The sequence below is a fragment of the Martinezella tropici genome, assembly GCF_003287875.1.
Taxonomy (GTDB): Bacteria; Pseudomonadota; Alphaproteobacteria; order Rhizobiales; family Rhizobiaceae; genus Rhizobium; species Rhizobium tropici_C.
The window spans coordinates 172,595-229,732 of the sequence record NZ_QMKK01000042.1; the positions used below are offsets into that span (position 1 = coordinate 172,595).

Here is a 57,138-nt window from a genome sequence, read left to right on the forward strand (position 1 = left end):
CGCGGTATCGGCCTCGAGCGCCGTTCCCTCGAGGACGGCAGCACCACCGAGCAGTGCCGCGTCGTACCGGACACTGAGCTCCGCGGACGCTTGAAGACGAAGTCGTTGAGGCTCGCTTCCAATATCAGTCTCTTCAACGCAGTAGACGACTGGCCCGCGTCTAAGGGCGACACGACCGCCGTTCTCAGAGACCGCGGGATGGGCGTACAGGCGGTCGACCGGCATTGACAGGGCGATACGCACTTCATCACCATTGCGCCATTCCCGATCAAGTGCCGCATAGCCTTTGAAAGTGCAGGCGTCCAAGGCGATCACTTCGCTGTTGACTGACACCGAAGCCTCCCGGCACCAGGAAGGAATTCTCAAGCGCATGATGAAACTGGTCGGTTGGTCGATCGAAACCTGGAGCCTGATGTCGCCGTCCCATGGATAATTCGTATCCTGGCGCAGTCGCAGCAAGCGCTCGCCAAATGAAAGCTCCGCTACGTTCGCACCATAGAGATGAACGGCAAGCTCACCCGGCTTCGTGGAATAGAAATATTGTCCGAGCGAGGTGATGAAGCGGGCGATATTCGTTGGGCAGCACGGGCAATAATGCCATTTCCAGCGGCGGTGCTGCCCATGACTTTCAAGCACATTCTCATAGAAATAGTGCTCGCCGTCCCGCGCGATGCCCGAAAGAGCGCCATTGAAAAGAACCGTTTCAAGCTTGTCGGTGAACTTGCCGTCGAGATCGGTCTGGGCCATGCGATGGCTCCAGAAGCCAAGGGCGACCGCAGCGCAGGTCTCGGCATAGGCCGTTTCATTCGGCAAGTCGAATTCTCTGGTGAATCCCTCGTTCGAGGCAGACGGGCCGAGACCGCCGGTGACATAGAGCTGCCTTCCGGTCAAATTGTCGAAGAGCTTGTCGCAGGCGTCCTTCAGGCTCCGATCGTTATTCTCGTAGGCAAGGTCCGACATTGCCGAAAACAGATACATGGCGCGGACGGCGTGGCCGACGACCTGTTCCTGCTGACGCACGGGCATATGCGCCTGGCTATAGGCGTAGGTCTGGTAGACGTAGTCTTCCGGACGCTCACCGCGCTTGATCGCCTCCTCATCATAATAGGACGGCATCTGTCCTCTTTCATCAACGAAATAGCTGGCAAGCTTCAGATGTCGTGGGTCCTTAGTGACGCGATAGAGCTTGACGAGCGCAAGCTCGATCTCCTCATGTGCATCATAGCCACGCAGCTTGCCGGGCTCGCGTCCAAACGTATCGATAATATGATCGACAGCGCGGATCATCACGTCGAGGAAGCGGCGCTTGCCGGTTGCTTCGAAGTATGCGACGGCGCCTTCCAGAAGGTGACCCATTGAATACATCTCATGCAGGTCGCGCAGGTTCGTCCAACGCTTGTCCGGCTCCCGGCGGATGAACCAACTGTTCAGATAGCCGTCCGCCATCTGGCCCTGTTCGAGCTTTTCTACGATGGCGTCGATCTTGGTTTCCAGGTCAGGATTGGGATGCGCCCTCAAGGTATAGCTTGCGGCCTCGATCCATTTTCCAAAATCGGAATCGAAGAAGTGCTGCATAGACAGCCCGCTCGGCTGGATTGGCCTGGCGAGAGGGCCGGCTGGTTTGTCGAAGTCGAGGACTTCAAGGAAGCCCTCCTCTTTGAGCCGCTTGTGTTGGGTCGGAATGGTGACGTCGCGCACCGTTTCCGTCCAACCCTTCCAGAAGCCGCCATCGAAGGTGACGCGGGAATGGTCGACGGGCACAAAGCGCTCTGTTTCCGGCGCCGGATTGGATTGCTTGAGGGAGGACGAAGACATGGGAACTCCTTGGGCGGCAAGGCCGCCGTCATTTCACGGCGCCGGCGGTAAGGCCGCGCACGTAGTAGCGTTGCAAGAGTAGGAAGAGAACGATGCAGGGGACCATCGTGACGGCGATGCCGGCCTGAAGCGCGCCCCAGTCGATGATGCCGTAGATGCCGGAGGAGACGTTGACCAGCATGATCGGCAACGTGAACTTGTTCTGATCGGAGAGAAAGATCAGTGCTGCCAGGAATTCGTTCCACGAGTTCAGGAAAGCAAACATAGCAACGGTCGCAATACCGGGAAGTGCGATCGGCAGCATGATGCGCCGCAAAATGGTCCCTTGCGATGCTCCATCGATGCGCGCTGCTTCGATTAGTGCCTTGGGCACCGCATCGAAGGCATTCCGCATCATGAAGACTGAGAAGGGCAGCTGGAACGTAACGTAGATCAGCACCAGCCCGAAGAGGCTGTTCTGGAGGCGAGCCACTTTCAGAATGAGGAAAAGCGGCGTCAGAATCGATTGAAACGGGATCATCATCGTCGCCATGATCAGCGCGAAGAGCACCCCCTGCCCCGGAAAGCGAAATTTCGAGAAGCCGTAGCCCGCCGGAACGGAGACCGTGACCGTCAGCAGCACCGTGCCGGCGGCGATCAGGACCGAATTGCTGGCATACACGTACCAACCAGCGCCGACATGTTCGAGGCGGCGATAGTTCTCCAGCGAAAAGGCTTTCGAGAACAGCACAGTCGGATTGGCAAGGGCCTCGGCTGCCGGCTTGAACGAATTGGCAAAAGACCAGACGATCGGCATCACGAAGAAGAGCGCGAAGGCGACCGATAGCAGGATGAAGGCGGCGTAGCTCAGCCGCTCGACGGTAGGCTTGGGCTGCGGCGTGTAATTTAGACGGTCCATCAGCCCTCCTCCGGACGCTGTCGCAGAAAGACGAACTGAACCGTACTGATTGCGACGAGAACGATCAGCAGCGAAAGCGAGATCGCCGAACCATAGCCGAGGCGATAGGACGAGAAGGACGCAAGATAGATCGAAAAAACCGCGGAGATCGTGCTGTTGGACGGTCCGCCCTGTGTGATGATGAAGAACTGGTCGAAGGCAAGCATCGACGAGGTGACATTGAGCACGAGAGCGAGCACCACGGAGTTGCGCATCAATGGCAGGGTGATACGGCGAAAGCGGCTCAAGACGCTGGCCCCATCGATTTTCGCCGCCTCGATCACGTCTGTGGAGATGCTTTGCAGGCCGGTCAGCAAGATGATCATCGTAAAACCGGACGTCTTCCAGACCACCATCAGGATGATGACGGCAAGTGCCGGCCAGAAACTTTCGAGCGGTCGCGGCGCACTATCGACCAGACCGACGGCGCGTAGAACCTGAGCAAAGACGCCATTATCGGGATTGAGGAGCCACATCCACAAAGTCGATGCCGCGCCAAAGCCGATAACGACCGGCATGAAGTAGATCGTGCGGAAGAAACCGGCAATGCGAAGAGGGCGATCAACCAGGAGCGCCAACGGAAAGGCGACCAAAAAAATCGCTATAGTGACCAACAGCGTATAAAGCAACGTAAAGCCGAGGGAATGCCATAGCTGGGCATCACCCAGAAGCTCGGCATAATTGGCAAGCCCGATGAATTTCGCCCGACCAAGAAGTGGCCAGTTATAGAAACTCATCCATACCGTCATGATCAGCGGCACGAGGAAGAGTAAAACGATGAACAGGAAACCCGGCAGGATGAAGGCAAGGCCAAGCCAGCCTTTCGGCTCTGGCTCACCATGCATGACGGCAGGCTTCCTGCCGCGACGCAGCGACAGGCTCACGGCACCGCTCCTTTTTCTTGATCCGTCGAAAGGGTGTGGAGGCAAAGCGTCACGGGACGCCTTGCCGTTGGTCAACCAGGAGAGTTAGTTCGGATTGGTTCGCTCGAGGATGCGGGAAAAGTCCGCCTGGGCCTTGGCGATCGTGCCGTCGACATCCTCGCCAAAAATGGTTCCCTGGATCAGATTGAGGAACGGGCCGGTGCGGCTAACGAAAAGCTCATCGGACGAGAAAGTGTAGGGCGTGCGTGCCTTGGTCAGCACGTCATAGGCGACGAGGTTGCGCTTGTCGAACTTGGCATAGGCCTCGTTCGCAAGGTCGGTTCTGGAAGGCATGCCCGATTCCTGGGTGATGTAGACTTGCTGCTCGGGCTGCATGTAAAAGTTGACGAAGTCGAGGGCGACTTTCTTCTTGTCACCGCTGATGCCTTTCATCAGCGCCAGTGCGTCGCCGCCAGCAAAGCTTGACGCGCCGCCCTTCGGTCCGGGAATAGGCGCGACGTTGAACTTGACGTCCGGATACTTGCTCGTCAGCAGATTGACGATGTAGGAGCCGGTCATGAGAATGCCGACCTTGCCGGATGCGAAGGCTTCCACCGCATTGTTGCCGTTGCCCGACCTCGACGTCGGGTGGATTGCACCAGCCTTTGCCATGTCGCGATAGGCAGCAATGGTGTCGCGCAGGGCGGGAGTATCGACCGTAGCCGTGCGACCGTCTTCGCTGAGGATGTCGGCTCCTGCCGCCCAAAGATGGGGCAGGAAGTCATAAATGAGCCAGCTGCCGGAATTTGCGACGAAGTAAAAACCGTAGGTGTCGTTGCCAAGCGCGGTAATCTTCTTTGCATCCGCGGCGATTTCTTCAAGCGAAGCAGGCGCCTTCTTCGCGTCAAGACCAGCCTTGGTGAATAGATCTGTGTTATAGGCGATGATCGAGGCGTCCGGCAGGGCCGGCACGCCATAGATCTTGCCGCCATAGGTCGCAAGGCGTACGTGCGAAGGGCTAAGGGCGGACGCATAGGGCAGGCTCTTGACGAAATCGGTGATATCCTCAAGGCTGTCCGCGGCAGCAAAGGTCGGAAGGTAGATCAAATCGAGCACGGCGCCATCCGGCGCCGCACTGCCAGCGATCGCGGCTCCAAGTTTCGGCACCATCTGTTCGGCGGTAATCTGCGTGACGTTCACCTTGTCGACATGGGTCGCATTATACTTGTCGGCCAATCCCTGAAGCACCGCACCCGAAGAGGTGCGCACCCACAGGGTGATGTCGGTCGCATTGGCTAGCGTCGCACTTGCCATCAATGCGATCGCAGAAATCGTCAACTTTAACTTGAACATGGAAGTTCCCCTTTTCCTTGTCGCCAACAGCCTGCAGATGGCGTGATCGAAACGTTAGTGGACATCCTTTTCGATGTCGACAGTCTGTATACAGGTTTTTGGAAGGAATCTGATAAAACCTTTTAACGTCACGATTATTTCTGCTAAAAGGTTTTATCTGCAGTTTTCAAAAGAACCGATTCGAGCCGAGAGAAAAATGCACCGACAGACTATTCGGGATGTTGCCAGGGCAGCGGGTGTCAGCATTTCGACCGCTTCAAATGCATTGAACGGCACCGGACGAACGAATGCGGAAACGGTAGAACGCGTTAAACGTGTGGCCGAGGAGATCGGGTTCAGGCCGAACGCGCTTGCGCGTGGGCTCTTGACCAAGCGCAGTCACGCCATTGGCATGCTGACGAACGATACCTATGGCAGGCTGACACTTCCGATGGCCGCAGGCGTTTCGGAAGTGCTTGTCGATCACGGTCTGTCCGTCTTTCTCTGCGCGACAAACAACGACCCGCGCCTTGCTCGATTGCATCTCGAAACGCTCCTGGACAGGCAGGTGGACGGCATCATCTTCACGGCAACCCGCCTTGACCTGAAACCGCCGCCAGAGCTTGCAAAGCTCTCGATACCCGTCGTCTATGCTTTTGCCGAGGGTCCAGAAAACAGTATCAGCTTCTTTCCCGACGATGCCCAAGGTGCTCGCCTTGCGGTCGAGCATCTACAGGCTTTGGGCCATTCGCGGATCGCGCACATAACCGGACCAGAGGATTACCTTGCGGTGCGCGTCCGCGCGAAGGCCTATCGCGACTGTGTCGGCCCTGGCGCCGTAGTCCTTTATGGAGACTGGTCAGAAGAATGGGGCCACGAAGCCATCGAGCAGATATTGTCGCGCGGCGGTGATTGGCCCGACGCCGTATTTTGCGGGAACGATGAAATTGCCCGTGGCGTAATCGACGCATTGCGTGACAAGAATCTCACCGTCCCGGGAGACATCGCGGTCGTCGGCTTCGATAACTGGGAAGTCATTTCTCGGCAAACCAGACCGCCACTGACCACGATCGATATGGAATTGAAGGAGATCGGGCACAGTGCCGGTCTCACCATCCTAAGTCTCACAAGAGGCGAAACCGTTCCCGCAGGAATTACGCGCCTGCCATGCCGACTGGTTGTGCGCCAATCCAGCGGTGGCCAAACTGACTAAACTTGTGATCGGTCAAGCCAGCACCAGACCGTCAGTCTCAATCAGGTCGAGTCTGGCTGCCGAAACTGGCGCTCTTGATGGGATCAGAACCGTCGACGCGCTGAGGTGAGAGAGCTAAGCGCTGTATTATGAGGAACTATCGTCAGCCTTAACCGCGTTCGCGTAGAAGCCGCTGGCCAGGAAGCGGAACCACTCGATAGCGGCTCCACGAGTTATTTTTAGCCCGGATATACCGACCTCAGACCGTTTCAAGAAAGGTGCTGCCTATGACGGATCCGGTCCAGACGGTGGGAAGTTCTTCGGACAATGACCTCACCATTTCATTTCATGGCACTGCAAGACGCCCTTAATGGTATCCGTGTGAAGTCGATGGCGGCTAATCTGGCATGGCATATAACCATCGAAGACGTGTTCATCAAGGCTCTCCGTGGAGCGGTGTCCCAGCGCTGTTCCTTTGAGATCGATCAATACTTGTTCACTTCTCTCGCCAGAAGGAGAGGATGCAAGTGCTGGCAGTGAATAATCAAGCCGCCAGGGAATTGATCATCAAGCCAATTCCAACAAACAGGGCGAAGAGCAATATGTCAGCGAGCAATCGCCGGAGAATGCTATAAGGAGTATAACGCAAGCGTCGGATGTAATCTTCGCGGTGGCCTTTCATGCAATTCACCTCACAACATCGCATCTGATTTTTTGCATGAGGCGACCTATCATGAGCTTGTCGCAGGATTTTCCTCGCGGCAACGCGATATGTATCTAATTGTAACGAGATCTCGCATTGCCGATGAATAGGGTTGAAGGGTCCCTCATAGGCCTTTGGGACCTGGAGATCGCTTTGTCGATAGCCACCAGCGTCAAGTCCTTTTTCCTCCGTGGTGATATGTCAGCGGCTTTCCGAGCCACGATGCGTATACTTCTTAAATCCAATCCGACAGTTGCCGATATCGGCTTTTCAAAGAAGGTATACCTATTCAGCCGCAGTCAGACCCAATGTCACCACAGTCTCTGCGATTTTCGGGAAGTCTCCGGCAACGACTTGCGTCCGCCCATGCGTCGCCTTTCTTAGCGCGTTAATGCGAGCACTCGCGTCGTACCTGCATGGACAGGTTTTACCAACGCCACAACCGAATCTTGGCCCCCGAATAATGGCCTCTGATTTGAATTTGTGCTCCCGGCTAACTGGGTCGAGAGCAATAGGTGTCGATTCCGCTGTCTTCAGATACAGCCGATTGGGCGGTTCAGGCTCACCTCGGCCTGCTTGTATCTTCGTTGCAGACTGTTTCCTGAGGCGACTATGCGGATCGTATGGTGCGGCTGGCATATTCATTGTGGAGGCGCTGTTGATTCAAAGCATCCTGTTTGGGCGCAACGCCAAAGGTCCTTGAATATTCTCGGCTGAACTGCGATGCGCTCTCGTAGCCTACCTTATATGCCGCCTCGGAAACATTGGCAGCCCGCGTGACCATGAGGCGGCGCGCCTCCAGCAGGCGGAGTTGCTTCTGGAATTGGAGCGGAGTCATCGAGGTCAATGCCTTGAAGTGCTGGTGGAATGATGACAGACTCATCCGCGCAACATCAGCTAAATGATCGACACGTAAAGTTTCCGCGAAATTGGTGTGCAATAGCGAAATGGCCCTCACCACGCGTTCGATGTTCGATTCGGGGCAAGCAAGTTTGCAAATCTCACCGCCATGCGGGCCGGTTAACAGCCAATAGCAAATCTCACGCACGATCGAAGGCGCCAGAATCGGTATCGCCTTTGGAGTCGCCAGCAGTCGAACTAAGCGGAGAATACAATCGGCTAGTGGTTGGTCCACTTTGGCGACAAAAGCGCAAGGACCGGTCGTGTCCGACTGCGCTGGTGGTGTGTCCAACTGTTCAAGGACTTCTCGCACAGTTGCCACATCGAAGTCGATCAAAACGCCAACATAAGGCGTTGCGGCACTTGCCTCCACGATCCTTCCGGTTGCCGGGACGCCAACACTGACGACCAGGCATTCCATGCTGCGGTAATTGAGATGTTCATCGCCAAACTGCAGTTCCTTTGCCCCTTCCAGCACGACGCAGAGCGACGGCCGATAGATGTTCCGCATGGGCATCATCGACTGAAACGAACGGACTATATTGAAGCCTTCAATGGCCGTCGGGAACAGGCCTTGTCCTCCACCCTGGTCTTCGATGTAAGCCGTTACGGCAGAGAGCAATGGAGAATTCAAGCGGTGCTCCGGTTGTTTCAGGGGCCACGGCAATACGTGGCTCCTGGCCGGCATCATCGCCTCTCCTGCAGGAATAGGCAAGTTTCTTGAAGGTTCGGGCATTCTGGTCATTGGACACTCCATCTAGCTTAAGGGTGCAACCAAGCGAGGAGTGACCTCAAGATGACAGAAATTGTCGCCCGGTCAATAGACCCTTTAGGGACACGAGCGCCGCCCGCTGCCTCCAGTCGGGAATACGTCAGAGGCCTGCGAATGGCCGCTATATGCATCGTGCTTCTGCTAATCAACGCATTCTCGCAGATCGATCGGATACTTCCGTTCATCCTGGCGGAGAAAATCAAAGCAGACCTGCGGCTGACCGACACTGAGATGGGCCTGATCACCGGCCTCGCCTTCGCGGTTTGCTACGCGCTTCTCTCTTTGCCGCTTGCCCGCGCAGCAGATCGGGGATCACCCCGGCTCGTATTGGTGTCCTGCATCCTGATCTGGAGTGTCATGACGACCCTTGGCGGTTTTGCCGCCAGTTTCATGTTCCTGGCCCTCACACGTTTCGGCGTCGCATTCGGGGAGGCTGGCGCCGTCCCCGCAGGTCATGCTCTCATTGTCCGCAAAATCCGACCTGAGCGCCGCGGCCTCGCTATTGGTCTGTTCGCAATGGGCATCCCATTAGGCACGATGGTGGGATTTGCCGCAGGCGGCGCGATTGCAGACGTCTTCGGCTGGCGCGTGGTTTTAATGGGTGCCGGAGCCATCGGCATCTTGATCGGGTTGCTAACAATTCTTGTCGCCGGTCCCACGCCACCGCTTCACGGCAAAGCCGCTCGCAATGAACCCTTCCTGCGAACCAGCCTTGACCTGTTGTCGTCTCCGGCGTTCCGCTGGTTGTTCACTGGCGCCATTTTCCTGGGCTTCGCAGGTGCCCCTTTCTACGCCTTTTCCATACCGTTTCTGATCCGCACCTACGGTTTCACCGCGACAGAGGTCGGCGTTTCGTTCGGCATGTTGCAAGGGTTGATGGGGATCATCGGGACATTGGGCGGGGGACGCTGGTTTGATCATGCTGTCCGCTCAGGCACCGGCAAGGTGCTCGGTCCGCCGGCGATTTTATTCTTGATCGCCAGCGCAACGACGACTGCGGCGCTGTTTGCACCGACCGGCTGGATGTCCATTGCACTCTTCGTGCCTGGAATGCTCTCGTTTTCATTCATGCTTCCGTGGGGCTTCGGCGCCGCGCATCTGATCGCCGGTCCTGGGCGTCAGGCACAGGCGACCAGTCTCGTCATGATCGGCTCCGGTCTTGCCGGTCCGGCGCTTGGCCCGTTGATCGTCGGCATCGTCAGCGATGCGGCCACAGCAGCCGACATTCCCAATGGCCTCGCGCTCGGTTTGCTCATCGTACCCCTGGCGAGCGTCATGGCGGGGATTGTCTACCTGATCGCAGACCAGCGGATCGCGAATTTCCTTCGCCAGCGCTGAGCGCGAAGCGCGGCTGCGGACAACGGCTGCGGCACCTCGAAACTTTCTCAAAGGAGATACCACGATGTCTAATACCGATAATTCTCGCCGCTCGTTTCTGGCTCTGGCCGCCGCTGTTCCTTCAGCTCTCGCCATGGCGAGCGTTGCGTCGGCGCAGACGTCCGACGCTGGCACGCGACTCGGCGACAAGGGTGGCGCGGTGGTCACCGGCTCTTCGCGCGGCATTGGCGCCGCGACGGCCCGACGCTTGGCGCGAGATGGGTATGCTGTGACGGTGAACTATCTGACGAACCGGGATCTTGCCGAAGCGGTCGTGCGCGACATCGAGGCGGCTGGCGGTCGCGCCATCGTCCGCCAGGGGGACGTTGCGGATCCAGCTGCAGTCAAAGCTCTTTTCGATGCCAATGACGAAGCCTTCGGCGGCGTCGACATCGTCGTCAACAATGCCGGCATCATGAACGTTGGTCCTTTCGCTCAGATGACCGACGAGGCCTTTGACCGGATGATGGCCACCAACGTCAAAGGAAGTTTCAACGTGTTGCGCGAGGCTTCACGACGGGTCCGCGATGGCGGACGGATCATTAGCCTGAGCTCAAGTATCATCAAAATGAGCCCTCCCGCCACGGCGGCCTACGCTGCAACCAAGGCGGCGCAGGAGATCTATTCAAACGTTCTTGCCAAGGAACTGGGCGGCCGCAACATTTCGGTCAATGCGATATCGCCGGGTGCCGTCGACACTCAACTCCTGCGCCAGCATGGGGAAGAGGCACTTCGCGGCATACCGGAGGCTACCCCGCTTCGTCGCCTGGGTCAGCCGGAAGATATCGCCAATGTTATCGGCCTTCTCTGCTCGCAGGACGGGGCTTGGATCGATGGTCAAAACATCTTCGCGAATGGCGGCATCGCCTGATGGGCAACCGCTGCGGCGTGTATTGGCGCTGACGTCGTCGATCCGGACGCTGTCAGCGAGATAACTCCCGAACATCCGGCCTGGATGAGGTGAAGGGGCCGGGCGCCGCCTCGGCAGGTCGGTCGATACCATCGAATAGGCTCGGATCCGGAACCACCCCATTCTGGAGCCGCGAAAGGTCGCTTCACCCCACGGCGATCTCCCGTCCGTCCGCCGAAGGCATGCTCCAACAACACGTCTTCGGCGGACGGCTTTTGCCCCATTAGAAACAGAAGGAATGGACGATGCCACAACCCTGGACACTAAACGATATGCCATCTCAGAAGAGCCGGACGATCTTGATCACCGGAACGGGCGGTCTGGCCTTCGAAGATGCAGTTGCGATGGCTGAAGCCGGTGGCGACGTGATCATCGCGGGGCGCAATCCAACGAAAGGCGCCGAAGCCGTTCGGCGCATCAAGGAAAGGGCGCCGCAGTCATCGGTCACTCTTGAAATCGTCGACCTCGCCAGCCTCGCATCGATCGAGGCGCTGGCGAAAAGACTGAAAGAAACGCGCGACCATATTGATGTTCTCATCAACAATGCCGGCGTGATGACGCCGCCGACGCGTCAGACGACCAAAGACGGCTTCGAACTGCAGTTCGGCACCAACTACCTCGGCCACTTTGCCCTGACGGGCCAGCTCCTGCCGCTGCTCATGCGGGCACAGTACCCGCGGGTCGTCACGCTTTCCAGCATTGCTGTTCGAAGCGCAAGCGCCGCAATCAATTTCGACGACCTGCAAGCGGAGCGTGGCTATAAGCCGATGCCTGTCTACACTCAGTCGAAGCTGGCATGTCTAATGTTTGCGTTCGAACTGCAACGGCGGAGCGAAGAAGCGGGCTGGCGGGTTACCAGTATCGCTGCCCACCCAGGCGTATCGCGCACCGATCTGCTTCACAATGCCCCTGGGCGCCATAGTGCCCAAGGCCTCCTCAGGACGTTCTTGTGGTTTTTGTTTCAGCCTGTTGCACAAGGCGCGTTGCCGACTCTGTTTGCGGCTACGTCTTCCGATGCCCGCGGCGGCGGCTATTACGGGCCTGACAGGCTAAGCGAGACCCGTGGTCACCCAACGGAAGCACAGATTCCGCGACAGGCGATGGAAAAGCATGTGGCGCATAGGCTGTGGGAGATTTCAGAGAAGCTCACGGGCATCTCGTTCAGTGCGCAGGTTCCTCTTCCCGAGCGCTCCAGTCTGGACGAGACAACGATCAGACGGGAGGGGTGAGAGATGGACCCGCTCGGAAATCTTGTCGGCTGGATTGCGTTATATGGCATGTTTGGTCTCTTCGCGATCGGGCTTGCGGAGCGTTTCTTGCCTGCCCTGCCCTCCTATGGGGTCCTCGTCGCCATAGGTATTGCGGCCGACGATGAGGTCTGGTCGCTCCACACTGCCGTCATCGGGACGACGGTTGGAAGCTTGATCGGAGCTCTCGGCCTCTATCTTCTCGTGCGTGCAGTCGGAAAAAAGCGGACTTCGGCGCTTCTCTACTCTGTCGGTGGATGGGTGGGACTATCACGACCCCGTATCGACTGGACACTATCCTCCCTGCGCGAGCGTGAACGGGCGCTGACGATCCTGTCGCAGCTCATTCCTACCGTGCGATTGATCTCGCCGGTGGCGGCTGGGCTTTTAGGCACAAGTACGCTGCGGTTTGTCGCTGGCGCATCGATCGGCATCGTCCTGTGGAACGGCTTGTTTATTGCCGGCGGTTACCTGGCTGTACTGGCCATCCCCGGCATTAATTCGTCCGCACTCGCCCTGAAAATACTGATCCTGCTTGTTACTGCGGAACTGCTCGTCGCCTCGGTGTGGCGGCTTCAGCGGCGATATCGAGCGCGCCCGGCTTTTGGAGCAAGCAAGCGATGATGAACCGAACTGCAGATGCATTTTTGTTTTTTCGGGCGTGGCTTTCTGCTCCCCTTCGCGTTGCCTCCGTCACTCCGTCAGGGCGCGCATTGTCTTCCCTTATGACCGCAGAGATATCGGCGCAGACGGGCACAGTCATCGAGTTGGGTCCTGGAACCGGGGTCTTTACGGAAGCCTTGCTGCAACGGGGTGTTGCCGAAGAAAATCTCGTGCTGGTCGAATATGGTGCGGAATTCGCGAACCAGCTCAGCAACCGCTTTCCAGCCGCAAGAACTGTTCAGATGGATGCTGCTCGGTTGCGCAAGTTGCCAATTCACGCGAAGGCGCCTGTGGGTGCTGTTGTCAGCGGCCTTCCTCTTCTATCGATGCCGTCGCGCAAGGTGCTCGCGATCGTGGAAGGGGCATTTTCGCTCCTACGCCATAATGGAGCATTCTACCAATTCACCTACGGACCGCGATGTCCGATTGCCAGACCCTTGCTCGACCGTCTAGGCCTGAAGGCGACGTATGTCGGCTGGACCTTTGCCAATATCCCGCCCGCAGCCGTCTATCGCATCACGCGACGAAGACTGCGGCAGGGCGTGCAATCGGAAGCGTCTAGATCTGTTACCTTATGGTAGAAGGACTCAGCTGCACGATCCTGAGCCTTTCGGATGCGAGAGCGCCAGTTGCGTCAGAGTTTCATCACGCTAATCGGCTGCAGCACCGCTTCTTCCAGAGCCGACATCCGGATTGGATCGGCAACGGCGTAGGCCGGGTCGGCGATCATATCGACGAAAGTTGACCGGTTTGGATAGCGCACCAGCGCCACCGCATCCCAGGATTGGCCGGGTTCGGCGCAGAGTGCGGTCGCCCCATCGCCGGCAAAAAGGATTTCGGCGCCGTAGCGGGCAACGATGGGACCGGCCATGGCAAGGTAGTCGAGATAACGCTGCCTTCCGCCGTCAGCTTTGAACCGAAGCAGGTTCAGCATGACGATGGGCTGGCCGTCGTCTTCGGCAAGAAAACGGTCAATATCGGCGGCAGTGACTTTGATCAACATTATTCTCCGGTGAAACGGCCCCGAGGTATAGGGGTCTCGTGAAATCCTCCGGCAAACTATGCTATCGCTTCTGCACGCTCCATAATGCAGACTCCAGAAGACTTTATCTAAAGCCCAAAAATGGATCCTTTTCTTGATCTAATTCGACTGCTGCAACCGCGCGCTGCTCTTTTGGGTAGAGGCATGGACGCCGCCGGTGACTGGGGCCTGAGCTTTCCGGCGCTGGGAGATCTTTTGTTTTTCTGGATAGAAGGCGGCAATTGTCAGTTGATACGACCCGGTTGCGATCCGTTGCTGCTGGAAAAGGGCGACTTCGTGCTGCTGCGCACAACGCTTTCCTTTACACTGACCTCAAGTCAGGAAGTAGAGCCATTGGACAGCGTCGCCGCGGTGGCCGCTAAACAGGGGGGCCGCTTGAAGCTGGGCTCCGGTCCGGAAAGGCAGATTTCGCTCCACATGGGCAAATTTCTGTTCTCAGCAGCCAACGAGGATCTCCTGGCAGGGCTTCTTCCGCCCATGGTTCAGATACCCTCGCATTCGCCCAAACTCCACCGGCTTCACAACCTGCTCACGCTAATAGAATCCGAAGCCCGCGACCCTGGGCCGGCAAGCGAATTCATCATCATCCGTCTCGTCGAACTGACGCTGGTCGAGATTCTCAGGATGCCGGCCTCGGATTTTCCGGAACAAAGTCTGGGAGCCGCCGGTCCGGGCCTGCTCGCCGGCCTTCGCGACCCCGTTACGTCCAAAGCCATTCGGGCCATGCACGAAAATGTTGGGCAAGATTGGACGGTCGGAGCTCTGGCAAAGCTTTGCGGTGTTTCCCGCTCTGCTTTGGCTACCCGTTTCCAATCGCTCGTCGGGATCGGACCAATCTCGTATCTTTTGCGGTGGCGCATGGCGCTTGCGAAGGAGGCCCTCAAGTCTGGGACGGCAAGGGTGGAGGAGATCGCCTTTTCAATTGGCTACAAGTCGGCAAGTGCGTTCAGCACTGCCTTCACCCGCGCCGTCGGCTGCTCGCCAAGCCGTTTCGCAGAAAGCTCGTTCCGCTCTTCATAAGAAGAGCAGAGTTGAACCATCCAAAATTCTTATCGGTTCGGGTCGACGCTCAGGCCCTGCGCTCCGCGTGCTGATCGACGTTACCGGCCATATTCTCCCAGCCGGACAGCGCCATTTCCGCCGCGGCATGCAGTTCGACCCGTTCCGCTCCATCGCGAGCGCGGATCGCCATGCCGCTTTGGACGATCTGCACGAACCTTGCCAGCCTCGTCGTATCTGCCGAGGGGACAAGATCACCGTCGCTCTTTGCTCTGTCAAAGCGCGCCTTGAGGATGTCGAAACCACCTGCGCGGGTCGCTCGCATGAGTTCGCTCAGGTCGGAGTGTCCTTTACTACCCACGGTGGCGAGTGTCGCCATGCACCCGCGAGGCAGATCGCAATCTCCACCGGTCATCGCGACCGCGGAATCCTCGAGGAATGCGAGAGCCGCCTCTTTCGCAGTGGACGCCTTTCTGAACCGCGTCCATACGAGCCCCTCGTAGGTCGTGTAATAGTACTTAAGCGCTTCGGCATAGAGCTCATCCTTCGAACCGAAGGCAGCATAGAGGCTCTTCGTGCCGATCCCCATCTCATCCGTCAGATCAGCGATGGAAGTTGCCTCGTAGCCTTTGGTCCAAAAAAGTCTTGTCGCTTTGGCGAGTGCTGTAACGCGGTCGAATTCTCGCGGTCGACCGCGCGAGCGGAGGGGCCGTTCTGAAGCTTTAGGTGACGATGGAGAATTATTGTGCATCGACCACTGCATAATTCAGTTGACGGCGGTTTGCAATGGCCATACGTATTTCTACATCGATCACTGCATAAAAGGAAAGATCATGGAATTGCTTGGAAAACGCGCCTTGGTGAACGGCGGCTCTCGCGGAATAGGCGCTGCGATTGCAATTGCTCTTGCTGAGAAGGGCGCGGATGTCGCCTTCACCTATCAGCGTTCGGCGGACAGGGCTGCGTCAGTGGTCAAGACCATCGAGGAAAAAGGCCGCAGTGGGCTTGCCATTCAAGCCGACAGTGCCGACCCGGACGCCATCCGCCGCGCCGTCGGCCAGACCGTCGACACACTTGGAGGGCTTGATATCCTCGTCAACAGCGCGGGTATCGGAACCGCCGGCATGACCGCGGATCTGGCACTCGTCGACCTGCAGGCCATGCTTGATGTGAACGTTCGCGCGCCGGTCCTTTTTGCGCAGGCAGCAATCCCGCATCTTTCATCCGGTGGCCGGATCATCTCTCTCGGCTCCTCTCTTGCAGAGCGCGTTCCTTTCCCGGGTGTGACGGCTTACGCGATGTCGAAGTCGGCACTTCTGTCGTTCACTCGGGGCCTTTCGCGCGAACTCGGACCTCAAGGCATCACCGTCAATCTCGTTCTACCGGGTTCAACTGACACGGAAATGAATCCCGCCAATGGTGAGAATGCTGACTATCAGAGGAGCCTCACCTCGCTTGGGCGCTTCGGCGAGCCCCGTGAAGTCGCCAGCGCGGTGGCGTTCCTGGCGGGTCCCGCTGCAAGTCTGATTACCGGCGCGGTTCTCAGTGTAGACGCGGGCTTCAACGCCTGATTTGAACCCTTGCTGTGTTTGGACGTCGGGCATCACGACGTCCGGCAAGCAATTTCAAACAACCAATAATGCGTGAGGACGGCTTGTCTCTGTCAACGAGGCTCCGTAAAAGAGCTCAATGGCCGAATTTGGAAAAAGTAGGCTGGCGACTAAACACTCCCCTCCCTAGCGGCTTTCCTCGTTAGATCACGAAATCGAACCGTCCAAACTTTCCATCGCCGGTTTGCTTGATGTCGAGGAGCAGTGCCTCATCAAACAATCTGTCTCCGGCATTCCTCGCCTCGCCGGGAAAATAGAGCTGCGTGGTCAGGAGGCGCCCACCGGGACGCTGGACCTTGAAATGGAAGTGACGCGTTCGTCTGGGATATAGCGCGGGCACGATGGTGTTGAACCACCAGCGTCCCTGCGTGTCGGCGAATTGGTATCCGCGCAAGCGGAAGCCCACGCTGTCATAGTCGCCGTTTTCGTCCGCGTGCCAGATTTCGACAAGGCTGCCGCCAAGCGGCCGGCAACGATTGTCAAACACGAAACCGGCGACGGTTATTCGCTCGCCTCCGGGTGCATCCGAATAGAGATCCCGATTGAGCGGTGAGTTCAGCCTGAAGAAGGGACCGGCTTCCCGTTCGAGGGTCAGTTCGTCTTCATCGTCACATGCGGGGGTGAGCGGCAGTTCGGGAGCGACGTGCGCAAACGCCCTCATTCTCGCCGCCTCGATGAGAGGCAGCGTCAGAAAGGCCATCAGAAGCGAGCGTCTGGTGGAGGGCAAGTCCGGTCTCCCGGTGTGATGGCGGGTTAATCGACGCGCCGTTACTGCAGGCGCTGCGCGGCGTTGGCCTGTGCCTCTCGGATCAGGCCGGAATACATGTTCTCCTTGCCGGGATACCACGGCATCGTACCGATGGAGCCGAAGCCGGGAAGGGTCTCCATATGTGCGACCATGCGGGCGCGCATGCGCTCGTCAGGTAGCGGCCCCGTCATCGCCTGGACATTGTCGCTCATGTGGTCGGGGTTGGACGTACCGCAAAGTACGCTCGTGACGGCCGGATGCGCCATGACCCATTTCAGAAAGAACTGCGCCCAGCTCGTCGCACCGAATTCGGCTGCGAAACCGGGAAGCGGCTGCCCCTCGATTACCTTCATCAGCCGCGCCTTTTCGAGCGGCAGATTGATCAGGACGCCGACGCCCTTGTCGGCGGCGGCCGGCAGCAAGCGCCTCTCTGCGTCGCGGTTGAAGATCGAGTAGTTGGTCTGGATGAAACCGACATCGTCGCGTTGGATGATGGCCAGCAACTGGTCCTGCGCCGCCGACTCGTGGTGGGTCACGCCGACGTGGCCTATGAGCCCTTCCTTCTTCCAGGCTTTCATCAGCGGAATGATGACCGGCGCATTGGTGATGCTGTGGCATTGCATGAGATTGATTGTGTCACGCCATGTCCGCATGCGCGACTGCCGAAAGCTTTCGATCGCGTGGCTTTCGTCTCCAAGATATTCTCCCGTCGACCAGACCTTGTTGGCGAGGAACAACTCGTCGGATCCTTCAAACTCGCCCATGAACTGGCCGACGCTGACTTCGGCCGAGCCGTAGAGAGGTGATGTGTCGACCACGCGGCCGCCTGCGGCGACGTAACGTTTGAAGACTTGGCGGAGAGCGTCCCGGCGATCCCCGGGCTTGAGGTCGAAGGTCAGGAAGGTTCCGAGACCCAGGGCAGTGACCCGTTCGCCGGTGCGTGGCAATGTGCGAGTCAGGACATCCTGATTTGCTCCAGAAGCTGACAACGCCGCATTCGTTCCCGAGGTCTGCGCGGTAGCGTGGGTGGCGAGAGCCAACCCTGTTGCCGCCGCACCCATCGTGCCGAGAAAGCCGCGTCTGTTGATATTCAACTGTTCCATAGGTGTTTCCTGTTTCTGAGCGTCAGAACTGCCAGTTGGCGGGAACCCAGGCGTAGCCGCCATCGGTCTTCAGCATCCGGCCGAGGCCGGGGAACGGATAGTGGAAGCCAAGAACGGGCATGCGCTCGGCGGCCGCCCTGTCGAAAATGCGCCGGCGCGAGGAAAAGGCCGTTTCCTTGTCCCGGTCCGGGCCCGGAAGCCAGGGCCTGTCGACGTTGACAACAGGGTGATAGGCAAGGTCTGCTGTCAGCAGCAACTGGTCGCTCCCGGAATGGACGAGAAAGGTGGCCATGCCCGGCGTGTGACCGGATGCGGCGATCGTCGTCAGACCCGGCACGATCTCGGCGCCGGCTTCATAAAGCTCGACATCGTTCGCAAACGGCCCAAGGCTGTTCTTGATGTTTGCCGCAAAGCGCAAACGGAATTCCTCCGGCACAGGCATGTAGGAGAGATCCGGATCGGTGCGGACGAAGAAGTCCCAGTCGGCCTTCGGAACAAACACCGTGGCGCGGGGAAAGGCCTTGCCGCCGTCTGCGGTTCTCAGATTGCCGACGTGGTCGGGATGGGTATGCGAGACGACAATCGCATCGATGTCTGCAGGACCGAGGCCGATCGCCGCGAGGTTATCGAAGATACGGCCGCCATTCGGGCCCATGGTCTTGCCGGCTCCGGCCTCGATCAGAATCCGTCGACCGCCGGTTTCGATTAGCAGGGTGTTGAGATTGAGGGTCATGTGGTCGGTCGGCAGAAATGCTTGACGCAGGACCTCCTGAAGCTCGGCTTCCGGCGCGTTGCTGGCATAGACGCGAGGCGGGCCACCAATCACACCATCGCTCAAGACAGTCGCGCTGATGTCTCCGACGCGGAAGCGGTAGTGACCGGCATTGCCCGTCACCGGGGACGCGGCCTGGGCGTTGGCGCTGCTGGAGCCACCCAGGCTTGGGATGAACATGGTCGATGCGCCGGCGACAGCGGACAGCATGATGGCACGTCTGTTGAGGGTAAAGGCACTCATCAGGTTTTCCTCCGTGTGGGCGCTCAATTGCTTCATCGCTTCGCACGGGTCGAATTGACCGTGAAAGCAAACATCAAGCACCGCGTTGAGCTCGGCATCAACCATGACATGGGGCAATTGATCTGATAATCTGCTTTAAGTTTATCGGCTTGATTAGAAAAACTTTGCAATGGATCCTATTCGCCTGGACAGCTTCGATGTGTTCGTGGCCATCGTGCGCTGTGGTGGTTTCCGCGCAGCCGCACATGAGCGAGGCGTGTCGTCGTCGGCCTTGAGCCAAACGATGAATGGGCTGGAAGAGGCTCTGGGTATCCGGCTCCTCAACCGAACGACGAGGAGCGTATTCCCAACGGAGGCAGGACAGCGCCTTCTGGAACGTCTGGCGCCTGCACTGAGCGACATCCGGCTCGCCATCGCCGAGGTGGACGAATTACGGGATAGTCCGTCTGGAACGCTTAGGATCAACGCGCCGGCGCCGGCTGTCGATCATTTTCTTTGCCCACTGGTGTTCGACTTCATGGACGTTTATCCCGAGGTGAAGATCGAGATCATCAGCGATGCGGCCGTCATCGATATCGTAGAACAGGGTTTCGATGCCGGCGTCAGGTTCGGCAAGCAGCTGGCCCAGGACATGATCGCGCTGCCACTCGGGCCCGCGCTTCGTTATGCAATCGTCGCCTCGCCCGGCTACATCAAGAGGTGCGGAGAGCCGCAGACACCACACGAGCTTGTTGATCACGACTGTATAAGACGTCGTTTCCCAGGTGGCACCCTCGTTACCTGGCGATTTTCCGAGGGGGGCGAAGAGATCGAAGTCACTCCAACCGGCCGCTTGACGGTCAGCTCCGCACACAATGAACTGCAAGCTGCGCTGGCGGGCAGAGGAATAGCCCATGTCTTCGACGACTATGCGAAGCCGCATATCCAAACCGGCCGGCTGGTGGAGCTTCTCTCCGACTGGAGCCCGACCTTGCCGCATTGGTTTCTATACTACCCCAGCCGCCGACTTCCGAGCGCCGCCATGCGTGCGTTTCTCGATTTCATGAGAAGCTACGACTGGGAGGCGAAGGACTGAATGGCGCACGCTCGAAGGTCGAGGCCTCAGGGGAACCGCCCTTCAGTGCCTCATTTGACCCGCTGCCATTCGATCCTGATTTCGATGCCTTCCGGCCTGCGGAATTGTTCAGTCATGCGGTCGCCATCGACGACGAGCGTGAGATCATCACGTGTTCGCACGCTGCCAATCCAGTTCGGGAATGTCGATCCCTCGACGCGGTTTCCGCTGAATTCTCCCTTCTCATCGATGGTGTAGGTGCCGAAGAACCCGATGCTGCGTGACATGGCCATGCGATTTTCATCGTCCGTCCCCCCACCGCGGACATTGGAAGCAAACCGCGGGACATCGGCGTCGGTCAGAACTTCCACGAAGTGCATATCGGGCGTGAAGACGAGAAGCCCGTTGGGCTTTTCTCCATAAGCAGCGATATTTCTGCCGCCGGGGTCGATCGTCGCCGACATCATACGCCAGGTTCCGACGACTTGGTTCTCCGCTGCTGTCTGCGCGGATGCAGAAGATGACACAGTCAACACAAGCGCCAATATAGCTGATTGAACGGACATGCTGTTTCCTTTCCTGTGCGTGAGATCTGTGTGTCCCAGCCGTTGCTGCACTTCACAGATCCTGCCTATCGGCGGAATTCGCCACTCCCCGCTGCGCCTTAAGGGCGGCGAGGCGCGCGGACAGCGCCTGTGAGATCGAGGAATAGGCCGTGCTGCCCAGCGCCAGCCGCAATGGCGGCGTCTCGCTCTCGGCGGCTGTTATGATTGCGGACACGGTGCGCGCCGCATCTCCCCTGATTTCGAAGCTACCCTCAGTGATCGCCCGGCGAACGGCGCCGGCAGGAGTTTCGTCATAGGCATCCATCGGTTTCGCGCAGACGAGATTGGCTCCGAAATTCGTGCCGGTTGGTCCCGGCTCGGCGATGATGACGTCGATGCCGAACGGAGCCACTTCCTGTGCCACGGCTTCGAGGAAGCCCTCGATGCCCCACTTGGTCGCATGATAGAGGCTGAACCCGGGATACGCGATCTGCCCACCTTCGGACGAGACCTGAACGATCCGCCCGCCGCCTTGCTTTCGAAGAAGGGGCAGTGCAGCACGGATCAGATGAATGGATCCGGTAAGATTGGTGGCGATCTGCCGGTCGATCTCTTCATTCGTGAGCTCTTCCGCAGCACCGAACAGGCCATAGCCCGCGTTGCTGACGATCACGTCTACGCGGCCATGCCGCTTAAAGGCTCCTTCGACGGCCGAGACAATGCTCTCCGGCTCGATCACATCAAGCTGAATGGTATCCAGGTGCTCGCGATATTCCTGCTCAAGTTGCGTCAGTGGTCCTGAGCGGCGGAGCGTTGCAATCACCTTGTGCCCTTGGGCGAGTAACTGCTGCGCCATTTCGAAACCGAGTCCGGAAGAAGCGCCGGTAATGAACCATGTCTTTGGCATGTGATTTTCCTCATCTGTTCATCGCCGAATGTAGACCCGCACGATTGGTGATATAAGGCTGCCAATTTGAGATGAAGTGGTGAGGATAAATCACGAATGATGCGCCCTAGTCTGAATGACCTTGCCGCTTTTGCCGCGGTTGCCAATCACAAAAGCTTCCGCAGAGCGGCCGACATCATGGGGGTCTCGCGCTCCGCCCTCAGCCACGCGATCATCGGATTGGAAGCAAAGCTGGACGTCCGCCTCTTCAATCGGACGACACGCAGCGTATCTCTGACGCAGGCCGGCGCGCGCCTGCTCGCGCGACTCGACCCGGTTCTGCAGGAACTCGATCGGGCGCTCGACACGTTCTCGGAGGAGCGCGGCACTCCAAGCGGCACACTTAGGATTAATGCGAACAAAAGCGGTGCCCGCATCTTGCTCGCAGACGTGGTGCCGCGCTTCTTGGATCTTTATCCAGATGTCGAGCTTGATCTCGTGTCGGAAGGTCGGCTCGTCGATATCGTGGAACAAGGTTTCGACGCGGGGGTACGTCTGCTGGAAGCCGTCCCGAAAGATATGGTCGCAGTGAAGTTCGGAGGCGACGTCCGTTTCATCACCGTGGCGGCGCCGTCCTATCTGGACGGCAAGGCAAGGCCAAACATGCCCGACGATTTACATGCGCATCGCTGCATCCGCCAACGTCTGCCCAGTGGAAAGCGCTATCGCTGGGAATTTTCCAGACGCGGTGCCGAAGTGGCGATCAACGTCCAGGGCAATCTCACCCTCGATGACAATGATCTTCTCGTGCAGGCGGCGGTGGACGGGCGCGGTATTGCCTATGTGCCCGAGTATTTCGCACGGCCGTTTCTGGCGTCCGGCCAGTTGCTCACCGTACTTGATGAATGGTGCCCGCCGATACCGGGCCTGGCACTCTATTATCCGCGCAGCCGGCACCTGCCGTCCACGTTACGCGCCTTCATCGATCTCCTGCGAGAGGTGGAAAAACAACGATGACAGGGCGGCGGTGAATGGCGTCCGTCCCATCAGGTAGATTGAGGAAGACCTGCGGCACCCAGACCCGTTTCGCATCGCGCAGGCTCGCCCGGTGTTTACGGTGTCGCCGGCTTGCGCCGCAAGATCATGCCGCCATGATGCAGAGTGTTGGCATCGACGAAATCGCCATCAGCGGTGAAGCCGGTGTCGTCCCAATACTCGATATGCGTCCCGTCTACTTCATACCGACCCTCATAAGCTCGCTCGCGCTGACCGCGGGCTTCGATATAGCGTCCGCTCGGCAGAAGTTCGTGGCGAACATGGTTGTCGTCGGTGACCCACGTGCCAACGTAAGGATGTTGCGGCTGCGGATTGGCCTCCTGTGCTTCTGCGGGTTGGATCGAAAGGGTGGCCGTGATGATTGCTTCAAGTGCCTGTCGCATGGTCCTGCTCCATTGAGCGTTGCTGTTCTCGGTTTGGAAGCCATGGCGCACGGATGCGCGGCTATCGGTCGGCATACGCTCAGGTCTTCCGAACCGCAGGCGTCGGTCATTGGGACCGCGGGGCGTTGTTGTCGACCACCTGCTGATAAGCAACGAGGTCTAGAAAGGCCTCCGCATTGACGACGAGGCCGTCCTTCATCTTGAGTATCCAGACGAACTGGTTGCGATAAGGTGCGCCCGACGTCGTGGTTGCCGTTCCGTCGAAGCGGATGATGATCGTGTCCCCGTCGGCGAAGATGTTGTGCACCTCCGGCGCGATCGGAGTCGCGAGCCGGCTGGTCAGGGGACGCGAGGCCTTCTCGATGAAGTCCTTCTGGTTGCGATAGCTGCCGGCGACCGGCCCGGAACCATGGATCGTCCAGACGACGTCTGGAGCGAGGAGCTCCCCGAAGACATAGGTGCCTCCGCGCCATTTTTCGAAGGCGGCTTCGACGATCGCCTTGTTTCGTTGCTCGATAGCCGCACTGTCCGCAGCCTGCACCTGCGTTGCCGTGGCGTTTGCAATAGCTGTGCCCGGCAGGGCGAGCGACAGCAATGCCAGTGTGATCAGAGCTCTACGGCTCGCGCCGGCGACCCACTGGCGTATCGGAAGAATGGTCATGGTACAGTCCTTTCCTGGCTGCTGAGAGCTTGATGAGAGCCATCGACCGGCGATGAAGCTGCGTGCACCGTCGACAGGCCTCGCGTCCTAGTTCGTGAGATCCAAAGTAGGCGCCTCGATGAGATCGGACAATTTGCCCAATGATGACCGCTCTGGTAAAACTATCTAACCAATGGCAATCGATCTAAATGGCATTTCCGTTTTCCTGGCTGTCGCCGAAGCGCGCAGCTTTCGTGTGGCCGCGGAGAATCTGGGCGTCACTCGACCAGCGGTCAGCCAGGCTGTCCGACGGCTTGAAGATCGGCTGGGCGTCGCGCTCGTGCGGCGCACGACGCGCAGTGTCAGTCTCACGGAGGCCGGCGAACGACTGTATCACCGGGTGGCGCCGGCGATTTCCGAAGTCGGACTGGCGCTCGACGCGACGGCGGATCGCGACAGTGCGCCAAACGGGCTATTGAGGCTGGCAGTGTCGTCCATCGCCGAGCAGTTCATTTCGGGGCCGCTTCTGGCGCGTTTCGCGGATGCCTTTCCCTCAGTTCAGATCGACGTGACGGTCACGGATGAGGAATTCGACATCGTCGCGGAAGGCTATGACGCGGGGGTGCGATTGGGCGAAGTCATCGATCAGGACATGATCGCCGTTCCAGTCTTGAGCGACCAGCGCCAGGGCGCTTTCGCCGCGCCGTCCTACATCGAACGTTTCGGCAGGCCTGAACATCCTTCGGAACTCTCCGCCCATCGCTGTATCGGCTGGCGCCCCGCGCCGCATAGCGCGCCCTATCGTTGGGAATTCGGTGAGCATGGACGCGAGTTCGACGTGGCTGTCGACCCGCAGATCACCACCAACGACATGTGGCTTATGATCCGCACAGCCTGTGCCGGTGGCGGCATCACCTTTGGTATGGAAGACACGTTCAAACCCTATGTCGAATCCGGTCAGTTGGTCCCTCTCCTGCAGGACTATTGCCCTCCCTTTGCTGGCTTTTTTCTTTATTACCCCAGCCGGCGCAATCTCGCTCCGAAGCTTCGGGCACTCGTCGACCATGTGAAGCGGTGCCGATAGCGCCCCAACGACGTCGTCGTCATCACAGTCATTGCCGGCCTGATCGCGTCGCTGACGTCTAAGACGGCTGTCCAGCTTTCTGACCGGCCCCTTGGGATCGCTTCATCCGGGTCCAACGGCATCGAGCCTTGACATTCGTTCGCTACCTTGCAATTATCGTATGGTAGCGAACGAAATAAGTGGGCTTTTCATGCGGGATCAGGCGGACACCAAAATTCTCTCCGTGGGAGCATGGACGAAGCGGTGTTACTTCGCGGGCCGGGCTCTCATGGACGAACGCTTGCGGCCCTTCGATCTGGGATCCACGCAATGGTATGTCCTCTGGTATCTCGTCAACAACGGCCCGTCCGTCCAGCGTGATCTCGGTCGCGCACTCGAACTGGAACGCGCGACCCTGAGCGGAATCATCGCCACGCTCGTCCGCAAGGACCTGGTCGCACAGACCGCGGATGGGGGCGATCAGCGTCAACGTCTGCTGACTTTGACAGCCGCCGGCGAGGCGCTGTGGCGCCGGATGCCTGATCTTTCTTTCATCCGCGATGCCGCCTTCGGCGGGATCGACGAGGCCGATCTGGCAACGACCATCCGTGTCCTCAAATTAGCGACCGAACGACTGCAGGCCCTGTTGCGAAAGGATTGAGCAAATGTCCGTATTGATCACCGGAGCCACCGGGCTCGTTGGAGAGCGACTTCTGCCGCGGTTGGTGGAGACCGGCTATGCTTGCCGAGCCCTGCTCCGGGCGGGCAAGAGCCGCGATGAAGAAATTGATGCCGTAACGGGCGATATTCTCGACCCTTCAACCCTGGCGAAAGCCGTCCAAGGGGTTTCCGCTATTGTGCACCTTGCGGCCGTCTTCCGCACGCGGGACACCGATCTCATCTGGAAGAGCAATCTCGATGGGACACGCAACCTGATTGCCGCCGTGAAGGCGCATGCTCCCGACGCCCGGTTCATCATGTCGAGCACCAGCCATGTCTACAACAAGGACAATCCGCATCCGGGAAGGGAAGACGACCCGGTTGATCCCCAGCATGCCTATCCCGCAAGCAAGGTTGCCGCGGAAAAGGAACTGCGCGAAAGCGGGTTGAACTGGTCCATCCTTCGCTTCCCCTTCGTCTATGGCGACGGTGACGGACATCTCCAATCTCTTCCCAAGCACGTCAGCACTTGGCATCCGGCCCAACGCATGAGCACGATCCACCATCGTGATATCGCACAAGCAATCACGATGGCGCTCAAAGGTGATTTCGATCGGCGCATCGTGAACTTGGCCGACGAGGCGCCCACCTCCATCTACGAACTCGCGGGCATGGTCGGATCCAGGTTGGCGCCGAATTCCGAGCCTCTCGAAAACCCCTGGTACCTGCATGTCGATACGTCCCTCGCCCGCAGCCTGGGTTTTCATCCTAGCATAAGGACTGTGTATCAGGCTTGGCAGCAGGGTCTTTCTTAGGACCAGTAGATTTAGCGTCCCGGCCAAGCTTTTAGAACACTGAGCCTCCATTGATCACTTGGTGTGCAGACTGATCGGCCTGACTTGTCGTCGCCGGCGCGAGGCGATTATCGCTGCACCAACGTTCCATCGTTTTGCGTTTGCAGTTCGGCCTGTTTCGCTATCGTCATGACGTGGTAGAGAAATAATTGTCCGCATACCGTTCTCCTTGGTGACGAACATGATATCGCCGCCATGCTGACGAGCAACTGCCCGCGCAATTGACAGACCGAGACCAATCCCACCAGTTTGCTTATTCCGCGATACCTCGAGCCTGAAAAATGGAGCGAAAACCTTTTCTCTCATGTCCTCAGGGATGCCGGGTCCGCGATCCTCAACGACTATGTCGACCGTGCCGGCCGTTTGAAGAATCAAAACCTTGGCTTCCCCTCCATATCGAACAGCGTTTTCAACTATATTGCGTACCGCCCGTCTAAGCCCGTCGGGCCGGCAGCGATATGTTATTTTGTCGGCGCTAACCAAAGTCACCGGGTACCCCAGATCTTCCTGATCGTCGCAGATGCTGCCGATCAAAGCCTCAAGTTGGATCGGACGCGTCTCTTCCTCTGTTGACTCGCCGCGCGCAAAGGCAATCGCCGCTTCAGTCATGCCCTGCAGTTCCTCGATGGTCGCAAGCATTTTTCGCTGGATCTCCTCATCCTTCACGAACTCGGTTCTCAAGCGAAGAGAAGTGAGCGGTGTACGCAGATCATGACCGATTGCGGCAAGCATTTTCGTTCTGTCATCGATAAACCTGTGCAAGCGGGCTTGCATCCGATTGAACGCAGACGCGGTTCGCCGAACCTCTTCCGGCCCCGTTTCCTCCAAAGGTGGAAGGTTCTCGCCCCGCCCAAGCGCCTCGGCAGCGATCGCCAGACTTTTGAGAGGCCGGGCGATTCGGTTGCCCACAAGAACCCCGATCAATGCGAGTACAGCAGCCGTCAGAACAAGCGAGCTTAAGGATGTCGAGGTCCACCAGCTTCCTTGCTTCATATAGAAGGCCGCGTTCAGATGCGTGCCATCATCTAGCTTCACGACCATGCCGTATCCGCGAGCTCCATCAAAATAAAGATACTTGACCGGTTGGCGAAGTGCCCATAGCTCCTGGAACGGAGCCTTCCAATCTTCGCTATTGTTGGATGAGGCGACTTTTTTTGCGCTCGGAATCCGCGGCACTGCCGTCCCACCTTCGAAGAACCGCACAAGGTCAACGTAGTTTTCAAGCGGCCTGCTGAATTGCTCCACCGCCTCCAATCGCCATGCGGACGCGCTCATGGGATCTTGAGCACTCATCCAGAAACGCGAGTCTCCAGTTTCGCTGGCGGTGAGGACCTGCTGCCTGGAACTTGGAACGGCGTCATTGACAAGGCGGGTTATCGTGCGAGTGCGGCTGAAGAACTCGCTCTTGGCGGCCGCATCCAATGCTTTCGAATGCTCGTTCCACGATATTACGAATGTAATGGCCTGCGCGATCAACAAGGCCGCGAGGGTGAAGCCGATAAACTGCGCCGCGAGACTTCTTGTCCATTTCTTTATCATTCAGAAGCCACTTCCACGGAGAGGCTGTAGCCGCCGCCCCAGTGCGTCTTGATGATTGAGGGGTTTTTGGGGTTGTCTTCGATTTTTTTCCTCAACCGACTGACTTGATTATCAATAGTGCGATCAAAGACGTCAGCAGTTCGACCGACTGTTAGATCGAGAAGCTGCTCTCGGCTCAATACTAGCCCCGGCCGCTCGATGAAGACCTTTAACAGCCGGAATTCCGCTGAACTTAATGGAATGCCAACGCCGTCGTCGCCAGAAATCTCCTGGCGACCAAGATTCACACGCCAAGGTCCCACCCGGACATTCTTCGGGTTTGCCGCGGCGAGAGCCATATTAGGGTTACCGGATCTGCGCAGCACCGCTCGAATGCGTGCCAGTAGTTCTCTTGGATTGAAAGGCTTGACGACGTAATCATCAGCGCCAAGCTCCAGGCCAATGATCCTGTCAGTGTCGTCGGCCATAGCGGTGAGAAAAATCACTGGGATCCCGGCGGACGCACGCAGCTGACGGCATACTGAAAGTCCGTCCTCCCCTGGCATCATCACGTCAAGAACAATGAGATCCGCCGTCTGTTTTTCCAACAGACGTCGTAGGGCTGCGCCGCTTTCGACGGCTGTGACTTTATAGCCCTGTTGCTCAAGATACTGTTGAACGAGATCCCGGATATCACCGTGATCATCAACAACAACTATATGCGCGGCCGCGTCCATGGTGATGTCCCCGTTTACCGTGAGAATACATCAAACCTACAGCTCTTCGCAGCCGAAAAAGTGTATCAAAGTTTCACGGCAGCCAATGGTTAAAGTGACGAGACACGATGCACACATTGGCATGAAACCCATTCTTCTTCTGGGCCTTTCGGGCGCTAACAAGATAAGTCGACGGGCAGTGGTCGGCATCTGGGCACGATCAAAGAGGGCGATTTGTATCGCCTGCTACAATCTTGGCACATATTGCCGACATTTCCACGTTAAAGTCGGCGGGTTGCTTCCAATCGACCCGGACTCCAGGTCTTGAATGCGACGACCGCACCGATGGCCTCAATTGGTCATCGGTGTTCAGCTAAACCCTAACAGTTGATGATTGGATTCGTATGTTGCTGTAGGAGGCAACTTAAGGCGCGCACCTTCAGCCAGAGCGAAGATCGCACATCGTTATGTCAGCCGACTTATCACGATCCTGTCTGTCGTATTGCGCCCAAAGATCAGTCTGCGCATCTAGCCAGCAATTTAGGCCGGCAGTGGGCAAAATCAGCTAGCTGCCCTCCCGCTACAATGCACATTCTATTCTCTCAAAATGCTAGTGGCCGCTAGAACAGCCTCACGCCTATCCACGTCGACGATCGGAAGCTGTGATGCCGCGCCCCGACATAGAAACAACCGCGGCGTAGCGCCTGTGCAATCGGCAAATCATCGATCTTCGGACCGTAGGTCACCGTCACCAGCACCGTACAGGCATCGAGCCACTTGTCTTTCAGCACATCGACCGGCAGTCCGCCGTCAGGTCGATTTCGCAAAGGGTTTAGCAGACGCCAAAGCCGTCTTGACATCGATGCCGGCAAGCGCTGCCATCTGCACCAGGAATGGCTGATATGGACGGTGCCGATGTTAGGATATCAGGCGGCGGCGATGACGGTGGCCATCCCCATATCGCGGCCTCTCATCCTCCAAGGCTTCCGCCGTCGTCAATAGATCCAGGGCTCATGCTCGTCTCAGTCCACGCAGCACCTCTTACCCTTTCCAAACAGCTCCCGCGCTTCAACACTCGAGATCCGAAGACAGCCGGAGGATCCGTGTTGCCAGTGCCTGGCGGCTCTTCTAACCGTTATCCGATTTGACCTTACACAACCCAGCAGCGACGTCGTGGTAGAGCTTCACGTTCGTCATCAATAATTCCCCACCTGCTTCTTGAGCGGCAACTACATTCAGTACACAGATTGTGGTGAATCAGCTTCCAACATTTGAATTTTATTGCGTAGGCACGTCCGCAATTGATTGAGCACGAGGTGATCTCGACCTGCCAATGCCAGCCAGTTTCCGGATCACAACATACAGTACCGGAATTAGGAATATGCCGAGGAGTGTCGCGGAAATCATACCGCCCATCACTCCGATGCCAATAGAATTCTGGCTCCCTCCTCCCGCGCCCGAGGCGGTTGCGAGCGGCAAGACTCCCAAGATGAAGGCGAAGGAGGTCATAAGGATAGGACGAAGGCGTTGACGCGAAGCCTCAATCGTTGCGTCGACGAGGCTCTTGCCTTTCAATTCCTCCGCTGTGGCAAACTCAACAATCAGGATCGCGTTTTTTGCTGTGAGCCCAATCGTCGTAAGTAGCCCCACCTTGAAATAAATATCGTTCAACTGGCCGAACTGGGTCGCCGCGACCAATGCTCCCAAAATTCCCACAGGGACTGAAAGCATGACCGAAAACGGTATCGTCCAGCTTTCATAAAGCGCAGCAAGTGCCAGGAAGACCACAACTATGGAGATGATGTAAAGGTGAAGAGCCTGATTTCCAGCGAGCCGTTCTTCAGCTGACAGACTGGTCCATTGATGCGAGAATTCATCTGGCAAATCATCGACCATGCGATCGATTTCCTGCATCGCTTGACCTGAGCTAACCCCAGTTGAGGGAGAACCCTGCAGCTGAACTGCGGAGACGCCATTATACCGTTCCAGTCTCGGTGAACCAAATCCCCAATGCCCCGTCGAGAAGGATGAGAGGGGAACCATTTCACCGCGATTATTGCGAACATGCCAACGCTCAAAGTCCTCCGGCTGCATGCGAAAATCTGCGTCCGACTGCACGTACACCCGCTTGATCCGCCCACGGTCCAGAAAATCGTTCACATAAGTGCCTCCCCAAGCCGAAGATAGGGTCGCGTTTATATCCGAGAGACTGAGACCCAACGCACTTGCTCGATCACGATCTATAGCTACCGAATATTGGGGACTGTCATCCTGTCCGTTAGGACGAGTTCCTCTCAGCCTTTCATTTTGGGCCGCGGCTCCCAACAGCTGGTTGCGAGCAACCATGAGGGCTTCGTGTCCAGCATTACCTGTGTCGCGCAGGAAGAAATCGAAGCCGTTATTGTTCCCGAAGCCCGGAATGGCGGGAGGAGCAAGTGCCACTACGCGGCCATCAGATATCTTCGCGAACGCCGCCATAGCTCGTTGAGCAATCGCCGCAGCCGAAGCCTCAGGTATTTGCCTTTCCCCGAAATCCTTAAGCGACACGAAAACGGTTGCAACGTTTTGGCCCTGGCCGCCAAAACTGAAGCCGACCGATCCGAATATTCCCTCAACGTATTCACGCTCGTTCGTCAGGTAATGATCGATTACCTGATCGAGAACTCGCCGAGTTCGATCCGCCGTTGCGCCGGGCGGCAACTGAACTGCGGTCACAAGACGTCCCTGATCTTCCTCGGGCAGGAAGGCGGAAGGCAGCCTGGCGAACAGAAAGGCAACTCCAACCGCGACTGCAATGAACATGACGACGCCAATAGCGATGCGGCGAAGCAGGACTTGTGTTGTCCGCTGATACAGATCTGTGAAGCTGGCAAACCCGGAATTGAACCATCTAAACGGCGCAGCCTTTGCCATTCCATGTTTCGGTTTTCTGAGAAGCGACGCGCAAAGAGCTGGCGTGAGCACCAAGGCTACGAGGACAGACAGGACCATGGCCGTGACAATGGTAACGGAAAACTGCCTATAGATGATGCCAACGGACCCCGAGAAGAAGGCCATCGGGATGAAGATCGTGGCCAGAACGGTCGTAATCCCTATGAGAGCGCTGCTAATCTCGCCCATCGACTTGATTGTCGCCTCTCGTGGGCCAAGATCCTCTTCCTCCATAACCCGCTCGACATTCTCGATGACGACAATGGCGTCATCCACGAGCAGGCCGATTGCCAACACCATCGCAAACATAGTGAGCGTGTTGATCGAGTAGCCGGATAGTCCGAGAACAGCAAATGTCCCAAGCAGCACGACAGGAATTGCCAACGTGGGGATTATCGTCGCTCTGATATTTTGTAGGAAGACGTACATGACAACGAAGACGAGAAAGACGGCTTCGATCAGGGTCGCCACTACACCCTCGATCGACAATCGAACGAAGGGCGACGTGTCGAATGGATAATGGACTTCGACATTCGGTGGAAAATTGACCCTTTGCCGCTCGATTTCGGCACGAATGCTTTCTGCCGTTTCCAACGCATTGGCCCCGGATGCCAATCTGAAGCCAATACCGGCGGCAGGCGTGCCGCTATACGTGCTAGAATTGGTGTAGCTTTCCGCTCCGAGTTCAACCATTGCAACGTCGCTCAAGCGGATCACGGAACCGTCTGCGGCACCATTGAGGATGATAGCCTCGAATTGCTCGACGGTTTGCAGACGACTCCCTGCCGTGACCGTTGCGTTGAGTTGCTGGCCTCGCCGTTGTGGTAATGCGCCGAGTTGCCCCGCCGAGACCTGCGTGTTTTGCGCCTGCACGGCCTGCGTTACGTCGCTGACCATCAACCCGTGTTGAGCTAGCTTGTCGGGATCAACCCATATCCGCATCGCGTATCGATCCGATCCGAGCAGCCGTGCCTCGCTAACACCTGGTACGCGTCTTAACGTGTCCATGAGCAAAGTATCGATAAAGTCGGCGATATCGTTGCCGTTAAACCGCCCATCGGGCGATGCAAGGGCGGCAATCAGGAAAAAGCTCGCTGTCGACTTCGAAACCGTCAATCCGCTGTCCAGAACCGCCTGCGGCAAACGCGCTTCGACGAGCTGAAGGTTGTTTTGAACCTGCATCTGAGCCACGTCGGGGTCAGTTCCACTGGTGAAGGTCAGTGTGATCGAGGCCTCACCGGTCGCCGTGGAACTCGACGAGACATAATCGACGTTGTCGATCCCAGTCATCCCTTGTTCGATAACCTTCGTAACCGAATCCTCGACCGTCTTCGCATCCGCTCCGGGATAATTCGCGGTGACCCGAACAGCGGTCGGCGCGATTTGCGGATATTGGGAGATCGACAATGCCGGGATCGACAAAGCTCCTGTCATCATGATCGCTATGGCAAGGACAAAGGCAAAGATGGGACGTTCAATGAAGAAGCGAGACATGATAGATCCTACTGGAGCGACACAGGTAGTGAGCCAGCAGCGGCCTGAGTGCTCCTTTTGGGCTCGCTCGACGATGCTGGCGCCTCCACGACATCTCGCAGCTCACCGGTTTCGTCTTCAACGATGACGACCCTTGTCCGAACCTGTTGCCCCATACGTGCTCGCTGGGCCCCCTCAACGACAACGCGATCACCATCGAAAACGCCACCTGTTACGAGCCAGCTATTTCCGATCGTGCGGTCGACGGTGAGAACACGTTCTTCGACCTTCATATCGTCGGTTACGAACTTTGCTGTAGCTTGTCCTTGCGGATTGCGTGAAACCGCGCGCTGGGGCACCAGGAAACTGCCCTGCACGAAGCCCTCTTCGATGAGCGCGCGTACATACATGCCAGGCATCAAGATGCCGCTCGGATTCGGAAAAACAGCACGCAGCGAGACCATGCCCGTCGATTGCGAGACCGCTGACCCGGAAAACTGCAACTTTCCAGGATGCGGATATCTCGATCCGTCTTCCAACCTGAGTTCAACGGTAACATACTCGCCATGAGTTCTGATCTGGTTTGACGCCAACGCCTTGTTCAAAGCCAAAAGGCTAGAACTCGACCGCACGAGGTCGACATTGACGATATCGTGTTGACGAATGACAGTCAGGGGCTGGGCCTGGTCCTGCGTGACAAGAGCACCCTGCGTGACATTGGAGGCGTCGACGCGCCCTCCGATCGGTGCCACGATCGTTGTGTAGTCAAGCTCGATGCGAGCGGTTTCTAAGGCTGCATTCGCCGCAGCTACGTCCGCCTCGGCCTGAAGCAACTGGGTGCGGGCCTCGTCAAGATCCTGTTGGCTTGCGATATCACTGGCGCGCAGTCGCTGGTATCGATCAAACCTAGCACGCGAGCTGGGGACGGCGCTCTCAGCCCGTCGTAATGCAGCTTGCGCATTTCGGTATGCGGCTTCGAAAGGCGTTCGATCCAATTCGTACATGACGTCGCCGGCCTGAACGACGCTCCCTTCTTCGAAGACTCGGCGGCGAATAGTGCCGGTCACTCGTGGCCGGACCTCGGAGACCAAGTGGGCGCTTGTTCTTCCCGGCAATTCACGCGTGAGCGTCACGTTCCGTCTTTGCAGTGTCTGAACGCTTACCTCCGGATCCTGGTCCTTGGCAGATTGCTGGACCGCGACATTGGCGTTTGCGCCGGCCAGTACAAAGACCCCGCAACCGAGGAGTATTGAGAACCAAACTTTAAGGTAACGTCGCATCATTGAGAGCACCATGAGTAAAGGGCTGCGTCCGGCTGCAAACCCTTGGCGAGCACAGTCTTGAAGGGAAGGCGGAGATTAACGAAGACTTGTCTCGCGGCTATGCCGCAGATCCCGCAAAATGTAACAGTGTGTAATGAGTGCCATTACAATGAAATCCGCATATTCCCGAGGGTGCGGAGAGCGAGCTAGAGTTGGCGCTTTGATCTGGAAGCGGTATCTTCCTCTAGGTGACGAAGAAGTTGCTGCGTGGTGCCAGGGCGCTGTTGCGCGATCCGCAGTAGCTCGTGCGCCGCCCTGAGGGCGACGTCATCATTGAAGGCGAGGTTATTGTCCTCACAGAAGATCGTTAATGCCCGTTTGGCTTCACGGAGCTGCCAAAGTCCAAGCGACATTTTCATGCCTCCAAGCTGTTTCAACTGGCGCCATATTGCCAGTGTGATGTCGCTTAGCTGTGCCGGAAATGTATCAAATGATACCGACGGGAAGGTAGGTCGGCAGGTAGAACCTGTCGTCCCACTTTTTAGGTTCACAGACCGCTATTGTTTGCTCATTATTGACGTTGAGTGAGGTCCAGAGCCAGAGCGGAGCTCTTGATGAGATTGGACCGCCCGCGGCGCATTTTTATATAACTTATTGAAATATCTATACATTATACATGTCGCGACGGCTTCGGTGCGGTAATCAGATTTATGGAACTACATCAGACAGCCGTGGGATCGAATAGATCGTGGATGGAGATAAAGCGCTGCAGTTGTTGCCGCGACTTGAAGCTTCATGATCCGCTCACGTCGTTGGATTCGAGCAATGACGCACTGGAAAGCAGTGACCGGGCTGCAGCTTGATCTCAATGGCGAGCCCTTCGCCTGAATCCAGTCAAACAAAGTGACATTGCCCACCCGAGCAGCTAATCGCATTTGGTAGGGCTTAGACAATTGCAAGCTGCCCCTCAGTGTTGGCTTAGAAGGCTTGATTGCCGGCATAGAGGCAGGCTTGAGCGGTGCTGTGGACTTGTTCCTTACCGCTTATCAGCTCGCTGATTGGGCATACCTCAAGAGTTTTGCACTAAGTCCTGCACCTTGATCCGATTGCACGTTTTTTGGTGGGAAAATCCGGTGCGTACTGGCGCATGATATTAAGCTATGCCCGCGTATCGACCGACGCCAATGACCTCGCCATTCACAACGACCAGCTTACGGCCACAAGCTGCGAACGCATTTTTGATGATAACGTGAGCGGACCAAGACCAACCGGCAGCAGCTTAAGAAGCTTGGCACCAATTTGTCATGAAGCTTGACCTAAATTGCGGATCTTTTAGCCAAGCACGCTATCGAGGCTACCGCGGAGATTGTGTGGGAGCTTAGCGAACACTTTGACAAGGATCAACTCATGATAAGCTTTCGTAAGCATCGCTCTTTCGGTCGGATTGCACCGTGCTAAATCTTTCTCGGCCTTCTTCAATACCTGGAAGAGCTCTCGAGCATCGTTTTGACGAAAATTGATCGGTGAAAGCGCCAATTTTCTTGCGTATGGTTGGCCGGTCAAATTCTCGAAATAGCGCCTGATCTCCAGCTCTTGAACTTGAAAAAGTAACCATGAGCTGTATGGCTTAATCGCGATGCGCGTGCCCTCGAGAGCGCCAACAATGGCAGCATGGTCGGCGGGTATGTGCAAACGATCCTGCATCTGTGCGCTATCAACTTCGACTTCCCCGGCAAGCACGAACAATATGTTTACTTGCGGAACATCATATTCCGCTATCCCAATCAGCCCGGCCGAACGTTCCGCGCTTATGATAGTGGCTGATTGCAGCGATTGCATGCGGATTTTGAAGCTATTGTATTCGCTGCCGGCTGTTGGAACCGACCATTGCCAGCCTGAGACGAACATGTTGAGCTTTCGGCAAGCCGCATCGTGCGAATACGCCTCAAAAAAGTTGACGCGGTGATCGACTGTCTTTCCTCCCGTTGCCATCACTCACCCTGTCACCATTGGAACTTCTCCGGCTAGTACGATGCTCAACAGCTTTTGGATGTTTAGTCCCAGCATTTTCTGGAACGGATTGGGCGCGAAGCGTTCTGGCTGTAAATCCCATGCTTTGCTAGGGGGTGCGGATAAAGGGCTTGCCCAGCAGACGGAAGTCGCCATAAGCTGCGCCGCGCTCAATAGGATGCTGGGATGCGCACGCCCGAAATCCGTCCCGCCCAAGCTCGCTATCGCATAGTCGCAGCATCAAAGACGGAATTCCGGTCTTTCAACGACCCGCGCACCAAAGCCTCAGCCCATCGAATACCGAAAAAGTCGCGAATGCGCGTGTTCTTAGCCGGCGGCCGATGATGGATTTGTAGCGACCGATCGCGGTCTCGACGAATGAGCGTTTGCCGTAACCGGTGGCGACCTGCCACTTCATCCGGCCATCGGCGTTGATCGTTGCGATATGTTGGTTTCGTTGATTGGTGGGATCGTCATGCTGACGTTCCACCGCATTGGCGCGCGGCGGGAGGACCACCGCAGCATCGGCGCTGTGCCTGGCGACGTCGACGTAGGTCGGCTCACCGTCACAGGCGCCATCGGCCGTGACGCGCCGGATCGGCATGTCAATCTGGTCGAGCAGCGGCTCCCCCTGCGAGGCATCGCCGGCATCCCGGGCCCTCAAGCGAGCATCAGCGTCCACATATCGCGCGGGGGCGTGAGTTGTGGATCGGACGACGCCGGCGCTTCTTCAACAAGGCATTCGCGCGCCTCATCTTTATCGATGAGACATCGATCAATACGAACCTGTCCAAGCGCTCAGGATGGTCGCAAAAAGGCCGACGCTACCGCACACATGCGCCCTTCGGCTCGTGGAAATCCCAAACCTTCATCGCCGGTTTGAGATCGCGTGGCGTGATTGCGCCTTGGATTGTCAATGCACCGATGAACCGGAGCATCTCCGAGACTTGGGTCGAAACACAACTTTCGCCGACCCTGTCTGCGGGAGACGTCGTCATTCTCAACAATGTCGGCTTTCACAAAAGCGAACAGGCCGAAGACCTCGTCGAAGCCCGCGGCGCTTGGCTCCTTTTCCTGCCACCCTTTTCGCCCGATCTCAATTGAAATGGCCTTCTCCAAATTAAAGACGCTCTTGCGGACGCGGGCCGCACGAAGCTTCGACACCATTGCTCAGGCCCTCGGCGATATCCGCAAGCTTTTCTCCGTCACAGAATGTCGAAACTATTTCAGGGCTGCAGGATATGAGGCCGATTAAATGCGACACGCTTAAGCAAATTTCTCAGAGCTATCGGTTCGGGCCGATTTCATAATCAAGAGCCATTTGTCGAAGAATCGTAAGCGCGATTTTCGCTGCACGTTGACGCCGACCCGTTGATTGGCATCGGATCAACGTTTGGAACCGTATAGTGTCAGGCGGCTTCGGTTCTGGCGAAGTTGAACGGCAGCAGGTCGACGATGTCTGCCCTTTCGTCCCGCTGGGGCAACTCAGTGAGCACGTGGCGCAGCCAGGCAAGCGGGTCGACGCCACAGGCGCGGCAAGTGAGCATCAGACTGTAGATCACTGCGCTGGCCTTGGCTCCGTCGGCGGTGTCGCTGAACAGCCACGATTTTCTTCCGGTGGCAAAAACTCTGATTTCGCGTTCCAGAATGTTGTTATCGATCGGCATCCTACCGTCGCTGGTATAGCGTGTCAGGTAATCCCATTGGTTCAGGGCGTAGGAGACGGCGTCGCCGAGCTTGGTATCCGGCACGACCTTCGGCGCGATGGCGTCGAGCCACGCCTTTAGGGCGTTCAGGACAGGCAAGCTGTGCTGTTGGCGGAAACGGCGAATGCAATCAGCCGTCGTCTCACCGGCATCTAGGGTTTTGTCTCTTGCCTGCTTTTCGATCCGGTATAGCTGCTCGAAGAACCGGAGCGCCTGTTCCGGCGGGCCGCCTCCATTCTTTCTGGTCTTGAGTGCCTCAACGAAACGCCGCCGGGAATGAGCCATGCATCCGACATGGGTGGCACCATGCAATGTGCGCCAGGCTGTGTAGCCATCGCTCACCAATATGCCGCGGTAGTCACCAAGAAAGGTCTGTGGGTGTATCTGGCCACGGCCCGGCTGATAATCGAGAAGCGCGATCGGCTCTTCACTGTCCTCGCCACTGCGGTATGCCCACATGTAAGATGTGCTGGTAGCTTCCTTGTTCGTTTCCTTCAAGACCTGAACCGTCGTCTCATCGCCATGTATGAGAGGCTGCGATCGCAGCCGCAGCTTCAGAGCGTCATAGATGCGATGCAGATGCTTCTCGCTCGAGCCGATTACCCAGTGAGCAAGAGCGCCACGGCTGATCGGAACGCCGGCCCGCTCGAATGTCTGAGCCACGCGGTAGAGTGGGGTGCCATCGACGTATTTGTGGACGAGCGCGAAGGCTAGCGTCGAAGCGGTAGCGATGCTGCCCGGCAGGGGCTGCGTCGGCATCGGTGCGATCACGACGGGTGTGTTGATCCCGGTGCGGTCGCAATGGCGGCAGGCATATTTGAACCGGACGTTCTGCAGAACCTTTGCCTTGACTTCGATATGAAGCTGCTCGGTAACGGCCTCGCCCATGCGATGCATTTGACTATCGCAGCACGGACAAGTTTTTTGATCGTCGGGAAGGTCATACTCGACACGCTCGCGTGGCAGGTCTTCCGGCAGAGGTCTGCGTCCCCGCTTTTTTCCCACGACGCTCGCGACCGCCGGCAGGCCCGTGTCCGGGAGATCGACAACGTCATCACCGTCGCCGCTGTCATCTTCGTCGGCAGCCTCTTCGGCTTCGTTGAAGAGGCGATCAACGTGCTTTTCGCTGCGGGGTGCAAAGCGATGCAGCTTTGCAAGCGCCAGCTCCTCCTCAAGCTTGACGACCCGCTGCGAGAGCGCTTCCTTCTCGGCTTTGAGCGCAGCGATTTCGGCAGCATTGGCTGCCAATTGCGCCATCAGTTCTGCAATGCTCGGTTCGCCGGTGCGAGTCATCAGATTCTTGAATCTGAACCGCCCCTTCGCGTCAACAGTTCAATTCGCCACCGTCAACCGGCGATCTGATATTGCCGCACCGGATGACGGATCATCGCATCGATATCAATGCCGTCGAGAATCCAGTGAAGCTGTTCTGTCGTCAGCACAACGACCGGCACTTCGCGGCGGGGCCATCTGAACTTGTCTTCGGTCAACCGCTTCAAGACCATCACAAAACCGGATCGGTCAAAGAACAATAGCTTCATCCGGTCACGACGGCGATTGCAAAAGGCAAAAACCGCAGGAGCAAAGGGATCCAGCGCCATCGTCTCCTGGACCAGGACAGCAAGGCTGTTGATGCCGGCCCGAAAGTCGATCGGCTCGCGATGCAGGTAAACCTTGAGATCAGCGCCAAGTCTGAACATGACCCGGCGCTCCGATGATTGCCGTCAATGCATCTACGTCACTGCATTCCAACGTCAGCTTCACCCCGTTCGGCAGTGACGCGCTCACCTTCGCTGGAGAGGGCAGCGGCCGGTTCCTCTCTGCTTTCCGAGGCAGCTCTTCAAACTCGTCGCTGGCCGCGGTGATTTGCACCGGAATAAAAGACGATGTCGAAGACGGCGGCGACGCAAGCGGCTGGGTGTGCTTGCGTATCCATTTCCAAACGAGGTTCGCGTTGACCCCGTGGTCGCGCGCGAGTTTCGATACCGATGCGCCAGGTTCAAGGCAGGCCATAATAAGGCGGTCTTTCGAACTTTGATCGAAACGGCGTCTCCCATTCCGACCGACCAGCCGCACGGCAAGTTTTTGACCTTCTTCCATCATTTGGTGTCCACCTATTTCAGACTGTGCCAAAACGCGATGGGATTCCAACGGCAAGCGAACCGTAGTATGTTGTTTACATGGCACATTTACCTGGCTCAGATCGCTCTCAGCTGCTGCTTCTCCCCGAAGCGGTCGATGATTATGTCGGATCGGACAATCCGGTTCGGCTGATAGAGGCTTTTGTCGATAGCATTGATCTTGTCGCCGCTGGGTTTTCCCGCGTAATGGCCAAAGAGACGGGCCGACCGGGATACGATCCAGCTGATCTGCTTAAACTTTATCTCTACGGATATTTAAATCGGGTACGTTCGAGTCGAAAGCTCGAGGCGGAAACCCGCCGTAATATAGAGGTGATCTGGCTGCTGCGCCATCTGAAGCCTGACTATCGGACAATCGCATCCTTTCGCCGCGTGAATTGCGCAGCCTTCAAGCAAATTTTCCGCGAGTTTGCCTTCGTCTGTCGCCGCCTCGATCTGTTCGGTAGGGAAATGCTTGCCGTGGATGGTACGCGCATTAAGGCGGTCAATAACAGGCATCGCAAGTTCACCCGCACGCAGCTGTTGGATCTGGTGCGTCGCGCCGACGAAAAACTCTCCGACTACGTCAAAGCGCTTGATGACGGTGATGCTGACGAGGAGAAAGCGGCCAGCAGTATCAGCTCGAATGGTAGAAGCAGTGATACGGAGAAGAAAATTGCGGCGCTCAGGACGAAGCGACAGAGGTTCAGCAGTTTGCTTGCCGACCTGGACCGGACAGGCGAGGATCAGATATCGCTGACAGACCCTGATAGCAGGGCTATGCCGAATATGATGAAAGTTGGAGTTGGGTACAACGTTCAGCTGGCAGTTGACGTGAAGCATAAGCTGATTGCTGAGGAAGAAGTCAGCAACAATGTTCTCGATATCGGCTTGCTGGCGCCTACCGCTGAGTCGGCCATGCAGCTACTCGGTGTCGACCAGATCGAGGCAGTTGCCGATCGTGGCTACTACAAGATCGAAGACATAGAAGCTTGCGAAAAGGCTGGCATCACCGCCTATGTGCCGAGACCAATCCGTGGATCGACAATAGACGATGGGTTTTTCTCGAAGGGGAAATTCACATACCAGCCAGAGATAAACGCTTATATCTGCCCAAACGGCGCTGTCATGTCTCCTCGGCGGAGTGGTAAAAAACGAGGCCTTGCAAGAACCTATTTTGCAAACCCTATCGGCTGCCAATCATGTGCCATCAAAAGCAGATGCACGCCAGCTGCCTTTCGACAGATCATGCGCCTGGAGAATGAAGCTATTCTTGATCGCATGGCGGAGAGGCTGAGCCAACGTCCAAATATTATGAGTCAACGAAGGGAAAGCGTCGAGCATCCGTTTGGGACTATTAAGCAATGGATGAACCAAGGCGCGTTCCTGATGCGTGGGCTGAACCACGTCCAAGGAGAATTTAGCCTAACCGCACTTGCCTATAACATCAAAAGGGCCATCACCCTCGTTGGTGTTCCGGAGCTGATCGGCACAATGAAGGCATAATTGGCAAATCTGCGCTCCGAGCGCCAGAAAAGTAGTAAAAGGGACTACATTTTGGCCGCATACCAAGCCATGGCGTGAATGCGAGAAACTTGCGAGAATTCCTCGTCGGCCCAAGACGAGTCCGCGTAACACCTGATCCTTCGACGTTTTAGGACGGTCTGATTTTGGTGGACACCTCATGCCAAAGCTCACTCAATTGCAGAAGGTGCGGCGAAAATCGCGCTTACGAAGAATCCAGCCTGACTACCGGTCAAGGACGGGCAGCCGAAACCGTTTGGGGACTCTCCACATCCATTTGAGTATCCAAGACCTCAACTCACTGCACACTCTTGCTGGGATTGATCTGGAGAGTGTCTTCAGCAAGCACGAGGCTTGCTGGCGGCGATCTGTCCTCATCACCAGCAATGACGGCGGATAGATATTCGAGAGCGTTGGAAATTCCGTTCATTGTGTAAGGCTTCTCGATAGCGCCAATTGCGCCCGCGAAGTCCGGCGGCAGCTTTTTGATATTGCCGCTAACGAAAACGTACGGGATGCTCCTTTCAGCCAGCGCTCGCCCAAAATCGATTCCCCTCGGACCGTCCTGCAACTGGATGTCCACAAATGCAAATTCCGGTGGAGACGTTTCCAAAAGTTCCAGTGCTTGAGCGCCACTTGCCGCCTGTCCGACAACCGTATGACCGGCAGCCTCGATCTCCCATTGGAGCTCCATCGCAAGCAACATTTCGTCTTCAACGATCATGACTTTCAAGGCAGTATCTCCTTCTAGCTTTCGACCCGTAAAGTGAGGTCCACGGTTGTGTGCCACCCCTCGCGCTTTCGATCTATCGTGGCACCAACTTGCAGCGCCGATCTGTCAAGAATCAGCCGGCCCAATTCTGAGCTCACCTCATCAGGAGACACGGGTTCTGATATATCCTCCACCCTAATAAGAAGGCGGTCGTTGAAACGCTTGACGACAACATGAATGTCGCCTCCGCTTTCCCTCATCCCACGGCGGAGGGCATCACCGACCAACTCGTTCACGATAAGTGCAAGCGGCGACGCCTTCGCCGCTGGAACAGAAGCCGTCGAAATATCGAGCGTCAGTCGTATATCATCACGCTTTATAGCTCCGAGCAGATCCAAAACGAGCTCATACGCGAAATCAGCCAGATCAAAGCGAGTGACGTCGTTGGTTGTAAAAAGCCTACGCTGGACAGTGCTTATTGCTTCGATTCGGTTGAGCACGGACATCAAGGCATTTTGCTGGCCATGGTCCTTCGTCAACCTTAATTGCATCTTGACGATCGAAGCCATGGTCAGAAGATTGTTTCTGACACGATGATCAACTTCGTGAATCAACACGGTCTTTGCCGCAAGTGCTGCGCGCAAATCGTTTGTGCGATCCCTGACCTCTTCTTCGGCCTGATGACGGGCTGATGCCAGATCCGCTTCCCTGCTTTTGATGTTCGTAAAGTCGAGTTGCGAAGCGAAGAAATAAATAATCCGACCTCGGCGGTCCCAAACGGGGCTGATGAACAATGCATTCCAAAACGAGCTGCCATCCTTCTTATAGTTCAAAATGTCGACGGAGACGCCGCGTCCGCCGGCAAGTGCATCGCGGACGGCAGCGACAGTCTCCCGACTCGTCCCTGGACCTTGCAAAATTCGACAATTGCGCCCGATCAATTCGTCGTTCGAATAGCCCGTTAACCGTTCGAAGGCTCCGTTGCAAAAGATGATCGGATTGTCAGGTTGATTGGGGTCAGTAATAATCATCGGCATACGCGTTGCCTTGAATGCCGCGGCGAAAGGGTCTTCGCTCGAGTGGGCCGCTACAAGCCGTTCACCCGCTTGCCTCGCCTCTTGTTGATCCTGATCTCGGTCCATAATACTCGATCCCTTGCTTAGAGGAGCGAAATTGGGGATAGCCGATTAATTTTAACAGGATTGGCCTTTCGAATGATCGAACAAATCCTCCGATACGTCACTTCGATATATGACTATCTCTAAGATTAATTCTTAGCTCCTATCTAAGACCAAGCTTACATCCGATTCTTTATTCTTTCAAAGCGTCCCTGTATTGACCTTTCGATCAGAATTATTCCGTCTCGACCCAAATACTATCGGCGCTGCCCTCCGTTGAACTCCATAACCGAAATGACTGGAACGAATTATTGTTCCGAACAAACGATTTGACGCCTCCTGAGCACTCGGTCAAACACAATCAGATGCCAGCGAAAGGCCCGAGCAACCTTCCAAGAAACCCCTTAAAGCGGACATGTCCTTCGATAGCGGCCAGGGATATGCACTCACCGTCGCTGCCGATCACTGGGCTATGATCCGTCTCATCATCACCCTCGACGAAGTCACCCGGCTCGTAACGATTATTGCCATCCAAAAACGATCCTTTCAGAACCTGCGTCACCTCAAGATCCGTATGCCCGTGCGCCGGCATGTGCTTATTCGCTTTTACCTTCAGCAGGATCACCTTCGCTTCTGGCGCATGAGGAACGCGAATACGGCTAAGCCTGACTCCCGGCCCTACGGGACGCCAGGGACCAACTTCACAACCAGCTAATGGGCTCGGAAGAATGATGCCGTCGACGGAAGCCTGTGAGCGACGCGGCGCGATATGTCTGGGATTCCCGTCTTGACCCAAACGCGCAAGCGTTTGTTCAAGAGCCCGAGGAGAAAGCGCCTGTGGTTCCGTCCGGATCAGCATCTCCCCGCCAACGGCCTCGAATGTCGCTACACGCCTCTGACAGAAAGGGCAGCCACTCAAATGAGCGGCAACGACGAGTGAAGGACCGGCCGGCAACGTGCCTGCAGCAAAACGCAGGAGTGTCTGATCGCTGGGATGATGCTTGTTCGTCATAATGTTTCTTCCAGCATATCCCTGAGTTTTCCAAGCGCACGCCTGATACGAGACTTCACAGTGCCGAGAGGCAGTTCCAATTCCCTGGCAATTTCAGAGTGAGGACAATCACGGAAAAAGGACAATCTGATGATCTCTTCCTGCTCGGAACTCAGCGCTTGAAGCGCGGCACGAACCTTTTCTTCATCCGCCCTGATAAACAAAATCTCCTCAGGCGTGGGTTCAGCGGCCTGCATGACCTCAGTTCCGTCACCAGACGGCTGATTTGACGACTTTGATTTCCGCTGAAAATCAATCCGCAAGTTGCGGGCTATCGCGAAAATCCATGTCATCGCACTGGCGCGCGCCGGATCGAAATAAGTGGCCTTGCGCCAGACCATAAGCATCGCCTCCTGGGCGATTTCTTCGGCAATTTCAGCCGTCGAGCCCGAGCGCATCATGAACGCCTTGATCCTGGGCGCTGCAAAATTGAAGAGCTCGGCAAAGGCCTGACGATCCTGACGGGTTGCTATCGCCAGAACAAGTTGATTGACCGCTTCGCGCGTCAATGGATCGTGCTCGTGCAAAGTTGTCACCGCCCGTCTCCTTTCGAAGGAGATGATGCTGTTCTGTTTGCCACGGCTATCGATAGGCGGTGCTGAAACATTCATGCGCTTTCTACGATGGGCAATGCCGCTTGGATCCCATGATCCGATCCAGAAAAATCCACGTATCAGATTTGAAGAGCAGGAACAAAGGCTTCGGTTTGGCAAACGCCGTGCAGGAAGCGGGCGAGAAGAGAGATCATGATGCCGCGAAAAACAGTGAACCAAAAGCTTTTGGCGAAGGCCGGCCTCGCGGTGATCCCGGTCATCTTAACCCTTGTCCTCGGACAGTGGGCGACCTTGCCGAACATTGAGGGTTGGTATGCAGGCCTTGCCAAGCCCGCTTTCAATCCACCGAATTGGATCTTTGGACCGGTCTGGACCTTCCTTTATGCATCTATGTCCTTTGCAGTCTGGCGCATATGGATACTTCCAGGTGATCAACCGCAAAAGTCGGCGGCGCTCATTTGCTTTTATCTGCAACTGGCGCTCAATGCCGCATGGTCATGGGCGTTCTTTGGGCTCCATAGCCCGCTGCTTGGGCTTATCAACATCGTTCCGCAATGGATTTTAATCCTCCTCACAATCCTCAAGTTTCGCCTTGTCGACCGAATTGCTGCTCATAGCCTTGCGCCTCTCGCTGTTTGGGTTGCCTTCGCGATAGCGCTCAATTTCGAAATCTGGCAGCTAAATCGCTGAATGTGCAAGCTGTCGCCAATAACGCCGCACATCTGACCCTCAGCCATGTGTAAGAGATCCGAAGAGGCGCGCCGTTATCGATTGCCCACAACCGGCGGCAATGCCTGAGAGGATCGTACCCCAACATAGATCGGCCAGGGTCAGAACAGTCGACCAGTTCTTGAGTGTCGCCTGATTGGTCAAATCATAGGTAGCATAAGCCGTAAAGCCGAGCATCGCCCCGCACACTATCGCAGTCTGGATCGATTCTCCGATCAGCCCCGGGCGAACAGCGAGAAACGTAAGTCCAAGCGCATAAATCAGGTAGAACGCAATGGCAGGCGCGAGCCGGAAGTCAGCTGCAAGCATGTCTGCCATTACAGGCCGGTAAAGACGATCGATCATGCTGCTCAACCAGATAAAATCGATAGCGACGAACATGACCAATGTGACAACATAGGCGACGACATAAGTTTTCACCACATTCTCCATAGCGGCCTTCCTTCGGTCGATCAGCGGATGCGTGTCCAATCGACACCCCTGCAAATCAGGCCGGCAATAACACAGCCCCTCGTGGACATTCGATCACCATCCACTTTCACGGTGATCCTGTAGCTCAAATCACGTTGGGGATCGAAAGCCTCACCGGAATAGACGCCATCTTCACTCGGCTTGATCGTCATCACCAGCTTGTCACCGGCTTTTTCGCTTGGCGTTCCCGGCTTGATCCAAGTATTGGTCGCACAAATGTCCGATCCGCAGGGGGCAACTCTCACTTTGGCATTGCCATCTGCCCGAGCCCATAGGCCCTCGATTCCGGCAGCTTGCGCATTAGTTGCAAGTGCTGCGGCCAGATGAACAACCGCTCCAATCATCACTCTCATGCCTGGATCTCCTTCTAACCGCCGACCTTCATGCGTGCTCAAGTGTATAAAGTCCGACGTCGATGCTCCCCTCCTCAAAGCCGGCTTCGCAATAACAAAGGTAGTAGTGCCAAAGACGACGGAACCGCTCATCAAAGCCGAGGGCGGCAATGGCAGGCCAGCGCGCATGAAAACGAGTGCGCCACTCAAGAAGCGTCCGAGCATAGGATTTGCCGAAATGCTCTCTTGCGGCGAGCCTGAAGCCCGCCTTTTCAACAGCCGCCTCCAATGCGGGATCGGAGGGCAGAAAGCCGCCGGGAAAAACATACTTCTGGATGAAATCGGAACCGCGCCGATATGCATCAAAACGCTTTTCATCAATTGAGATCACCTGCAGCACAGCCTTGCCACCTGGTCTCAAGCAACGTTTCAACGTCGAGAAATAGTCTGGCCAATAGGCCTCGCCGACTGCCTCGAACATTTCGATCGAAACGATCCGATCGAACTGGCCATTAAGATCACGGTAATCTTGCAGGCGCAGGTCCACCAGCTCTGTCACACCGGCATTTGCGGCCGTCTGCCTTGCCCAGGCAAGCTGTGAGGGTGACAAAGTGATACCGGTCACCTTGGCATTGGCACGGGCCGCCATGAATACGCAAAGAGCACCCCAGCCGCAGCCGATCTCCAAAACACTCTGGCTAGGATGGAGTGCAAGATTTTTGATAACTTGCTCAAGCTTTTTTTGCTGGGCGGCTTCGAGAGTATATGTTGGATCGTCAAAAATTCCCGAGGAATACAGCATCGTGGGGTCGAGCCATTGGCTGTAGAAATCGTTGCCGAGATCGTAATGTGCCTCGATATTGCGACGGCTGCCATGCTTCGTATTGGCGTTGAGAAAATGTTTTGCCCTATTGAAGAGCCGCATCGTCGCGCTGCCTTCAATAGCCGGCGCTAACGCTTCGATGTTTTTGGCAGCAAAGCGGATGACTGCGGTCAAATCGGGCGTCGTCCAGTCCTCATTGATGTAACTCTCCGCAAAGCCGATATCTCCCGCAAGGATCAAGCGAGGCAACAGGCGCCAACGCCGCATGTTGATGATAGCCTCCGGCCCTGGTTCAGCGCCGTATTTTTCGACAACCTGCCCTGATGGCAACGAAATCTTCACGTGACCGTAGCGAACGTCGCACAACAAACTCATGAGAAGACGGCTGACAAGACCAAACCTCTCGGTGCTATCGGACGCACGCATCGAAGCGCCGGAGAATTCGTCAAAATGGCTCATGAACTTCAACCTTGGAATTGCGTGTTTTCCCGTCAGCGGGAAATGGGCGAACGAACGAAACAGGGCTTTCAGGAGGAAGGGGGCGTATCCGCAAGCCGATACCTTTCAACCAGATCTTAAGCGCTTCCCAATGGATACCTCCGACAACACGAAGTGTGAGGAAAGGGATCGCAAAAAATGCCCGTAGCAACGCGCGATCCGTAAGCTCGCAACGGCGTGCCAGATGCCTGGCTGTCAGTACCGGCCCATCACAATCGAAAGTCTCGATTCGGATGGAAAGAACATCGGTTGGGGGCAAGACGCGAAACTGGTATCGTAGATCCATGTCCATAAAGGGCGAGACGTAGAAGGCCTTGTCGCATTGCTGAATAATTTGCGATCCGTCGTTCGCCTCGACCGGGATCATGTAGCCATGCCGCTCACCGAACGTATTGTCCACTTCCCAGAGGATGGCTTTGAGCGACGCATCCTTCGAGTAACAGAAGAACACACTGAGTGGATTGAAAGCCCAACCGAACAGTCGGGGCATGGTCAGCAACCGCACTGGACCGCCATCCGGCTCGATGCCGACGCTACGCATACTCCTCTCGACCTGTTTCTTCAGATCGTCCCCTGACCGGTCGCCTCGATCCCTGCGATAGAAGGAGAAAAGGTTGAAACGGTCGATGGAAAGAAGGCGGAGCCGCCGATCGATCCGGTCAAGCTCATCGAGATCGAGCAGCAGAGAATAGATCCTGTAGCTCAGCTTGTGCTGCTTCGGCCTTACACGAGCATGCGTGACCAGGCCGGAAAAGAGTGCAGATTGAAGGTCCGCACTCATGCGGTAACCTCCACGTCCAACGGCAGCTCGGCGAAGCGATCAATTGGCTTGCGCACGATCCGGGAACTTTCCTGCGGCACCTGCCAGGGTCGCCGCAAGCCGCCGAGATCCTCGGCAACCGCAAGGCCCGCCTGAATGCCGTCCTCGTGAAAACCCGCGCCGAAATGCGCGCCGCAGAACCAGGTATTGCGGACACCTTGAAGCGACCAGACTTCCTTCTGTGCGCGATCGGTCAAGAGATCGAAAACGGGATGTTCATATGTCTCACGGCAGATGACGGTTTCCTCCTTCGGCGCCCGTCGCGGATTAAGCGTGACGAAGGTCGACGGTGCCGCTCCCAACGGCTGCAGTTTGTTCATCCAATAGGTGATGGAAGGCTGAATTGGCCCATCCCGCGTATCGGCCACATAGTTCCAACTGGACCAGGCCGCCCGCCGTTTTGGCATCAACGCCACATCGCCATGCAGGACCGCCTCGTTCCGCGAATAGCGGAAGGCGCCCAAAATACGTCTTTCCTCGGTGCTTGCGTCCACAAGCATTCGAAGCGCCTGGTCAGCATGGGTTGCTATCACCACATCGTCGAAGAGGTGATGGCCGCCGGTGCCGTCCTCAAGCTCTACGCGATGTGATCCGCGCCTTATCGACTTTACTGGCGTCGACAACCGGATGCGGTCGAAAAAGCTGCTGGTCATGCGGGCAACATATTCGCGGCTGCCCCCCCTTACAGTGCGCCACACAGGGCGGCCCCATAATTCCAACAGCCCGTGATTACTGCAGAATTTCACGAAATTTGCTGCCGGATAAGCACCGACCTGCATCGCAGGCGTAGACCAGATCGCCGCAGCCATCGGATAGAGATGGTCATCGCGGAAGGCGCAGCTGTAGCCGTTGCGCGAGAGATACTCATCGAGCGAAATGCCGTCCATGTCGGGCAAGTCCCGCGGCGCATTACGGTAGAAGCGCACCAGATCGCGCATCATTGACCAGAAGCGAGGGCTGACGACGTTTGATTTCTGCGCCAAGAGACCGAGCCCTGTACCGCCGGAATATTCATACGTGCCATCGTTGATCGAAACGGCAAAGGACATATTGGAGGTAGCCGTTGGCACATCGAGCGCGCGGAACAAAGCCGTCAGATTGGGATATGTAACCTCGTTGTAGACAATGAAGCCGGTATCGACGGATACAGGACCCGCGGCGCTTTCGAATTTTACCGTATTGCTGTGGCCGCCGAGCCGATCGCTTGCTTCGAAGACGGTCACATCATGGCGCGTTGAGAGCAGCCAAGCTGCCGAAAGTCCCGAAATACCGCTGCCTATGACCGCAATGTTCAGGCGGCGGCCGCCGTTTCGATCGTAGTGACCCATAAAATCCCTCGTCTCCCGCAATAAGCTCTTGGCTTTCGAAACAGATACGGAGGGCGGCGGCGGCTGGTTTCGTAAAAGTTGAGATTTTTTTCGAGCGCTATGAAACCGGTCCCAGAGATCGTCCGTAAATAAGGCGTAACCTCATAGCAGCGCATCAATGCGAGCAACGGATGGATTGGCTTCTTCTGATGATCATCGCAGGCGGCATATCGCTGGCCATGACCGGTGCCTGGATCGCGCAGCGTGTGACCGGCAAGAGCGGCTGGATCGATACCATTTGGTCTGCAGCTGTCGGCTTGGGCGGCATCCCCGCCGCCGTCTCAGCACAAGGTCCGTTCGCTCGCCGGATGACGATAATCCTGGTCGTGACAGCCTGGGCGCTGCGGCTCGCCTGGCATATTGGAGCACGCACCAAAGGCGGTGGCGAAGATCCACGCTATGCCAAACTGATGAAGGACTGGGGCGCCAGTGCCGGCTCGCGCCTCTTTATCTTTCTGCAGGTTCAGGCGCTTGCGGCTTTCGTCCTCGTATTCGCAATCTATCTCGCGGCGATCAATGACAAGGCCTATCCAGCAGTAACGGATTGGCTTGCCGTGTTACTTGCCGCCGCGGCTCTCGCCGGCGAGACAATTTCGGACGCACAGCTCGCCCGATTTCGTCGAAGGCCGGAAGCCAGGAGTGAGGTCTGCGAGTCGGGGCTGTGGCGTTATTCCCGCCATCCCAACTATTTTTTCGAATGGCTGTTCTGGTGCTGCCTTCCGCTATTCGCCGTCACAAGCTCGGCTACGAGTTTTTTATCGTTGCTCGCACCGGCGTTGATGTATTGGCTGTTGGTGCATGTATCCGGAATTCCCCCGTTGGAAGAGCATATGCTTCGCTCGCGCGGCGATAAATTTCGCGCGCTGCGGAAGCGTGTGAACGCCTTCTTCCCAGGCCCACGCAAATCTGAATTCGTTTCCCAGGGAGAATAGCCGATGAATATGCTGGCATTTGCGATCAGCGCTGCAGAGCGCGCGCCACTTACAGACAGTATGACGCTGGCTGGGATAGATTATCTGTGCGCTCGCACCAAACACCGTCTATCGACGACTTCGCAAGATGCTGAAAATATGTTTGTCGAGGCAATGGGCAATTTTCCGATAGCGACGCACACTAATGAGGCCAATCGCCAGCATTATGAAGTCCCGGCGGAGTTCTTCAGCCTGACCCTCGGGCCTCAACGAAAATACTCTTGCTGCCTTTATACGAACCCCCATACGACGCTGGCGGAAGCCGAGGCCTATGCACTTGCCGAAACTGTAGAGCATGCCGAAATCAAGGATGGAAACAGTATCCTGGAACTGGGTTGCGGCTGGGGTTCACTGTCGCTCTATCTTGCACAGCAATTTCCCAATTCGCGAATTACATCGGTTTCAAACTCCGCCTCACAACGCGAATACATTCTCGCCATGGCGCACAAGCACGGTCTCGGCAATCTGACCGTCATCACGGCAGATATGAACGGCTTTACGACCGAGGAACGCTTTGATCGTGTGATCTCAGTCGAGATGTTCGAGCATATGTCCAACTGGCGCACCTTGCTGGAGCGTGTCCGCGGATGGCTCAATCCGCACGGCAAGCTCTTCCTCCATGTCTTCACCCACAAGGACCGCTCCTATCGCTTCAACCACCAGGATCCGGCCGACTGGATTGCCCGTCATTTCTTTACCGGCGGCATCATGCCGGCACATGATCTGCCCCATCGCTTTGCCGACCTGTTTTCAGTCGAACTGGAATGGCGCTGGTCTGGGACGCATTACCGACGAACGGCGCTCAACTGGCTCGCCAACTTCGACCGCGAGATGGATCGCATCCAGCCGATCTTCGCTAAAGTCTATGGCAGGGACAGCACGCTCTGGCAGCGCCGCTGGCGGCTATTTTTTCTGGCCACCGCAGGCCTGTTCGGTCATGATAAGGGTCATGTCTGGGGAGTAGGTCACTATCTTCTGAGGCCGGCGGGATGAGGCAGCCCGCGCTGGATCCAAGGACTGGGGCAACGGTTAGCATCACCTGGGTTATCATAGCCAATAAACCCTTCTATCCATTTTATGTCTGGTGGCTGGTTGGCGATGGCGTAGCAACGTCAGCTATAACGCTCGCCGCGATTCCCTTATTTTTGGCGATCCCATTGATAGCTAGAAAATCGTCGTTCAGTGCCCGGTTGGCGCTGCCAATGATCGGCACGGTCGACACAGTATGCGAATCCATCCTTTTTGGAAGAGCGTCTGCTACGCTCCTATTTCTTGCCCCCTGCATGGCGCTGACACTGGTTTCGTTCCAACCCGATGAGAAATGGTGGCAGCGGGGCCTTGTTTGCTTCATGTTTGTCTGCTTTGCGATATGCTGGTGGAGGCTCGAGGAGCCGGTCTTTCCGTGGGCCAGCGATCAGATCGCAATACTATCGAGCATCAACGTTTTTGCGGTGGCCAGCCTGATGACGCTTATCGGCATACGCTATGCCGGAACATCGCCCGAAAACACGTCTTCCTAACCGAGTTGAGCTTAGGCGTAGCGATAGGGAATTCTTCAACAATCGCCACATTCGACGCTCTTGAAGGTATAGGGACCGACGACCCGGTTGTTACAAAAGCTAACCGTCTGACATTTCCCAGTAACAGATATCGGCTATAGTCACCGAGGCAGGAACCGGAAGCAGACTGATACCCCAAGATCGTCGCTGGTTGCGATGCAAGCTCGGTGGCGTGCTCGGCGAGAAACAGGCCGATTCGCGACGCAATGGCCACAAAACGTCTTCGCGCGGAGATGTAGGTCTTTGCTTGAAAAACACCGGCCTCAAACTTGCAATGGCGACCTCCGTCTGTTGCGCGCCGAATGAGCGTGCCCGTACTCGGTGTCTGATGATCGCGTTTATTGGCCGATGGCGTCCGGCAGGCGCTGTGTATGGCAATTCTGATCGGAACCCGCATTAATCAAGATCTCAAGATCACATTCAGCGCGCTTTCTAAACCGGAAAACAACCAAAATTTGCGGTAGCCACGCATGCGAACCATCTATCCATCCTCACCAACGCGCTCTTTCGTGATCGTAGAAAACAGAGCCGGAAAACCGTGTCAATCAAAATGGATACAGTGGGGAGCTGCGATCGCTGCCCTCTGGAACAAAGATGCCTCGTCAGCGATTAATTGGAACCGTTGCGAACAACCCATCTCTTGCGACGGCCACAGCTGGAGGCATACATGACGGACACCCAAATCGCCCCAAAAAGCACCGTGGTCGAATCCTCAAAGCCACGCCTGCTGGAAATTCTGGGGCCAGGACTTGTCACCGGTGCTTCCGACGACGATCCAAGCGGGATAGCGACCTATTCTCAAGCCGGCGCCCAGTTCGGCTATGCCGCAAGCTGGACCTTAGTTCTGACCTATCCCTTGATGGTAGCTGTGCAGATGATCAGCGCCCGCATTGGCAGAACGACCGGTCGGGGGCTAGCAGGAAGTATTGCCCGTTGCTATCCCGGCGGGGTCGGAATCCTTATCACTGGCCCCCTTCTCATAGCCAACATCATCAACATCGGCGCCGACCTCGGTGCGATGGGAGACGCGACGCGCCTTTTGGTAAACGGCTATTCACTTGTATATGTGGCCGCCTTTGGCTTGATCTGCATCCTATTACAGGTCTTTCTGAAATATAAACGTTACGTCGCGATCCTGAAATGGCTGAGCTTGGCACTACTTTCCTACATCGCAACCCTTTTCGTCGTCCATGTGGATTGGAGGGCCTTCAGTAGTGGATTATTGCTGCCGACACTGAGACCAGACTCCAACTACTGGTCGATGATTGTCGCGATCTTCGGGACGACAATCAGTCCCTATCTGTTTTTCTGGCAGGCATCCCAGGAAGCGGAGGATCTGAAGGAAAAGCCCAAGGAGGAACCGCTTGTCGAGCATCCCCAGGAAGCCAAGCGTGCCAATGAACGTATCACACTCGATACCTTCATTGGTATGGCGGCATCCAACATTGTCGCCCTTGCCATCATCACGACGACGGCGGCGACGCTAAACAATACGGGCGCCACCAATATCGAAAGTTCTGTGGACGCCGCTAAGGCGATCGAACCGTTGGTCGGACATTTTGCAACGATCATATTCGCGACAGGGATTATAGGTACCGGACTACTTGCCGTACCGGTCCTGGCCGGCTCAGCGGCCTACGCGGTTGGAGAGGCAGCCCGCTGGAAAGTCGGACTGTCCCGCGAACCTGGCGAAGCAAGAGCTTTCTACGCCACGGTGGCGCTCGCCACCCTCGTCGGCATGGGCCTCAATTTCACCCCTATACCGCCAATGAAAGCTCTGTTCTGGAGCGCGGTTATCAATGGAATTGTCGCCGTACCGGTAATGGTCATCTTGATGCTAATTGCCTGTAATCAAGCTGTGATGGAGCAGTTTGCCATTCGAGGCACCCTAAAATTCTTCGGTTGGGCATCCTGTGCGGCGATGTTTGCGGCCGTTGCCGGCATGGTCGCGACGGCCTTTATGTAGAGGAGCACAGAAGCTCGGTGTTTGTCGGTTGTGACGTTATCGACAAACACCAAGGCCTGATTGGCCACGGCCCTTTCCTGACTAGAGTTGCTATTCACCAGCTGCATTCCACAGTCGCTTGAAACGAAGGTCCTCGAACTCTTCAGCCACCAGAATCTCGGTCCTGCACCTGCCATCTAAGGGTACAGTGGAACGACGAGAATATTTCTTGTCTGTCTCATTGCGAACAGTTCAATGAACCGTGGAACGCTGATGAGCCTTGTAGGTCTGAGGTATCGCATCTTGCGGAACTGGAGAGAGATTTGGACCTACGCAACGTCCTTTTTGGGCGCCGCCTCGCCAATCGAGAACATGAAGATGAGAGGCTGGGCTGGATCGAGGGGGGTCCAGCAATGGGCCTCGACGGGCTTGGATCGTCATCGTATGGGCCTGAAGTCGCCCTAATCGGAAACGGCGTCGCGCAGGTTGGCGCCTTTGTCTCTGACGGCAGCTATCTACTCAGCGTGATCCCGGCCACGGGACTATGGGTTGATGCGAACTTCAAGGAAGACCAGCTGGGCGTGATCAAGGTCGGCCAGACGGTCGATGTCGTCACCGATATCTATCCCGGGCATGCACTACAGGGTCGCGTCAGCAGCATTGCGCCGGCGACCGGGGCAACCTTCAGCGTCATCCCGCCGGAAAACGCAACCGGCAACTTTACAAAGATCGTCCAGCGCGTGCCCGTTCGCGTCGCCTTGAATGACGACGCTTCGTGGGCTCGGACGTTGCGTCCGGGCCTGTCGACGACCGTTACGGTCGATACCCACCCCTGATAGGAGCCGGTCGTGACAACAGCCACCGCATCGGCTTCCGCTCCGGCTGAGACCAGCTGGATCAGGAGCCTCCTGCCCTTCGTGGTGATGTGCTTCGGCATGTTCATCGCGCTCCTCGACATCCAGATCGTCGCCTCGTCGCTGCAGGATATCGGCGGCGGTCTCTCTGCATCCCAGGACGAGATCAGCTGGGTGCAGACCGCCTATTTGATCGCCGAAATCTGCGTCATCCCACTCTCCGGCTGGCTGACCCGTGTCTTCTCCACGCGCTGGCTGTTCACCATATCTGCTGCCGGTTTCACGCTCAGCAGCATGCTGTGCGGGATCGCCTGGAATATCGAGAGCATGATCATGTTTCGGCCGTTACAGGGCCTGCTCGGTGCCTCGATGATACCGACGGTATTCACCTCGTCGTTCCATTATTTCCAGGGGCCGCGGCGCGTCTATTCAGCCGCCATCATCGGAACGATCGCCTCGGTCGCACCGACGCTCGGATCTGTAATCGGCGGCTAGATCACTGATACGTGGAACTGGCATCGGCTTTTTTATGTCAATATCGTCCCTGGCCTTATCATTACAATATTGGTGCCGCTGCTGGTTAAGATCGATGAACCTGATCTCAAGCTCCTGAGGGATGCCGATTATCCAGGCATCATCCTCATGGCCATCTCGCTCGGCACGCTCGAATATGTGCTCGAAGAAGGTACGCGCGCCAACTGGTTTGATGACAGCACGATCCGCAACACAACCACCATCGTGGCCATCGCAGGCGTCTTTTTCTTCATCCGCAGTCTAACCTTTTCGCGGCCTGTCGTCGACCTCAGAGCCTTCGGCAATCGCAACTTTGCAATCGGTTGCGTGCTGTCCTTCATCACAGGCACCGGCATCTTCTCGACGATCTATCTGACGCCCCTGTTCCTCGGCTATGTCCGCGGCTTCGATGCATGGCAAATCGGCGTTGCCGTCTTCTCGACCGGTGCGGCTTCGACGCTCGGTGTCCCGGTCCAGATATTCCTTGCCAAGCGTTTCGATACGCGCTGGTTGATGATGTTTGGCCTGGCATCCTTTGGCGCTGCGATGTGGGGCTTCAGCTATATCACCAATCACTGGGGCGGCGACGAGCTCTTCTGGCCTCAGGTCTTTCGTGGCTTCCCGCAAGTCTTCGCGGTTGCCCCTGCCGTCACTCTAGGGCTCGGGAGCCTAGCACCGGAGCGGCTGAAATATGCGAGCGGGCTCTTCAACATGATGCGCAATCTCGGCGGCGCCGTCGGCGTTGCCGTCTGCGCAGCGATCATCAACGATCGCACCAACATGCATTTCACCGCGATCGCTTCCAATCTGACCCCTGCAAATGGCGCCATGGAACGTCTGGTCGGGGGCGTTGCCAGCCGCTATGGCGAGATGCCGGCCAGCCTCGACGACGGCCATATCGCCGCATTGAAGCAGCTCTTCAAGCTCGCTTATCGCGAAGTATCGACCATGGCCTATGCGGATGCCTTCGAGGTCATCATGATCGCTTTCATCATTGCAACCGCTCTCGTTCCCCTGATGAAGAACGTCACACCACCAAAGGGCGCTTCCCCGTCCAGTGGACATTGATCGAAAGCGGTTCATGCAGAGCTGTGAGGAGCCGTTCATCATGGAAGATTTCCATCTACAAGGATCATCTCGGACGTCCGATCCTTGCCGTAACGGGGAGCGTCAGAGCGTTTTCGCCGCGCTC

The 57,138-nt window shown here is 56.8% G+C and carries 53 protein-coding genes and 2 pseudogenes (1 of these 55 running past the window's edge); 22 read left to right on the plus strand and 33 right to left on the minus strand.

From position 1 onward, the window contains the following. The 4 genes from DQ393_RS17175 to DQ393_RS17190 all read right to left on the minus strand — a co-directional run. Positions 1-1,815 carry the 5' portion of a glycoside hydrolase family 127 protein gene (locus DQ393_RS17175; protein WP_112342955.1) on the minus strand. The gene continues 129 nt to the left of window position 1, outside the view, so the window shows 1,815 of its 1,944 coding nt (coding positions 1-1,815); its start codon is at positions 1,813-1,815; the stop codon falls past the left edge of the window. Positions 1,816-1,843: 28 nt separating this feature from the next. Beyond that, the gene (locus DQ393_RS17180; protein ID WP_112342956.1) at positions 1,844-2,713 is read right to left on the minus strand and encodes a carbohydrate ABC transporter permease; all 870 of its coding nucleotides are present in this window, start codon (positions 2,711-2,713) and stop codon (positions 1,844-1,846) included. Then, complete coding sequence (locus DQ393_RS17185) at positions 2,713-3,597, minus strand: carbohydrate ABC transporter permease (RefSeq protein WP_112343069.1); 885 nt, start codon at positions 3,595-3,597, stop codon at positions 2,713-2,715. Before DQ393_RS17185 ends, DQ393_RS17180 begins: the two co-directional genes overlap by 1 nt. A gap of 123 nt (positions 3,598-3,720) precedes the next feature. After that, positions 3,721-4,968 carry an ABC transporter substrate-binding protein gene (locus DQ393_RS17190; protein ID WP_112342957.1) on the minus strand — a complete coding sequence of 416 codons (1,248 nt, stop codon included), beginning with the start codon at positions 4,966-4,968 and terminating at the stop codon, positions 3,721-3,723. Positions 4,969-5,164: 196 nt separating this feature from the next. Here DQ393_RS17190 and DQ393_RS17195 point away from each other — a divergent pair, with 196 nt between their 5' ends. After that, the gene (locus tag DQ393_RS17195) at positions 5,165-6,160 is read left to right on the plus strand and encodes a LacI family DNA-binding transcriptional regulator (protein ID WP_112342958.1); all 996 of its coding nucleotides are present in this window, start codon (positions 5,165-5,167) and stop codon (positions 6,158-6,160) included. Between the two features lie 1,292 nt (positions 6,161-7,452). Here the strand turns inward: DQ393_RS17195 and DQ393_RS17210 are convergent. Then, a complete protein-coding gene (locus tag DQ393_RS17210) occupies positions 7,453-8,376 on the minus strand; it encodes an AraC family transcriptional regulator (protein WP_181592382.1) in 924 nt (307 codons plus the stop codon). 162 nt (positions 8,377-8,538) lie between these two features. On the opposite strand from DQ393_RS17210, the gene DQ393_RS17215 reads away from it, so the two are divergent. From DQ393_RS17215 to DQ393_RS17235, 5 genes are all read left to right on the plus strand, one after another. Beyond that, positions 8,539-9,852 (plus strand): MFS transporter, encoded by a 1,314-nt coding sequence (locus tag DQ393_RS17215; protein ID WP_112342961.1) that lies wholly within the window; start codon positions 8,539-8,541, stop codon positions 9,850-9,852. 64 nt (positions 9,853-9,916) lie between these two features. Beyond that, positions 9,917-10,762, plus strand: coding sequence for an SDR family oxidoreductase (locus DQ393_RS17220; RefSeq protein ID WP_112342962.1), 846 nt, complete (start codon positions 9,917-9,919; stop codon positions 10,760-10,762). A gap of 284 nt (positions 10,763-11,046) precedes the next feature. Continuing rightward, positions 11,047-12,030, plus strand: coding sequence for an oxidoreductase (locus DQ393_RS17225; protein WP_112342963.1), 984 nt, complete (start codon positions 11,047-11,049; stop codon positions 12,028-12,030). Positions 12,031-12,033: 3 nt separating this feature from the next. Further along, positions 12,034-12,672 carry a DedA family protein gene (locus tag DQ393_RS17230; protein ID WP_112342964.1) on the plus strand — a complete coding sequence of 213 codons (639 nt, stop codon included), beginning with the start codon at positions 12,034-12,036 and terminating at the stop codon, positions 12,670-12,672. Continuing rightward, on the plus strand, positions 12,669-13,292 hold the full coding sequence (locus tag DQ393_RS17235) for a class I SAM-dependent methyltransferase (protein WP_112342965.1): 624 nt from the start codon (positions 12,669-12,671) through the stop codon (positions 13,290-13,292). The genes DQ393_RS17230 and DQ393_RS17235 overlap by 4 nt, the downstream gene beginning before the upstream one ends. Before the next feature lie 53 nt (positions 13,293-13,345). On the opposite strand, the gene DQ393_RS17240 is transcribed toward DQ393_RS17235, so the two are convergent. Then, the gene (locus tag DQ393_RS17240) at positions 13,346-13,714 is read right to left on the minus strand and encodes a DUF1330 domain-containing protein (RefSeq protein WP_112342966.1); all 369 of its coding nucleotides are present in this window, start codon (positions 13,712-13,714) and stop codon (positions 13,346-13,348) included. 120 nt (positions 13,715-13,834) lie between these two features. Here DQ393_RS17240 and DQ393_RS17245 point away from each other — a divergent pair, with 120 nt between their 5' ends. Further along, positions 13,835-14,773: an AraC family transcriptional regulator gene (locus tag DQ393_RS17245; RefSeq protein ID WP_112342967.1), complete on the plus strand. Its 939-nt coding sequence runs from the start codon at positions 13,835-13,837 to the stop codon at positions 14,771-14,773. A gap of 49 nt (positions 14,774-14,822) precedes the next feature. Here the strand turns inward: DQ393_RS17245 and DQ393_RS17250 are convergent, their stop codons facing one another. Next, a complete protein-coding gene (locus DQ393_RS17250; RefSeq protein ID WP_112342968.1) occupies positions 14,823-15,515 on the minus strand; it encodes a TetR/AcrR family transcriptional regulator in 693 nt (230 codons plus the stop codon). Between the two features lie 67 nt (positions 15,516-15,582). On the opposite strand from DQ393_RS17250, the gene DQ393_RS17255 reads away from it, so the two are divergent. Beyond that, entirely contained in the window at positions 15,583-16,323 is a 741-nt protein-coding gene (locus DQ393_RS17255) for an SDR family NAD(P)-dependent oxidoreductase (RefSeq protein WP_181592383.1), read from the plus strand. Between the two features lie 181 nt (positions 16,324-16,504). Here the strand turns inward: DQ393_RS17255 and DQ393_RS17260 are convergent, their stop codons facing one another. The 3 genes from DQ393_RS17260 to DQ393_RS17270 are packed head-to-tail and all read right to left on the minus strand — an operon-like array spanning position 16,505 to position 19,228. Then, positions 16,505-17,089 carry an intradiol ring-cleavage dioxygenase gene (locus DQ393_RS17260; RefSeq protein WP_112342970.1) on the minus strand — a complete coding sequence of 195 codons (585 nt, stop codon included), beginning with the start codon at positions 17,087-17,089 and terminating at the stop codon, positions 16,505-16,507. A 41-nt stretch (positions 17,090-17,130) separates the two neighbouring features. Next, complete coding sequence (locus DQ393_RS17265; protein WP_112342971.1) at positions 17,131-18,213, minus strand: aldo/keto reductase; 1,083 nt, start codon at positions 18,211-18,213, stop codon at positions 17,131-17,133. 22 nt (positions 18,214-18,235) lie between these two features. Next, positions 18,236-19,228: an MBL fold metallo-hydrolase gene (locus DQ393_RS17270; RefSeq protein ID WP_112342972.1), complete on the minus strand. Its 993-nt coding sequence runs from the start codon at positions 19,226-19,228 to the stop codon at positions 18,236-18,238. A 169-nt stretch (positions 19,229-19,397) separates the two neighbouring features. Between DQ393_RS17270 and DQ393_RS17275 the strand changes: the two genes are divergently transcribed. Next, entirely contained in the window at positions 19,398-20,303 is a 906-nt protein-coding gene (locus tag DQ393_RS17275; RefSeq protein WP_112342973.1) for a LysR family transcriptional regulator, read from the plus strand. 50 nt (positions 20,304-20,353) lie between these two features. Here the strand turns inward: DQ393_RS17275 and DQ393_RS17280 are convergent, their stop codons facing one another. Then, positions 20,354-20,899, minus strand: a complete 546-nt coding sequence (locus tag DQ393_RS17280; protein ID WP_348628022.1) for a lipocalin-like domain-containing protein — start codon at positions 20,897-20,899, stop codon at positions 20,354-20,356. Between the two features lies 1 nt (position 20,900). Continuing rightward, complete coding sequence (locus DQ393_RS17285; RefSeq protein ID WP_112342975.1) at positions 20,901-21,734, minus strand: SDR family oxidoreductase; 834 nt, start codon at positions 21,732-21,734, stop codon at positions 20,901-20,903. A 96-nt stretch (positions 21,735-21,830) separates the two neighbouring features. Between DQ393_RS17285 and DQ393_RS17290 the strand changes: the two genes are divergently transcribed. After that, positions 21,831-22,730 carry a LysR family transcriptional regulator gene (locus DQ393_RS17290; protein WP_112342976.1) on the plus strand — a complete coding sequence of 300 codons (900 nt, stop codon included), beginning with the start codon at positions 21,831-21,833 and terminating at the stop codon, positions 22,728-22,730. A 95-nt stretch (positions 22,731-22,825) separates the two neighbouring features. Here the strand turns inward: DQ393_RS17290 and DQ393_RS17295 are convergent, their stop codons facing one another. Both DQ393_RS17295 and DQ393_RS17300 read right to left on the minus strand, forming a co-directional pair. Beyond that, positions 22,826-23,152, minus strand: coding sequence for an Atu4866 domain-containing protein (locus tag DQ393_RS17295; RefSeq protein ID WP_112343071.1), 327 nt, complete (start codon positions 23,150-23,152; stop codon positions 22,826-22,828). 106 nt (positions 23,153-23,258) lie between these two features. Next, entirely contained in the window at positions 23,259-23,813 is a 555-nt protein-coding gene (locus DQ393_RS17300) for a nuclear transport factor 2 family protein (RefSeq protein WP_112342977.1), read from the minus strand. Between the two features lie 172 nt (positions 23,814-23,985). Between DQ393_RS17300 and DQ393_RS17305 the strand changes: the two genes are divergently transcribed. The 3 genes from DQ393_RS17305 to DQ393_RS17315 all read left to right on the plus strand — a co-directional run bounded on the left by DQ393_RS17305 (position 23,986) and on the right by DQ393_RS17315 (position 26,330). After that, positions 23,986-24,876, plus strand: a complete 891-nt coding sequence (locus tag DQ393_RS17305; protein WP_112342978.1) for a LysR family transcriptional regulator — start codon at positions 23,986-23,988, stop codon at positions 24,874-24,876. A 268-nt stretch (positions 24,877-25,144) separates the two neighbouring features. Beyond that, on the plus strand, positions 25,145-25,516 hold the full coding sequence (locus DQ393_RS17310; RefSeq protein ID WP_245430388.1) for a MarR family winged helix-turn-helix transcriptional regulator: 372 nt from the start codon (positions 25,145-25,147) through the stop codon (positions 25,514-25,516). A gap of 4 nt (positions 25,517-25,520) precedes the next feature. Next, positions 25,521-26,330, plus strand: a complete 810-nt coding sequence (locus tag DQ393_RS17315) for an NAD-dependent epimerase/dehydratase family protein (protein ID WP_112342980.1) — start codon at positions 25,521-25,523, stop codon at positions 26,328-26,330. 54 nt (positions 26,331-26,384) lie between these two features. Here the strand turns inward: DQ393_RS17315 and DQ393_RS17320 are convergent, their stop codons facing one another. The 7 genes and pseudogenes from DQ393_RS17320 to DQ393_RS17360 all read right to left on the minus strand — a co-directional run. After that, on the minus strand, positions 26,385-27,908 hold the full coding sequence (locus tag DQ393_RS17320) for an ATP-binding protein (protein WP_112342981.1): 1,524 nt from the start codon (positions 27,906-27,908) through the stop codon (positions 26,385-26,387). Beyond that, positions 27,905-28,624 (minus strand): response regulator, encoded by a 720-nt coding sequence (locus tag DQ393_RS17325; protein WP_112342982.1) that lies wholly within the window; start codon positions 28,622-28,624, stop codon positions 27,905-27,907. Before DQ393_RS17325 ends, DQ393_RS17320 begins: the two co-directional genes overlap by 4 nt. A 599-nt stretch (positions 28,625-29,223) precedes the next feature. Next, positions 29,224-29,463 carry a hypothetical protein gene (locus tag DQ393_RS34315; protein ID WP_146758986.1) on the minus strand — a complete coding sequence of 80 codons (240 nt, stop codon included), beginning with the start codon at positions 29,461-29,463 and terminating at the stop codon, positions 29,224-29,226. 418 nt (positions 29,464-29,881) lie between these two features. Further along, positions 29,882-33,028, minus strand: a complete 3,147-nt coding sequence (locus DQ393_RS17330; protein ID WP_112342983.1) for an efflux RND transporter permease subunit — start codon at positions 33,026-33,028, stop codon at positions 29,882-29,884. Positions 33,029-33,036: 8 nt separating this feature from the next. Continuing rightward, positions 33,037-34,290, minus strand: a complete 1,254-nt coding sequence (locus tag DQ393_RS17335; RefSeq protein ID WP_112343072.1) for an efflux RND transporter periplasmic adaptor subunit — start codon at positions 34,288-34,290, stop codon at positions 33,037-33,039. Between the two features lie 1,311 nt (positions 34,291-35,601). After that, entirely contained in the window at positions 35,602-36,261 is a 660-nt protein-coding gene (locus DQ393_RS17350; protein WP_112342986.1) for a hypothetical protein, read from the minus strand. Between the two features lie 331 nt (positions 36,262-36,592). Further along, positions 36,593-36,934: pseudogene (locus DQ393_RS17360) on the minus strand (transposase); the annotation flags it as partial. Positions 36,935-36,981: 47 nt separating this feature from the next. Here DQ393_RS17360 and DQ393_RS17365 point away from each other — a divergent pair. Then, positions 36,982-37,383: a transposase gene (locus DQ393_RS17365; protein ID WP_245430389.1), complete on the plus strand. Its 402-nt coding sequence runs from the start codon at positions 36,982-36,984 to the stop codon at positions 37,381-37,383. 305 nt (positions 37,384-37,688) lie between these two features. Here DQ393_RS17365 and tnpC read toward each other — a convergent pair whose 3' ends face one another. The 3 genes from tnpC to tnpA are packed head-to-tail and all read right to left on the minus strand — an operon-like array spanning position 37,689 to position 40,088. After that, positions 37,689-39,278 (minus strand): IS66 family transposase, encoded by a 1,590-nt coding sequence (tnpC, locus tag DQ393_RS17370; protein ID WP_112342988.1) that lies wholly within the window; start codon positions 39,276-39,278, stop codon positions 37,689-37,691. A gap of 53 nt (positions 39,279-39,331) precedes the next feature. Further along, positions 39,332-39,685: an IS66 family insertion sequence element accessory protein TnpB gene (gene tnpB, locus DQ393_RS17375; protein ID WP_016557443.1), complete on the minus strand. Its 354-nt coding sequence runs from the start codon at positions 39,683-39,685 to the stop codon at positions 39,332-39,334. Next, positions 39,666-40,088 (minus strand): IS66-like element accessory protein TnpA, encoded by a 423-nt coding sequence (gene tnpA / locus DQ393_RS17380; protein WP_112342989.1) that lies wholly within the window; start codon positions 40,086-40,088, stop codon positions 39,666-39,668. Before tnpA ends, tnpB begins: the two co-directional genes overlap by 20 nt. 77 nt (positions 40,089-40,165) lie before the next feature. On the opposite strand from tnpA, the gene DQ393_RS17385 reads away from it, so the two are divergent. Next, a complete protein-coding gene (locus tag DQ393_RS17385) occupies positions 40,166-41,611 on the plus strand; it encodes an IS1182 family transposase (protein ID WP_112342990.1) in 1,446 nt (481 codons plus the stop codon). A 316-nt stretch (positions 41,612-41,927) separates the two neighbouring features. Here DQ393_RS17385 and DQ393_RS17390 read toward each other — a convergent pair whose 3' ends face one another. The 4 genes from DQ393_RS17390 to DQ393_RS17405 all read right to left on the minus strand — a co-directional run bounded on the left by DQ393_RS17390 (position 41,928) and on the right by DQ393_RS17405 (position 45,121). Further along, a complete protein-coding gene (locus DQ393_RS17390) occupies positions 41,928-42,362 on the minus strand; it encodes a response regulator (RefSeq protein ID WP_112342991.1) in 435 nt (144 codons plus the stop codon). 14 nt (positions 42,363-42,376) lie between these two features. Beyond that, positions 42,377-43,486, minus strand: a complete 1,110-nt coding sequence (locus DQ393_RS17395) for a PAS domain-containing protein (protein WP_432422007.1) — start codon at positions 43,484-43,486, stop codon at positions 42,377-42,379. 334 nt (positions 43,487-43,820) lie between these two features. Beyond that, a complete protein-coding gene (locus tag DQ393_RS17400) occupies positions 43,821-44,471 on the minus strand; it encodes a ChrR family anti-sigma-E factor (RefSeq protein ID WP_112342993.1) in 651 nt (216 codons plus the stop codon). Then, positions 44,468-45,121: a sigma-70 family RNA polymerase sigma factor gene (locus DQ393_RS17405; RefSeq protein WP_112342994.1), complete on the minus strand. Its 654-nt coding sequence runs from the start codon at positions 45,119-45,121 to the stop codon at positions 44,468-44,470. The genes DQ393_RS17400 and DQ393_RS17405 overlap by 4 nt, the downstream gene beginning before the upstream one ends. Positions 45,122-45,256: 135 nt before the next feature. Here DQ393_RS17405 and DQ393_RS17410 point away from each other — a divergent pair, with 135 nt between their 5' ends. Next, the gene (locus DQ393_RS17410) at positions 45,257-45,754 is read left to right on the plus strand and encodes a TspO/MBR family protein (RefSeq protein ID WP_245430390.1); all 498 of its coding nucleotides are present in this window, start codon (positions 45,257-45,259) and stop codon (positions 45,752-45,754) included. Between the two features lie 39 nt (positions 45,755-45,793). On the opposite strand, the gene DQ393_RS17415 is transcribed toward DQ393_RS17410, so the two are convergent. The 5 genes from DQ393_RS17415 to DQ393_RS17435 are packed head-to-tail and all read right to left on the minus strand — an operon-like array spanning position 45,794 to position 50,065. Continuing rightward, positions 45,794-46,213, minus strand: a complete 420-nt coding sequence (locus DQ393_RS17415; protein ID WP_162736995.1) for a DUF2177 family protein — start codon at positions 46,211-46,213, stop codon at positions 45,794-45,796. A 32-nt stretch (positions 46,214-46,245) separates the two neighbouring features. Then, positions 46,246-46,617 carry a DUF2147 domain-containing protein gene (locus DQ393_RS17420; RefSeq protein WP_112342996.1) on the minus strand — a complete coding sequence of 124 codons (372 nt, stop codon included), beginning with the start codon at positions 46,615-46,617 and terminating at the stop codon, positions 46,246-46,248. Positions 46,618-46,645: 28 nt separating this feature from the next. Then, a complete protein-coding gene (locus DQ393_RS17425; protein ID WP_112342997.1) occupies positions 46,646-47,878 on the minus strand; it encodes an SAM-dependent methyltransferase in 1,233 nt (410 codons plus the stop codon). Beyond that, positions 47,865-48,698 (minus strand): DUF1365 domain-containing protein, encoded by an 834-nt coding sequence (locus DQ393_RS17430; RefSeq protein WP_112342998.1) that lies wholly within the window; start codon positions 48,696-48,698, stop codon positions 47,865-47,867. Before DQ393_RS17430 ends, DQ393_RS17425 begins: the two co-directional genes overlap by 14 nt. After that, on the minus strand, positions 48,695-50,065 hold the full coding sequence (locus DQ393_RS17435; protein ID WP_112342999.1) for an NAD(P)/FAD-dependent oxidoreductase: 1,371 nt from the start codon (positions 50,063-50,065) through the stop codon (positions 48,695-48,697). The genes DQ393_RS17430 and DQ393_RS17435 overlap by 4 nt, the downstream gene beginning before the upstream one ends. A gap of 170 nt (positions 50,066-50,235) precedes the next feature. On the opposite strand from DQ393_RS17435, the gene DQ393_RS17440 reads away from it, so the two are divergent. The 6 genes and pseudogenes from DQ393_RS17440 (at position 50,236) to DQ393_RS17465 (ending at position 57,014) form a co-directional block, all read left to right on the plus strand. After that, positions 50,236-51,036, plus strand: coding sequence for a DUF1295 domain-containing protein (locus DQ393_RS17440; RefSeq protein WP_112343000.1), 801 nt, complete (start codon positions 50,236-50,238; stop codon positions 51,034-51,036). A gap of 3 nt (positions 51,037-51,039) precedes the next feature. Then, positions 51,040-52,068 carry an SAM-dependent methyltransferase gene (locus tag DQ393_RS17445; RefSeq protein WP_112343001.1) on the plus strand — a complete coding sequence of 343 codons (1,029 nt, stop codon included), beginning with the start codon at positions 51,040-51,042 and terminating at the stop codon, positions 52,066-52,068. Beyond that, a complete protein-coding gene (locus tag DQ393_RS17450) occupies positions 52,065-52,595 on the plus strand; it encodes a hypothetical protein (protein ID WP_112343002.1) in 531 nt (176 codons plus the stop codon). Before DQ393_RS17445 ends, DQ393_RS17450 begins: the two co-directional genes overlap by 4 nt. A gap of 706 nt (positions 52,596-53,301) precedes the next feature. Continuing rightward, positions 53,302-54,600 (plus strand): NRAMP family divalent metal transporter, encoded by a 1,299-nt coding sequence (locus DQ393_RS17455; protein WP_112343003.1) that lies wholly within the window; start codon positions 53,302-53,304, stop codon positions 54,598-54,600. A 302-nt stretch (positions 54,601-54,902) separates the two neighbouring features. After that, the gene (locus tag DQ393_RS17460; RefSeq protein WP_245430391.1) at positions 54,903-55,415 is read left to right on the plus strand and encodes an HlyD family efflux transporter periplasmic adaptor subunit; all 513 of its coding nucleotides are present in this window, start codon (positions 54,903-54,905) and stop codon (positions 55,413-55,415) included. Between the two features lie 99 nt (positions 55,416-55,514). Beyond that, positions 55,515-57,014: pseudogene (locus tag DQ393_RS17465) on the plus strand (DHA2 family efflux MFS transporter permease subunit). Positions 57,015-57,138: the final 124 nt, after the last annotated feature.

What these genes read in the sequence shown, in the direction of transcription:
- DQ393_RS17180 (WP_112342956.1), bottom strand. Translation starts at nt 2,713, where the DNA reads ATGGACCGTCTAAATTACACGCCGCAGCCCAAGCCTACCGTCGAGCGG.
- DQ393_RS17185 (WP_112343069.1), bottom strand. Translation starts at nt 3,597, where the DNA reads ATGCATGGTGAGCCAGAGCCGAAAGGCTGGCTTGGCCTTGCCTTCATC.
- DQ393_RS17190 (WP_112342957.1), bottom strand. Translation starts at nt 4,968, where the DNA reads ATGTTCAAGTTAAAGTTGACGATTTCTGCGATCGCATTGATGGCAAGT.
- DQ393_RS17195 (WP_112342958.1), top strand. Translation starts at nt 5,165, where the DNA reads ATGCACCGACAGACTATTCGGGATGTTGCCAGGGCAGCGGGTGTCAGC.
- DQ393_RS17215 (WP_112342961.1), top strand. Translation starts at nt 8,539, where the DNA reads ATGACAGAAATTGTCGCCCGGTCAATAGACCCTTTAGGGACACGAGCG.
- DQ393_RS17220 (WP_112342962.1), top strand. Translation starts at nt 9,917, where the DNA reads ATGTCTAATACCGATAATTCTCGCCGCTCGTTTCTGGCTCTGGCCGCC.
- DQ393_RS17225 (WP_112342963.1), top strand. Translation starts at nt 11,047, where the DNA reads ATGCCACAACCCTGGACACTAAACGATATGCCATCTCAGAAGAGCCGG.
- DQ393_RS17230 (WP_112342964.1), top strand. Translation starts at nt 12,034, where the DNA reads ATGGACCCGCTCGGAAATCTTGTCGGCTGGATTGCGTTATATGGCATG.
- DQ393_RS17235 (WP_112342965.1), top strand. Translation starts at nt 12,669, where the DNA reads ATGATGAACCGAACTGCAGATGCATTTTTGTTTTTTCGGGCGTGGCTT.
- DQ393_RS17240 (WP_112342966.1), bottom strand. Translation starts at nt 13,714, where the DNA reads ATGTTGATCAAAGTCACTGCCGCCGATATTGACCGTTTTCTTGCCGAA.
- DQ393_RS17245 (WP_112342967.1), top strand. Translation starts at nt 13,835, where the DNA reads ATGGATCCTTTTCTTGATCTAATTCGACTGCTGCAACCGCGCGCTGCT.
- DQ393_RS17250 (WP_112342968.1), bottom strand. Translation starts at nt 15,515, where the DNA reads ATGCAGTGGTCGATGCACAATAATTCTCCATCGTCACCTAAAGCTTCA.
- DQ393_RS17265 (WP_112342971.1), bottom strand. Translation starts at nt 18,213, where the DNA reads ATGGAACAGTTGAATATCAACAGACGCGGCTTTCTCGGCACGATGGGT.
- DQ393_RS17270 (WP_112342972.1), bottom strand. Translation starts at nt 19,228, where the DNA reads ATGAGTGCCTTTACCCTCAACAGACGTGCCATCATGCTGTCCGCTGTC.
- DQ393_RS17275 (WP_112342973.1), top strand. Translation starts at nt 19,398, where the DNA reads ATGGATCCTATTCGCCTGGACAGCTTCGATGTGTTCGTGGCCATCGTG.
- DQ393_RS17285 (WP_112342975.1), bottom strand. Translation starts at nt 21,734, where the DNA reads ATGCCAAAGACATGGTTCATTACCGGCGCTTCTTCCGGACTCGGTTTC.
- DQ393_RS17290 (WP_112342976.1), top strand. Translation starts at nt 21,831, where the DNA reads ATGATGCGCCCTAGTCTGAATGACCTTGCCGCTTTTGCCGCGGTTGCC.
- DQ393_RS17295 (WP_112343071.1), bottom strand. Translation starts at nt 23,152, where the DNA reads ATGCGACAGGCACTTGAAGCAATCATCACGGCCACCCTTTCGATCCAA.
- DQ393_RS17300 (WP_112342977.1), bottom strand. Translation starts at nt 23,813, where the DNA reads ATGACCATTCTTCCGATACGCCAGTGGGTCGCCGGCGCGAGCCGTAGA.
- DQ393_RS17305 (WP_112342978.1), top strand. Translation starts at nt 23,986, where the DNA reads ATGGCAATCGATCTAAATGGCATTTCCGTTTTCCTGGCTGTCGCCGAA.
- DQ393_RS17310 (WP_245430388.1), top strand. Translation starts at nt 25,145, where the DNA reads ATGGACGAACGCTTGCGGCCCTTCGATCTGGGATCCACGCAATGGTAT.
- DQ393_RS17315 (WP_112342980.1), top strand. Translation starts at nt 25,521, where the DNA reads ATGTCCGTATTGATCACCGGAGCCACCGGGCTCGTTGGAGAGCGACTT.
- DQ393_RS17320 (WP_112342981.1), bottom strand. Translation starts at nt 27,908, where the DNA reads ATGATAAAGAAATGGACAAGAAGTCTCGCGGCGCAGTTTATCGGCTTC.
- DQ393_RS17325 (WP_112342982.1), bottom strand. Translation starts at nt 28,624, where the DNA reads ATGGACGCGGCCGCGCATATAGTTGTTGTTGATGATCACGGTGATATC.
- DQ393_RS34315 (WP_146758986.1), bottom strand. Translation starts at nt 29,463, where the DNA reads ATGTCAAGACGGCTTTGGCGTCTGCTAAACCCTTTGCGAAATCGACCT.
- DQ393_RS17330 (WP_112342983.1), bottom strand. Translation starts at nt 33,028, where the DNA reads ATGTCTCGCTTCTTCATTGAACGTCCCATCTTTGCCTTTGTCCTTGCC.
- DQ393_RS17335 (WP_112343072.1), bottom strand. Translation starts at nt 34,290, where the DNA reads ATGATGCGACGTTACCTTAAAGTTTGGTTCTCAATACTCCTCGGTTGC.
- DQ393_RS17350 (WP_112342986.1), bottom strand. Translation starts at nt 36,261, where the DNA reads ATGGCAACGGGAGGAAAGACAGTCGATCACCGCGTCAACTTTTTTGAG.
- tnpC (WP_112342988.1), bottom strand. Translation starts at nt 39,278, where the DNA reads ATGACTCGCACCGGCGAACCGAGCATTGCAGAACTGATGGCGCAATTG.
- tnpB (WP_016557443.1), bottom strand. Translation starts at nt 39,685, where the DNA reads ATGTTCAGACTTGGCGCTGATCTCAAGGTTTACCTGCATCGCGAGCCG.
- tnpA (WP_112342989.1), bottom strand. Translation starts at nt 40,088, where the DNA reads ATGATGGAAGAAGGTCAAAAACTTGCCGTGCGGCTGGTCGGTCGGAAT.
- DQ393_RS17385 (WP_112342990.1), top strand. Translation starts at nt 40,166, where the DNA reads ATGGCACATTTACCTGGCTCAGATCGCTCTCAGCTGCTGCTTCTCCCC.
- DQ393_RS17400 (WP_112342993.1), bottom strand. Translation starts at nt 44,471, where the DNA reads ATGACGAACAAGCATCATCCCAGCGATCAGACACTCCTGCGTTTTGCT.
- DQ393_RS17405 (WP_112342994.1), bottom strand. Translation starts at nt 45,121, where the DNA reads ATGAATGTTTCAGCACCGCCTATCGATAGCCGTGGCAAACAGAACAGC.
- DQ393_RS17410 (WP_245430390.1), top strand. Translation starts at nt 45,257, where the DNA reads ATGATGCCGCGAAAAACAGTGAACCAAAAGCTTTTGGCGAAGGCCGGC.
- DQ393_RS17420 (WP_112342996.1), bottom strand. Translation starts at nt 46,617, where the DNA reads ATGAGAGTGATGATTGGAGCGGTTGTTCATCTGGCCGCAGCACTTGCA.
- DQ393_RS17425 (WP_112342997.1), bottom strand. Translation starts at nt 47,878, where the DNA reads ATGAGCCATTTTGACGAATTCTCCGGCGCTTCGATGCGTGCGTCCGAT.
- DQ393_RS17430 (WP_112342998.1), bottom strand. Translation starts at nt 48,698, where the DNA reads ATGAGTGCGGACCTTCAATCTGCACTCTTTTCCGGCCTGGTCACGCAT.
- DQ393_RS17435 (WP_112342999.1), bottom strand. Translation starts at nt 50,065, where the DNA reads ATGGGTCACTACGATCGAAACGGCGGCCGCCGCCTGAACATTGCGGTC.
- DQ393_RS17440 (WP_112343000.1), top strand. Translation starts at nt 50,236, where the DNA reads ATGGATTGGCTTCTTCTGATGATCATCGCAGGCGGCATATCGCTGGCC.
- DQ393_RS17445 (WP_112343001.1), top strand. Translation starts at nt 51,040, where the DNA reads ATGAATATGCTGGCATTTGCGATCAGCGCTGCAGAGCGCGCGCCACTT.
- DQ393_RS17450 (WP_112343002.1), top strand. Translation starts at nt 52,065, where the DNA reads ATGAGGCAGCCCGCGCTGGATCCAAGGACTGGGGCAACGGTTAGCATC.
- DQ393_RS17455 (WP_112343003.1), top strand. Translation starts at nt 53,302, where the DNA reads ATGACGGACACCCAAATCGCCCCAAAAAGCACCGTGGTCGAATCCTCA.